This is a genomic window from Nonomuraea sp. NPDC001636 (assembly GCF_040298265.1).
Lineage (GTDB): Bacteria > Actinomycetota > Actinomycetes > Streptosporangiales > Streptosporangiaceae > Nonomuraea.
On record NZ_JBEOZT010000029.1, the window covers coordinates 56,677 to 112,669 of the forward strand.

Consider the following 55,993-nt stretch of genomic DNA (forward strand, 5'->3'; position numbering starts at 1 on the left):
CATGTTGGCAATTGCACCCTTCGTCACCGGCACCGAGCTCTAACGAATCGACGCCTCAGGTGCCCCACTGCCCACTACGGCCAAGAAGTGGCCCAAACTCACACACTTTTCCCAAGAAACTTTGCGGTATGCGTCCACGAGCTGAGCAATCGTCACGGGCCGGGGTCGAGGGGGTCTGGCGAATCGACCTTCTTCCACCATAACCAACGCCCTGACCTGCATTAACCGCTCATGGCCGGACATGCGAACGGCCCGGAACCGTCAGCCGGTCCGGGCCGTTCGCACACGGCGCTATTCCCACTCGATGGTGCCCGGGGGCTTGCTCGTGACGTCGACCACCACCCGGTTGACCTCGCGCACCTCGTTGGTGATGCGGGTGGAGATGCGGGACAGGACGTCGTAGGGCACCCGCGCCCAGTCGGCCGTCATCGCGTCCTCGGACGTCACCGGCCGGAGCACGACCGGGTGGCCGTAGGTGCGGCCGTCGCCCTGCACGCCCACCGAACGCACGTCGGCCAGCAGCACCACCGGGCACTGCCAGATCTGCCGGTCGAGGCCGGCGCGGGAGAGCTCTTCGCGGGCGATGGCGTCGGCCTCGCGCAGCAGCGCCAGGCGGTCGCGGGTGACCTCGCCGACGATGCGGATGCCGAGCCCGGGGCCGGGGAACGGCTGCCGCCAGACCATGGCGGGCGGCAGGCCCAGCTCTTCGCCGGCCCGGCGGACCTCGTCCTTGAACAGCGCGCGCAGCGGCTCGACCAGCTTGAACTGGAGGTCTTCCGGCAGGCCGCCGACGTTGTGGTGGGACTTGATGTTGGCGGTGCCGGTGCCGCCGCCGGACTCGACGACGTCGGGGTAGAGGGTGCCCTGGACCAGGAAGTCGACCGGGCCGTCGGCCATGATGGCGCGCTGCTCGTCCTCGAAGACGCGGATGAACTCGCGGCCGATGATCTTCCGCTTCTCCTCCGGGTCGGTGACGCCCTCCAGCGCCTTCAGGAAGCGGTCGGCGGCGTCGACGACGCGCAGCTTGACGCCCGTGACGGCCACGAAGTCGCGCTCGACCTGCTCGGCCTCGCCCTTGCGCAGCAGCCCGTGGTCGACGAAGACGCAGGTCAGCCGGTCGCCGATGGCCCGCTGGACGATCGCCGCGGCCACCGCGGAGTCGACGCCGCCCGACAGCGCGCAGATGGCGCGGCCCTCGCCGACCTGCCGGCGCACGGCCTCGACGGAGTCCTCGACGATGTTGAGCATGGTCCACGACGGACGGCAGCCGGCCGCGTCGAGGAAGTGCTTGAGCACGGCCTGGCCGTGCTCGGAGTGGAGCACCTCGGGATGGAACTGCACGCCGTACAGGCCGCGCTCGGGGTGCTCGAAGGCGGCGACCGGCGTCTCGCTCGTGGAGGCGGTGACCGCGAAGCCCTCGGGGGCCGCGGCCACGCTGTCGCCGTGGGACATCCAGACGGTCTGCGCGGCGGGCAGCCCCTGGAAGATGACGCCCTCGTCGAGCACCTTCAGCGCGGTGCCGCCGTATTCGGCGACGCCCGTGCGGGCGACCTCGCCGCCCAGCGCCTGGGCCATGGCCTGGAAGCCGTAACAGATGCCGAACGTGGGCACGCCGGTCGAGAACAGGCCGTGCGGCACGGGCGGCGCGCCTTCGGCGTAGACCGACGACGGGCCACCGGACAGGATGATCGCCTTCGGTTTCTTGGCCATCATCTCCTCGACGGACATCGACGACGGCACGATCTCGGAGTAGACGTGGCACTCGCGCACCCGCCTGGCGATGAGCTGTGCGTACTGTGCGCCGAAGTCGACCACCAGCACTGTGTCGAATTCAGACACCGTGAGAACCCCCCAAAGGCGAAATGCGGTGCCTTCATTGTATCGGCCTCGGGTATTACGCCTGGCCTCACACCGTCACTCGTGCTAACACAGAACGGTGGATCTTGTCTGGCCGGCCTCGGCGTGGGCCCTGTGGTTCGCCGCGCTGGCCGCCGCGTTCGGGTTGACGACGCGCCGGGCCGCCGCGCCCCCGGCGGCCCCTGCTCCCCCGGCGCCGCCCGCCGTCGTCGAGCTCTTACGCGGGCTGCGGGCCGGTGAGGTCTTCCACGCCACGGTCTTCGAGCTGGCCAGGCGCGGGTTCCTGACGATCCGGGGCGACCGGCTCACGCTCTCCGCGACGGGCGAGGGGCAGGTGTGGCCGTACGAGCGATGGGTGCTCGACCGGGTGGCCGCGCGGATGGGCGGAGCGCCGCAGGCGCCGGTGGTCGCCCTGATGCCGGACAGCGGCGACCTCGACGCCGAGTTCGTGCCCCTGCTCCGGCAGAGCGCCATCGACCTCGGGCTGGCCCGGCGGCGCTGGCAGAGCATGCTCGTGCCGCTGCTGCTGGCCGCCGGCCTCGCCGTGCCCTGGTACGTCACCATCTCGCAGGCGGGCGTGTCGTGGCCCGGCTGGATCGCCACGGCGGGGGCGTTCGTGGCCGGGGCCGCGCTGCTGCTGGGCGGACGCGGGTTCGTGCTGACGCCGCTCGGCCGCGAGGTCGCCGGGCCCGAGCCGGCCCCGGTGGACCCGCGGCAGGAGTGGATCTTCACCGGCGACGGGTGGCGCGGCGTCCTGGTCGAGCCCGCTCCGCGCGACGGCGGCGCGCCCAAGCGGCAGGAGGTCGAGGGGCGGGTGGTCAAGCGCTGGATCGTGACCGAGCACGGCGACGACCTGTCCTCCTCGCGCACCTGTTACCTGGCGGTGCACGACGGCACGTCGGAGCGGGCGCCGGCGTACCGGGCCAAGGAGCGCGTCTACCAGGACGTGCTGCCGGGCGACTTCGTCCGGCTGCTGGTCAATCCGCGGCGCGGGAGCGTGGTGAGCGTGCTGGCCCACGAGCGCCGCTGGTAGCGCCGGGCAGTTCGCCGGCCAGCAGCAGCTCGGTCTGCCTGCGCAGCCGGTCGGCGAACTCGGGGTGGGTCAGCACGAGGAACCGTTCCTCGTGGATGGCCCGCACGACCAGGGCGGCGACCTCGGCGGGCTCGACGCCGCGCGCCATGGCCGCCCCGACGGCCTCGCGGGCGGCCGTCTCGTCGTCCGTCGGGGTGGTGACCAGGCCGGCCGGGCGGGACCGGGCCGAGTCGTCGATCCGCGTCCTGACCGCGCCGGGGCACAGCGCGGTCACGCGGAGCTTGGAGCCCACGGCGGCCAGGTCCTGGGCCAGCGACTGCGAGGCGGCCAGCGCGGCGTACTTGGTGACCGCGTAACCGCCCGCGCCCGGCGCGGCGAGCAGCCCCGCCACGGACACGGTGTTGACGACGTGCCCCTCGGTGTCCTGTCCCATCATGCGCGGCACGAACGCCCGCACGCCGTGCAGCACGCCCCACAGGTTCACGCCGAGCAGCCAGGCGAAGTCCTCGGCGGTCCTGGTCCACAGGCGGCCGCCCTGGTAAACGCCGGCGTTGTTGCACAGCACGTGCACCGCGCCCAGCTCGCCGAAGCTCCGGTCGGCCAGGTGCTGCACGGCCGCCGCGTCCGAGACGTCGGTGACCTGCGTGAGCACCTCGCCCGGCCCGGCGGACGCCTTCCCCGCGAGCGCGGCCGTCTCGGCCAGGCCACCGGGATCGACGTCGGCCAGCATCAACGCCATGCCCTCGGCGGCGAACCGGACGGCCAGGGCCCTGCCGATGCCGCTGGCCGCGCCCGTCACCACCGCGACTTTGCCGGACAGTTCACGCACCGCTGAACCTCCCTAGCGCTCGCTCGGCTAACCCGACGCTACAGGATCGCGCCGATCAGGCCCAGGGGCGGCGAGCCGAGGTCGAACAGCGCCTTGTGGAAACGCTGGAGCGTGAAGCCCGCTCCCCACTGCGCGCGGGCCTGCTCGCGCAGGTCGAGGATGAGCAGCTTGCCCCAGGTGTAGCGGCCGTACGTCGGGTCGAAGGAGGCGCGGCGGGCCTCCGACAGCGCGGCGGGACCGGCCAGGTGGGTGTCGGACTCGAAGCGCCGCGCGCCCTCCTCGACCGTCATCTGCCCGGTGTGCACGCCGATCGCGCAGGCCAGCCGGGTGACCCGGATCAGCGCCTCCACCCAGACGCCGATCTCGAACCGCGGGTCGTCGGGCGCGTAGCCCTCCTCGACGCACAGCTCCTCGGCGTAGTGGGCCCAGCCCTCGACGAAGGCCATCGACTGCAGCAGCCGCCGCACGTCGGAGGGGGCCCGGCGGAGCGCGCGGCCGTGCGAGAAGTGGCCGGGGGCCACCTCGTGCACGTTGATCGCGGGCAGCGTGGTGGCGCTGAAGACCTCCAGCCACTCCTCCTGGTCCTGCTCGCTCCAGGACGCGTCCGGCGGCGTGATGTGGTACCAGGACGGCCCCTCGGGCTCGCCCGGCGAGTTCCACGCCATCATGGCCATGGCCCAGCGGCGCGACTCCGGCGCCAGCCCGACCTGGCACTCGCCGTCGTGGTAGGGCACGAGGTCCTTCTCACGGGTGAAGGCGATGGCCCGTTCGGTGCCGATCCGGGCCGCCTCGATCACGCCGTCGGCGTCGGGGTGGTCCTTGACCAGCTCGCGGACGACGTCGAGGGGCCGCTCGGAACGTCCGAGCTTGGCGCAGGACTCGGCCAGCAGGCCCATGAGCCGGTCGCGTTCGGCGTCGGCGCGCTCGGCCAGCCGGCCCAGGTCGACCGGCAGGCCCTCGGCGCTGCTCATGAGCTTGACCAGGGCCGCGCCGCCGAGCGCGGCGTCGGGGTCGCCCTCGGCGGCGGCGTGGGCCACGTGGGCCACGAGCCTGCCGTGGGCCTCGATCGCGGCCTGGTCGGTGATACCCGCGGCCAGACCCTTGACCGCGCCCAGCAGGGACGTGGCGACCGGGGCCGCGACCTGGTCGAGCGCGGCGACCGCGGCGTCCACGGCGGCCGGCCACTGCGCGAGATGCGCGGCGCGGGCGGCGGCGCGCTCGGCCTCGGGGCCGTAGTCGCGGTCGTAGCAGGCCAGGTCGAGGTTGGACAGGTGGATCAGCGGGTTCTTGCGGTGCAGCTCCAGCTCGCCGAACTGGGTGCGCATCGCCTCCTCGAAGATCTGCAGGTGCTCGGCGTCGTGCGGGTCGGCCGGCGCGTCGCCCTTGCCGAGGCGCGCCAGGCCGTCCCGTACGCCCTCGGGCGACAGGTCCTGGATCTGGCCGTCGTACTCGTGCCTGCCGCCCCCTTCGCGCGCCTCGGACACCATCAAATCGGTGATCGCGCGCAGTCTGGGGTCAAGTTCCGTCATGCCGCCGACGCTAGCGCACACCCCTGATCCTGAGGACCCCGACGGAGCCGACCAGCGAGATCACGATGCCCACGACGAACAGCGCCGGGTAGCCGCCCGTCCCCACCACGACGGCGGCGAGGGCGGGCGCCAGGATCTGCGGCCCGGCGTTGGCGATGTTGATGACGCCCATGTCCTTGCCCGCGTCGCCGGGGTCCGGCAGCACCTTCGTCACCAGGGCCATGTCCACGGCCAGGTAGACCCCGAACGCGACGCCGTGCGCGACGTTGTAGACGATCATGCCCTCGAACGTCGGCATCGCCAGCGGGATGCCCAGGAACACCGCCGAGGACAGCCCGGCGACGAGCGCGAACAGCCGGAAGCGGCCGAGGCGGTCGGAGATCGGGCCGATCACGAGCACCGCGAGCAGCGTGGCGGCCTGGCCGATGAGCATCAGCAGGCCCATCGTGGCGACCACCTCGCCCTTGGGGATCTTGATGAAGTCCTCAAGGAGGAAGAGGTTGAAGGTGAAGATGACGAAATAGCCGAGCATGACGCCGAAGCGCGACACGAAGGCCCAGGCGAAGTCCGGGGCCTTCAGCGGCCGCAGGAAGGCGGCCAGGAACGCGCCCAGCCCGAACGGCTCGCGCGCCGTCCCCACCGAGGACGTGTCCGGCGTCGCCACCACGACCAGCACCGCCGCGACCAGCAGCAGCGCCATCGTCACGTAGTACGCCCCGCCGTCGGCCAGCTGCGGGAACACGATGAACATGATCGCCGCCGCGATCGTGGCCAGCGGCGTGCCGAGCCCGAACAGGCCGGAGTAGGTGCCGTACCGGCTCGGCGGGACCCGGTCGGGCAGGATCGCGGTCATGGCGGCCTGGTAGCCGTTCATGATGGTCTGCACGGCCGCCCAGCTGACGCCGAGCATGAGCACGCTGCCCGCACTGGCCTGCGCGAACAGGGCGAGCACGCCGAGCAGGACGCAGCCGAGTATCCACGGCGAACGGCGGCCGAAGCGCGACCTGGTCCGGTCGGAGATCTGGCCGAAGACCGGGTTGGCGAGGGTGGCCATGAGCGGGCCGATCGAGTTGGCCAGGCCGAGCGCGGCCACGTCGTTGACGCCGGTGATGCGCTGCACGTGAACGGGCAGGACGAACGCGCCCACACTCAGCCACAGGAACATGACGGCGACGTTGGCCAGCGGAAGCGTCAGGTAGAGCGGCCCGAGGCGCCGGGTGTCCCGGTGCGCGCCGCTCAGAACTTCAGCCATGGGGGGACCTCTCCGAGCGATGGTGATACGTATCACCGACGATTGCTCTGGACTGTAGGTCGCGCGGAAAGGGCTGACAAGACGCGCGTCCAACTCGTTACGCGCCTCAGGCGCTGGACCGGACCACCAGCCGGGGCTCGAACCGGGCGACGACCTCGCCCGGCACGGACGGCCGCACCCCGCGGACGATCCCGTCGATCTCGCCCGCCAGATCGGCCGGGCTCGCGGTGACGTCGAAGTGCACGCTGGTCAGCCGGGGCCGCATGAGCGTGCAGATCGGCAGGTCGTCGGCGCCGACCACGGCGACGTCGGCGGGGACCCGCAGACCGGCGTCCCGCAACGCGCTGATCAGCAGCATCGCGTACTCGTCGTTGTAGGCGAAGACGCCGTCGGGCAGGTCGCCCGCGCGGACGAGCCGCCCCGCCTCCTCCTCGGAGAAGGCCAGGTCGATGCGCGCCGCCCCGGGGACGACCTCCCGCACCCCCGCCAGCCGGGCCCGCCCCATGGCGTCGATGCCCTCCTCCCGGGGCACGACGGCCGCCAGCCGCCTGCTCCCCCGTGCGACCAGGTGGCGGGCGGCCACGGCGCCGAGGGCCCGGTGGTCGAACACCATGGCCGGCACCAGCGGCGAGGGCTGGTCGGACAGGCCGACGACGGCCCGGACGCCCGAGGCGTGCAGCAGGTCCACGGCGGGCCTGGTCAGCCGCGCGGCTTCGACGAGGACGGCCGAGGGCCGCAGGGCGAGCCAGCTCCTGGCCGCCGCCACGCCCTTGAGGGTGCGCTCGCCGTACTGGACGAGGGTGTAGCCGCGGGTCCTGAACTCCTCCTCCAGCTCTTCGGACACCTGCTGCGCCAGCCGGCCCGTCCTGGCCCGCGACAGCGGCATGAGCACGATGTCGCTGCGGCCCGTGCGCAGCGCGCGGGCGGCGGCGTCGGGCACGTAGCCGAGCCGGGCGGCGGCGTCGCGGACCCGCCTGCGGGTCTCCTCGCTCACCCGGGCGTGGGGGTTGTCGGTGAGCACGTAGGAGACCGTGGCCTGGGAGACGCCTGCGGCCCTGGCCACGTCGACGCTGGTCGGCGGGCGGTCCCCCCTTGTCGTGTTCACGGGGTGGATGGTATCAACTGCTTATACGTATAATCAGGAGAGGCTGCCGCATGAAGCTGCACACTCGTGAATGGGGTTCGGGCGACCGCGTGGCCGTCCTCGTCCACGGCATCATGGCCGACTCGCGATGCTGGTGGCGGGTGGGCCCCGAGCTGGCCGCGCGCGGCTACCGGGTCATCGCCGTCGATCTGCCCGGCCACGGCGAGAGCCCCCGCGCCGACGCCTACCCGCCCGAGCTGTTCGCCTCGTCGCTGGCGGAGTCGGTGCCCGCGCGCCCCGAGCTGGCCATCGGGCACTCCCTGGGCGGCCTCACGCTCGGCCTCGCCGTCGAACGGCTCATGCCCGGACGGGCGATCTACTCCGACCCGGCCTTCCGCCTGCCGACGGTGGAGAGCGGCGCCCTGGAGTCGATGGCCGGCTTCGCCGACGAGACCGGCGAGCTGATCGCCGCCCTGCACCCCGGCTTCTCGGCCGAGGAGGTGGCGGTCGAGGTCGAGATGCTCGCGCGCTGGGACCGCGGGTCGGCGCTGTCGCTCGTCGAGGCGTCGGGCATGGACTTCACGCCCGCTCCGGTCGTGCCGTCGCTGGTGCAGGTGGCCGACCCGAGTTTCCTGGTGCCGCCGGCGTTCCAGGAGGAGTTGCGGGGCAAGGGATTCGAGGTGCGCGTGGTCACGGGGGCCGAGCACACGATCCACCGCCACCTGTTCGAGGACTTCCTGGCGGGGCTGGAAGGCTGGATCAGACCCGCTGCCGCAGCTCGGTGAGGCGGGCGGCGACGTCGAGGCCCTTGCCGGCGGCCCAGGCGTCGTCGTGGTACGTCGCCAGGTGCCGCTCGGCGGCGTCGCCCACCAGCGAGACGATCGTGCCGCTCTCGCCCCTGGCCCGCATGCGCCCGGCCAGTTCGAGCGCGGCCCACAGCGCGGTGCCGGACGAGCCGCCCACCGGCAGCCCGGTGACCTGCCTGATGTGCCTGGCCGCCGCCACGCTCGCCGCGTCGGGCACCGGCACCACCAGATCGACCAGGTCGGGCCGGAACCCCGGCTCCACCCGCGGACGGCCGACGCCCTCGATCCGCGAGGGCATGCCGGTGGCGTAGTCGGGCACGTCGAGGGTCCAGCCAGGGAAGTAGGCGGAGTTGTCGGGATCGGCGACCGCCACCCGGCAGCCGTGCTCCCCGGCCGCGGCGCCGAGCGTGGCCGAGGTCGCGCCGGTGGCCGCGCCGGTCACCACCCAGTCGGGACGGACCTGGGCGAACAGCTCTTCGGCCAGGTCGTGCGGCGCGGCCCGGCCGAACTGGTCGAGGTAGTGGCCCCCGGCCTGCCCGGCCGCCTCCCTGGCCGCGTCGTAGATGGCCAGGGGCGGCGTGACGAACCTGCACGCGCCGCCCAGCGCCTCGACCGCGCGGGCCCGCGCCGGGTCGGGCGCGCCCGGCATGACCACGACGTAGGGCAGGCCGAGCCGCCGGGCGAACCACGCCTGCGCGACCGCCGCGTTGCCGCCGGCGGCCTCGACCACGGTGGTGCCCTCGGTGATCGAGCCGTCGAGCACGGCCCGCCGGAACAGCGCCCTGGCGTGCCGGTGCCGCAGGCTGCCCGTGGGATGGCCGGACTCGTCCTTCAGCAGCAGGCGCACGCCGGGGACCCGGACGGGGAAGTCGATCAGCCTGGTCGGCGGCCCGGCGGCCAGCGCGTCGAGCGCGCGCGTGCTCCAGCTCACCGGACCACCCTGTCAGGACGAGCTCAGGAAAGCTCGACCTGTTCGCCAGGGGCGAGCAGCACGAACCGCTCGCCGAGCCCGGCGAACGCCTTCTCCAGCGTGTCGCGGCCCTGCGTGAAGTGCGCCCAGTGCTCGAAGTGCAGCGGGACGACGTGCCGCGCGCCCAGGATGTCGGCGGCGGTGACGGCGTCCTCGCTGGTCAGCGTCAGGAAACCGGCCACGAGCGGGGTGCGCGCGCCGCCCGCGAACAGCAGCGCCACGTCGATCCGCGGGAACCTGGCGGCCACGGCCCGTACGACGTCGAGCGAGGCGTTGTCGCCGCTCACGTAGACGGTGGGCAGGCCGTCGCCGCTGAGCACGAAGCCGGTGACCTCGCCCGTCAGGTGCTCGGTCCCGTCGGGGCCGTGCTGGGCGGGCACGCCGGTCACCCGCAGCGGGCCGACCTCGGTCTCGCTCCAGTTGGGCAGGGCGCGCACCGGCTCGCCGACGCGCTCGGCCGCCGAGGCGGTGGACAGCGCCAGCGGGGCCGTGGCGAGGAACGCGCGGCCCGCGTCGTCGAGGTTGTCGGGGTGCTGGTCGTGCGAGAGCAGCACGGCGTCCACCGGGCCCACCTCGTCGGGGCCGAAGGCGGGGCCGGCCGTCTTCTTGAGCACCCTGGCGCCGACCGGGTGGTCGCCCGGCGCGTCGAAGGTGGGATCGACCAGCAGCCGGACGCCGCCCAGCTCGATGACAGCCGTCGGGCCACCGGCGTAACGAATCTTCATGCCCGTCAAGGACAAAGAGGGACAGAAGGTTTATTCCGTACGCCGTTGAGCACCCGGGTCACCGTGCGGTGGCACAGGGCGCGGAAGTCGGGCTCGGCCATGCTCATCCGGCCGCTCAGGTACTGCTGGACCAGGCCCTGGGCGCTCGCCGTGACCGCCAGGGCGGTCTCCAGCGGGTCGTCCTCGCGCAGCACGCCGGCGCGCATGCCCTCCTCGGCCAGCGCCACCACCACGCTGAACGGCGGGCCCTCCCCGTCGCGGAAGTCGTCGGGGAAACGGCGGGCCCGCGCCCAGGCGTCGGAGGTCAGGAAGTGGTACAGGTGGGGGCTGCCGAGCGCGAAGTCGAGGAAGTCGTCGAGCGCCGCCATCATGCGCTCCTCCACGTCGCCCGTGCCGGGCCTGCGGGTCCACGCCTCGGCCAGCTCGCGGGCGGCGGCGTCGGCGACGGCGCGCAGCAGGGCCTCCCTGTTGGGGAAGTGCCGGTAGATGGCCATGGCGGTGACGCCCACGGCCTCGCCGACCCGCCGCATGCTGACGGCGTCGGCGCCCTCCTCCAGCAGGATCTGCCGGGCCACGGCCTCGATGCGCGCCGCCGTCCCTCGCTCGCTCACGTTTACAGTGTATACAGACGCAGTGCCCCCGGAGCCCGCTCCGGCACGGCGGGCCGGCGTGGCGCCACCGGGGGCAGCCGGACGTACGGCGAGCCCGTGGCGGGCCTGGGGTCGGGGTCGCCGGCGTTGGGCCACAGGGACATGGCCCGCTCGGCCTGCGCGGTGATGGTGAGCGACGGGTTCACCCCGAGGTTGGCCGACACCGCCGAGCCGTCCACGACGTGCAGCCCCTCGTGGCCGTAGACGCGGTGGTAGGCGTCGATCACGCCGGTCTCGGGCGAGTCGCCGATCACGCAGCCGCCCAGGAAGTGGGCCGTCGTCGGGATGTCGAACAGGTCGAGCCAGGTGCCGCCGGGCACCCCGCCGATCTCGGCCGCCGCGTGCCGGACGGCCTCGTGCCCGGCCGGGATCCAGGTCGGGTTGGGCTCGCCGTGACCGCGGGCCGACCGCAGCCCCCAGCGGGTGCGCCGGACGGTGATCGAGTTGTCCTTGGCCTGCATGACCAGCGCGATGACGGTCCGTTCCGACCAGCGGCGCAGGTCGAGCAGCCGCAGCGCCTCCAGGGGCCGCGCGGCGATCTCCCGGAACAGCGCCGGCCACCTCGGCTGGCCGCCGTCCACGAGCAGGGTGCGCAGCAGGCCCATGGCGTTGGAGCCGTCGCCGTAACGCACGGGCTCGATGTGGGTCTCGGCGTCGGGGTGGATGGAGGAGGTGATGGCCACGCCCTTGTTGAGCTTCTCGCCGCCCGCCGACGTGCGCTCGAAGCCGAGCAGGGCCTCGGAGTTGGTCCTGGTCAGCGTGCCGAGCCTGGGAGACAGGCCGGGCAGGTCGCCGGTGTCCCGCAGCTTGTGCAGCAGGCGCTGGGTGCCGTACGTGCCGGCCGCGAAGATCACCTGCTTGGCCGTGAACGAACGGCGGCGCAGCGCCGACCCCGTCCGGCGGGCGACGACCCGGTAGCCGCCGGAGGGCAGCGGGCGCACCGAGGTGACCGTGCACTCGGCGTAGACCCGGGCGCCCGCCCGCTCGGCCAGGTGGAGGTAGTTCTTGACCAGCGTGTTCTTGGCGCCGTGGCGGCAGCCGGTCATGCACTGCCCGCACTCGATGCAGCCGCGCCGCCGCGGGCCCGCGCCGCCGAAGTACGGGTCGACGCCGTCCTCGCCGAAGTAGACGCCGACCGGGGCCAGGTGGAAGGTGTCGCCCACGCCCATCTTCTCGGCCACCCGGCGCATGACGTCGTCGGCGCGGGTGACGGTGGGGTTCGTGACCGCGCCGAGCATGCGTCTGGCCTGGTCGTAGTGGGGGGCCAGCTCGGCCTTCCAGTCGGTGATGCCGGCCCACTGCGGGTCGCGGAAGAACGGGTCGAGCGGCTCGTAGAGGGTGTTGGCGTAGACCAGCGACCCGCCGCCCACCCCGGCTCCGGCCAGCACCATCACGCCGGTGCCGGGTTCGCCGCGCAGCACGTGGATGCGCTGGATGCCCTTCATGCCGAGCCAGGGCGCCCACAGGAAGTCGCGCAGCTTCCACGAGGTGGCCGGCAGCGCGGAGTCGTCGAAACGACGGCCCGCCTCCAGCACGCCGACCTTGTACCCCTTCTCGCTCAGCCGCAGCGCCGAGACGCTGCCGCCGAACCCCGACCCGATGACCAGAACGTCGAACGTCACTTGATCCGCAGCTTCCGCATCGCCTTGAGGGTGCCGGCCAGGACGTCGGCCCACGTCTCGTAGGTCAGGTCGAAGGGCGGCTCGAAGCCCAGCCAGGACGCCTGCGAGGCCACGGTCTTGGACTCGGTGTAACGCAGCAGGCCCTCCGCGCCGTGCCGGCGGCCGAGACCCGACGCCTTCATGCCGCCCATGGGCGCGTCGTAGGAGGCGTAGGCCGAGCCGTAGCCCTCGTTGATGTTGACCGTGCCGGCCTTGACGCGGGCGGCCAGGGCGCGGCCGCGGGCCGGGTCGGTGGTCCAGATGGAGGCGTTCAGGCCGTAGATGGTGTCGTTGGCCAGCTCGATCGCCTCCTCCTCCGAGTCGAAGGGGTAGAGGGCGACCACGGGCCCGAACGTCTCGTTGCGGCACAGGTCCATGTCGTCGCGCACGCCGGTGAGCACGGTCGGCTCGTAGAACAGCGGGCCGAGGTCGGGCCTGGCCCGGCCGCCGGTCAGCACGGTCGCGCCCTTGGCCACGGCGTCGTCCACGTGGGCGCGGACCGCGTCGAGCTGGCGTTGCGAGGTGAGCGAGCCCATCTGGACCGACCAGTCGTGGCCCGCGCCGAGCTTGAGGTTGCCGACCTGCCTGACCAGGCGCGCGGCGAAGTCGTCGAACACCGACGTGTGCACGTACAGCCGCTCGATGGACAGGCAGAGCTGACCGGCGTTGGTGAAGCAGGCCCGGATCGCCCCCTGGACGGCGAGCGGCACGTCGGCGTCGTCGAGCACCACCATCGGGTTCTTGCCGCCGAGCTCCAGCGAGCAGCCGATGAGCCGCTTGGCCGCCTCCTCGGCGATCTTCCTGCCGCCCCTGGTCGAACCCGTGAACGCCACGTAGTCGGCGTCGTCGAGCAGCGCGTCGCCGATCTCGGCCGGCTCGCCCAGCACGACCTGCCAGATCTCGCGCGGCATGCCCAGCTCGGCCAGCAGGTCGATGGTCCACAACGTGGACATGGCGGTCTGCGTGTCCGGCTTGTGCACCAGCGCGTTCCCGGCCAGCAGCGCCGGCACGGCGTCGGTGACGCCGAGCGAGAGCGGGTAGTTCCACGGGGAGATCAGCGCGACCACGCCCTTGGGCTGGCGCAGCTCGGTCACCCGGGTGGCGCCGGGGAAGATGCCCTTGCGGGTGCGCGGCGCGAGCAGGCCGGAGGCCCGCCGGGCGTAGTAGAGGCTGCATCCGGCGACGTCGAGCACCTCCTCGAAGGCGTGCTTGCGGGCCTTGCCGGTCTCGTTCTGGACGATGTCGAGGATCTCGTCCCTGCGGTCGAGGATGGCGTCGTGCAGCAGCAGGAACGGTCTGGCCCGCGCCGCGGCGGGCCTGGCCGCCCACTCGGCCTGGGCGGCCCTGGCTCGCTCGTAGGCCAGGCGTACGTCGTCGGCCGTGGAAATGGGCAGCTCGGCGAGCGGCTCGCCGGTGAAGGGGGCGGTGATCTCCCGGGTCTTGCCGCTGGACGTGACGTGCATGCCCGAAGGATATTCCGCTTGGCTACCGGCGGGTAGTTTTTGCGGATTCGCGGGGTGGGGTCAGAATCCTCTTATGCCATCGTTCGCTCCGCTGCGCCCGGGAGATCCGGCGAGTCTGGCCGGCATGGATCTCCTCGGCAGGCTCGGCGAGGGCGGCCAAGGCGTCGTCTACCTCGCGAAAGATCATTCCGGTGGGCACGTCGCCGTCAAATGGCTGCGCCCCGACCTGTCCGGCGACGACGTGAGCGTCGAACGGTTCCTGCGCGAGGTCCAGGTGGCCCAGCAGGTGGCGCCGTTCTGCACCGCGGCCGTCCTCGGCACCGGCGTCGAGCTGGACCGGCCGTTCATCGTCAGCGAGTTCATCGAGGGGCCGTCGCTGCAGCGGGTGGTGCAGGAGGAGGGGCCGCGCACCGGGTCCACGCTGCACCGGCTGGCCATCGGCACCGCGACCGCGCTGGCCGCCATCCACCAGGCCGGCATCGTCCACCGCGACTTCAAGCCCGCCAACGTCATCCTGGGCGCGGACGGCCCGCGGGTGATCGACTTCGGCATCGCGCGGGCGCTCAACGCCACCTCGACGATCAGCAGCATGGTCGTGGGCACGCCGTCGTACATGCCGCCCGAGCAGATCATGGGCCACACCGTCGGGCCGGCGGCCGACATGTTCTCGTGGGCCAGCGCGATGGTCTACGCGGCGTCGGGGCGGGCGCCGTTCGGCAGCGACACCATGCCCGCGGTGATCAACCGGGTCCTCAACCAGCAGCCCGACCTGGGCGTGCTGGACGGCGCGCTGCGTGACGTCGTGGCCGCGTGCCTGGCCAAGGACCCGGCGCAGCGGCCGACGGCCGAGCAGGTGATCATGCGCCTGCTCCAGCACCCGATGCCGGCGAACTCCCCCATCCTCGCCGCGGCCGCCGCCGAGGCCGTCCCCGCCGGACCGGTGGCGGGGCCGATGAAGGCGCCGCCGCAGCAGCAGCAACACCCGCAGGGAGCGCCCCAGGGACCGCCGCACGGGCCTGCACAGGGGCCTCCGCACGGGCCGATGACCGGGCCGCTGCCGGGGGGCCGGCAGCCGTACCCGCAGCAGCAGTGGCACCCGCCGGGCCCGTACGCGCAGCCCACCCACCCGGGCGCCCACCCCCGGCAGCAGGCCGGGAAGAGCAGGGCGCCGCTGGTCATCGGGGCCACGCTGGCCGTCGCCTTACTCGTGCTGGCCGGGCTCGTCGTGCTCATCACCAACAACAGGACGACCCTGGCCGCCGACGGCGACGCCACGACGCCCGCGTCCGCCCAGCCGTCCGGGCGCAGCGTGCCGCCCGCCACGCCGTCGGTCGCCGCGTCGGTCGCGCCGGTCTCCGTCCCCGAGGAGGGGCCGCGCAAGGCGCTGCCCGGCGCCGCGATCGGCCTCTACGAGAACACCTCCGACGCGATCGTCCTGACCTCCTACGAGATCTACGACAAGAAGAAGGACGACTGGATCGACCACGCCAGGGACTCGCTGCGCGGGCCGTTCCGCAAGTACGCCGGCAACTGGGAGTCGAACGTCTCCCCCGGCGGCCGCTACCTGGCCACCCGCGGCCGCAAGTACACCGACGACAACTACGACTACATCATCGTCAGCGACCGCCAGACGGGCGGGCGCACCACGATCAAGACCGTCCGCGGCCCGCTGATCGCCAGCATCCGCGGCTGGTCCGAGGACGGCTCCAAGATCCTGCTCAACATCGAGCGGAAGAGCGGCGACACCTGGACCTACCCCGGCTTCGTCATCGTGGACGTCGCCACGATGAAGGCGAAGACCGTCATGGTGGACGACTCCGCCGTCCGCAAGACCGCCTTCGGCTGGGACGGCGAGGGCCGAGGCGTGATCAACATCTTCGGCCCGGAGAAGAACCGCGGCCTGCGCTTCTTCGACGCCGACGGCAAGGCCACCCGCGACCTGCGCTCGATCGGCACGCTGCCGGCCGGCACCCAGGACGTCTTCTCCCCCTCGGGCGAGTCGTTCCTGTCCGACTGCCCCAACGGCAGCGACGGCGACACCTGCGTGTGGGACGTCAAGTCGGGCGACCGCACGCACAAGTTCACCTCCGACTGCGACAAGGTGCTCGGCTGGTACGACGACACCCACCTCTACTGCTGGGAGCAGGACAACAACACCAAGGACGAGATCCAGGTCGTCGACCTCAAGGGCACCCTGCTGCGCAAGATCCTCGACGTGCCCGGCGACGTCGACTTCAGCCCGGTCTTCACCGCCAACCCGGCCAAGGGCTCCTGAACCATCCGGCCCGCGCAGCCGTCATGGAGGTCATGAAGACGCTGTTCCGTACGGCCGTGACCGCCGCGGCCCTCGCCATGGCCACGACGGCCTGCACCTCGGCGGCCACGGGCCAGGCGCCCGTGCCGAAGGTCACGCTCGACGCCGTCCGCCTGGTCGCCTACGACAGTTGCGACGACATGCTGTCGGGCCTGCGGGAGCACGCCGCGGAGAACGTCGGCCCGTGGGGGTTCGGCGGCCCGCAGATCATGTACATGGAGGACACCGCCGCCACCGCGAGGGCGAAGACCACCTCCGACACCCCCGAGCACTCCACCACGAACGTGCACGAGGCGGGCGTGGACGAGCCCGACCTGGTCAAGACCGACGGCAACCGGATCGTCACGGTCGTGGACGGCACCCTGCGGGTCATCGACACCGCGACCAAGAAGGTCACCGCCTCGCTCAAGCTCACCAAGAAGGACGAGCCGACCTTCGCCCCCGCCGACCTGCTGCTCTCCGGCGACCGCGCGCTGGTGCTGTTCCGCGGCGGCGACATCATGGTGAAGTCCTTCGCGCCGCCCGGCGAGACCCGTTACGTCGTGGTCGACCTGGCCGGGCAGCCGAAGGTGCTCAGCACGATCCGGGCGCAGGGCTCGTACGTGGACGCCAGGATGATCGGCTCCACGGTCCGGCTCGTCACCCGCAGCCAGCCCGACATCACCTTCCCCGAGCCCAAGAACCCGGACGCCTCCGAGGCCGACCGCAAGAAGGCCAACCAGGACGTCGTCCGGCGGGCGCCGCTGTCGGCCTGGCTGCCCACGGTCGAGATCACCGGCGGGTCCGGCGCGGTCAAGAAGGACACGGTCAGGTGCGAGCGGGTCAGCCACCCCGCCGACTACACCGGCACCTCGCTGCTCACCGTCCACAGCATCGACCTGACCCAGGACGTCGCCGCGACCGGCACCGAGCCCATCAGCCTGGCCGCAGACGGCGACACCGTCTACGGCAGCGGCACGAGCCTGTACGTCGCCAGCAACCCCCGCTGGTGGTTCCCGGTGGTCACCGAGCCGATGCCGGTCGAGCCCGTGCCGACGGCCACCGACGGCGCCGCCCCGGCCGTCGAGCCCACCCCGAGCGACCCGCCCGTGACGGCCGACCCCACGGTGACGACCGACCCCACGGTGACCGCCGTGCCCGCCGTGACGAGCAGCGCCCCGGCCACGCCCGCCACCTCGGAGCCCGTGCCCACCCCCACGGCGCCGCCCGAGGAGACCGAGGTCCACCGGTTCGACATCAGCGCCGCCGGCGCCCCCTCGTACGTGGCCTCCGGCAAGGTCCCCGGCCGCCTGCTGAACCAGTACTCGCTGTCGGAGTACGAGGGCCACCTCCGCGTCGCCACCACCCTCACCTCCACCGACGGCGGCAACAGCGCCAGCAGCGTGTACGTGCTCGACGCCGCCACCATGGCCAAGGCTGGCGAGGTCGGCGGCCTCGGGAAGGGCGAGCGCATCTACTCGGTCCGCTTCATCGGCCCGGTGGGCTACGTCGTGACCTTCAAGCAGGTGGACCCGCTCTACACGCTCGACCTGCGCGACCCGGCCGCCCCCAAGGTGACCGGCGAGCTGAAGATCACCGGCTACTCGGCCTACCTGCACCCCGGCGCGGACGGCCGGCTGATCGGCATCGGCCAGGAGGCCAGCGACAAGGGCAGGACGCTCGGCACGCAGGTCTCGCTGTTCGACGTCAGCGACCCGGCCGCCCCGCGCAGGCTGTCGCAGCTCTTCCAGAAGGAGTCGGGCTCCGAGGCCGAGTGGGACCCGCACGCGTTCCTGTACTGGCCGAAGACCGGCCTGTCGGTGCTCCCGCTGATGACCCCGAAGGAGTCGGGCGCGCTCGTGCTGAAGATCGACGACTCGGCCGTCAAGAAGCTCGGCATGATCAAGCACCCCACCCACCAGGACAAGGACTACACCTACCAGCCCGGCATCCAGCGCTCGATCGTCATCGGCGACGCCGTCTGGACGCTGTCCTGGGACGGCCTCCAGGTCAACGACGCCACGACGCTGGCCCGTCAGGCCTGGATCCCGCTGCGCTGACCCCCCGTGAGGGCGGGTGACCGGTCCGCCGGGACGGTCACCCGCGCTCCGGCGCGACCACGGGCACGATCTCGGGGGCGCCCAGCCGGATGGCGTCGGCCTCCTGGTCGGAGTCCTGCTCCTGGGAGCGCCGCTCGGCCTCGACGCGCTTGGTGTAGTACTCCACCTCGCGCTTCACCTGCTCGGCGTCCCAGCCGAGCGGCCCGGCCAGCAGTTCGGCGGCCTCCTGCGCCACGGCCAGGCCGCGGTGGAAGGTCTCGATGGAGATGTGCGTGCGCCTGGTGAGCACGTCGTTGAGATGCCGGGCGCCCTCGTGGGTGGCGGCGTAGACGATCTCGGCCCGCAGGTAGTCGTCGGCACCGGCCAGCGGCCGGCCCAGCGACGGGTCGTCCTCGATCAGCTGCAGCACCTCGTCGATGAGCGAGCCGTAGCGCTGGAGCAGGTGCTCGATCCGGGCGACGTGCAGGCCCGAGGTGTGGGCGAGGCGGTAGCGGGAGTTCCACAGCGCCTGGTAGCCCTCGGCCCCGGCCAGCGGGATGCGGTCGGTGCACGAGCGCGGCACCCGCTGGTCGAGCCCGTGCGCCACCGCGTCCACCGCGTCGCGGGCCATCACCCGGTACGTCGTGTACTTCCCGCCGGCGATCATCACCAGCCCCGGCACCGGATGCGCCACGACGTGCTCACGTGACAACTTCGACGTCTCGTCGGACTCCCCCGACAGCAGCGGGCGCAGCCCGGCGTAGACGCCCTCGACGTCGTCGCGGGTCAGCGGCACCGACAACACGGCGTTGACGTGGTCGAGCAGGTAGTCGATGTCGGCCCGGGAGGCCGCCGGATGGCCCTTGTCGAGCGTCCACTCGGTGTCGGTGGTGCCGATGATCCAGTGGCGGCCCCACGGGATCACGAACAGCACCGACTTCTCCGTGCGCAGGATGATGCCGGTGCGGGAGTGGATGCGGTCGCGCGGCACCAGCAGGTGGATGCCCTTGGAGGCCCGTACGTGGATCTGGCCGCGCCCGCCGACCAGCTCCTGGATGTCGTCGGTCCACACGCCCGTGGCGTTGACGACCTGCTGGGCGCGTACGTCGAACTCGGCGCCGGTCTCCAGGTCGCGCGCCCGCACGCCGGTGACCCGCTCGCCCTCCCGCAGGAACCCGACCACCTGGGCGCGCGGCGCGATCCGGGCGCCGTACGTGGCGGCGGTGCGCAGCATGGTCATCACGTAGCGGGCGTCGTCGACCTGGGCGTCCCAGTACTGGACGGCGCCGGTGAGTGCGCTCTTCTTCAGCGCCGGAGCCAGCCGCAACGCCCGTGACCTGGACAGATGCCGATGGCCCGGCACCCCGCGGGTGACCCCGGAGGCGAAGCCGAGCGTGTCGTAGAGCGCCACGCCGGCGCCCACGTAGCCGCGTTCCCACCCGAAATGGGTCATCGGGAACAGGAACGGCACCGGCCGGACGAGGTGCGGCGCCAGGCGCTGGAGCAGCAGCGCCCGCTCCTGCAACGCCTCGCGCACCAGGTCGAAGTTGAGCTGCTCCAGGTAGCGCAGGCCACCGTGGATCAGCTTGGACGAGCGCGACGAGGTGCCGGAGGCGAAGTCGCGGGCCTCCAGCAGGGCCACGTCGAGGCCCCGGGTGGCGGCGTCGAGCGCGGTGCCCGCCCCCACCACGCCGCCGCCGACCACGACCACGTCGAATTCCTGGGCGGACATCTCCGCCAGCGCCGCCGCGCGCTCGGTGGGCCCGAGCCGGGCCACGCTCCTACCCGCCGTCATCGTCTCCCCTTGCGTCGACTGCGGTCAGTACCTACCCGTACGCCCGGTTCCATGTAACGCGTGGACGGCTCAGGCGCGTACGACCTTGACGCCCGCGTCGGTGAGCCGGCCGGTGAGCTCGTCGGAGAGCCGCTCGTCGGTGACCAGCGTGTCGATCTGCTCGATCGGGCAGATGCGGGAGAAGGCCCGCCGGCCCACCTTGGAGGAGTCGGCCACCACCACGACCTGGGCGGCCCGGCTGATCAGCAGGTTGTTCACGCTGGCCTCGCCCTCGTGGTGGGCCGAGGCGCCCAGCTCGACGTCGATCGCGTCGACGCCGAGGAAGGCCACGTCGAGGGTGACCTGTTCGAGCACGCCCGAGGCCAGCGGCCCGATCAGCTCGTACGACTGCTGCCTTGCCACCCCGCCGGTGACCACGATCTTGACGTGCTGCCGCACGGTCAGCTCGGCGGCGATGTTCAGGGCGTTGGTGACGATCGTGAACCCGCTCTCCAGCGTGGACAGCGTGGCGAGGGTGCGGGCCAGCTCGGAGGTGGTGGTACCGCCGTTGAGCCCGACCACGGCCCCCGGGCTCACCAGACCGGCCGCGGCGGCCGCTATGCGGTGCTTCTCGTCGGCGTGCCTGGCCGTCTTGTAGCGCAGCGGCAGGTCGTAGCTGACGCTCTGGGCGACGGCTCCGCCGCGCGTGCGCATGAGCATCTGCTGCTGGGCGAGCTGGTCGAAGTCACGCCGGATCGTGGCGGTCGAGACGTCGAGCGCCTGGGCGGCCTCCTCCACCGACAGCCTGCCCTCCTGGGCGAGCAGCTCCAGGATGGCGTTCCAGCGATCGTAGCGGGACACGAAGCCTCCAATGAGATCCGGACGGGATCAAGCGTGGCACAGGCAGGCAGGTGAGAGCGACCACTGCCCAAAACTGCGCTTTTACTGTATAAAAAAGGCAGAAACAAACACCAACGGGGAGGAACGCGGTGACCACCCATACCGAAGCCGAGATCGAGTCCCAGCCGTCCTGCTGGCGCCGCGCGGTGGCCGACGTGCCCGCGGGCGCGCTGCCCGAGCCCGGCGAGCGGGTGGCCGTCGTCGGCTGCGGCACGTCGTGGTTCATCGCGATGGCCTACGCCACGCTGCGCGAGCGGGCCGGCCTGGGCGAGACCGACGCGTTCGCCGCGTCCGAGGCGCCGGTCGGCCGCTCGTACGACAGGGTGCTCGCGCTGACCCGGTCCGGCACCACGACCGAGGTGCTGGAGCTGCTGTCCAGGACGAGCGCCCGCACGACGGCCATCACCGCCGACCCGAAGACGCCGGTCATGACGGCCGCCGACGAGGTCATCGTGCTCGACTACGCCGACGAGACCTCCGTCGTGCAGACCCGCTTCGCCACCACCCAGCTCGCCATGCTCCGCGCCAGCCTCGGCGAGGACCTGACCGGCGCGATCGCCGACGCCGAGCGGGCCCTGGCCGAGCCGCTGCCCGCCGAGCTCGTCGAGGCCGAGCAGTTCAGCTTCCTCGGCAGCGGCTGGTCGGTCGGCCTGGCCCAGGAGGCCGCGCTGAAGATGCGCGAGGCGTCCCGGTCGTGGACGGAGGCGTACCCGGCGATGGAGTACCGGCACGGCCCGATCAGCATCGCGGGCCCCGGCCGCGTCACCTGGATGCTCGGCACCGCCCCCGAGGGCCTGCGCGAGCAGGTCGAGGCGACCGGCGGCACGTTCTTCGAGAGCGGCCTCGACCCCATGGCCGAGCTGGTGCGCGCCCAGCGGGTGGCGGTCGCGCGGGCCTTCGCCCGTGGGCTGAACCCCGACGAGCCCATGCACCTCACGCGATCTGTGATCCTTTCTTCATGAGCCTTACTCTCGCCGACGCCCGGATCGTGACCCCCGAAGGGGTGCACGAAGGGTGGCTGACCATCGAAGACGGCCGCATCACGCATGTCGGCCACGGATCGGCCCCGAGCCCCGGCCTGAGCCTCGGGGGGCGGCACGTCGTCCCCGGGTTCGTCGACATCCACAACCACGGCGGCGCGGGCGGGTCGTTCCCGACCGGCGACCAGGACAAGGCCCGCGACGCCGTGGCCCTGCACCGGCGGCACGGCACCACCACGATGATGGCCAGCCTCGTCACCGACGCGCTCGACGAGCTGTCCAGGGCCGCCTCCTCGCTGGCCGAGCTGTGCGAGGAGGGGCTGCTGGCGGGCATCCACTTCGAGGGGCCGTACATCGCCAAGGCCCGCTGCGGCGCGCACAACCCCGCCCTGCTGCGCGAGCCGTCGCCGCAGGAGCTGTCGGGGCTGGTCAAGGCCGCGCGCGGGCACGCGCGCATGGTCACCGTCGCCGCCGAGCTGCCCGGCGGCCTGGACACGATCCGCACGGCCGTCGGCGAGGGCCTGATCGCGGCGCTCGGCCACAGCGACGCCGACTACGACCAGGCGATCGCCGCCATCGAGGCGGGCGCCACCGTCGCCACCCACCTCTACAACGCGATGCCGCAGCTCGGCCACCGCGCGCCCGGCCCGATCGCCGCCCTGCTTGAGGACGAGCGCGTCACGGTCGAGCTGGTCAACGACGGCGTCCACGTGCACGCGGCGATGTTGCGCCTGGCCTACGAGGTGGCCGGTCCCGGCCGGACGGTGCTGATCACCGACGCGATGGCGGCCACGGGCCTCGGCGACGGCGACTACGTGCTCGGCCCCATGCGGGTGCGCGTGACCGACGGCGTGGCCAGGCTGGTCGAGGGCGGCTCGATCGCGGGCTCCACCCTCACCATGGACGCCGCCTTCCGCCGCGGCGTGCGCGAGCTCGGCATGTCACTGCCGGACGCGGTCCAGGTGGCCTCGCTGACCCCCGCCAGGGTGCTCGGCCTGGCCGAGGAGATCGGTTCGATCGCCGTCGGCAAGGCGGCCGACCTGGTGGTGCTCTCCGGCGAGCTGGAGGTCGACGGCGTGATGAAGAACGGCGACTGGATCACGGAGCCCTGATGATCATCACCGTGACGCTCAACGCCGCGCTCGACGTGACCTACGAGGTCCCGTCCGTCACCTGGGACGGCGTCAACCGGGTCGGCGCCGTCCACCGGCGGGCCGGCGGCAAGGGCGTCAACGTGGCCCGCGTGCTGGCCGCCCTCGGCCAGGACGTCCTGGTCACGGGGCTGGCGGGCGGGCCCACGGGGCGCGCGATCGAGCACGACCTGCGAGCCGCGGGGCTGCCCGCCGCGCTGACCGGCATCGCCGCCGAGTCCCGCACCACGCTGGTGGTCTCGGAGCCGGGCGGGGCCACGCTGTTCAACGAGCCCGGCCCCGAGGTGAGCGCGGCCGAGCTGGCCGCGTTCGTGGAGCGGTACACGTCGCTGCTGGCCGGCGCCGACGCGGTGGTGGTCTCCGGCAGCCTGCCGCGCGGCGTCCCCGCCGACTTCTACGCGACGCTGGCCGCCGTCGCCGCCCGCGCGGGCGTGCCGGCCGTCGTCGACGCCGACGGCGACCCGCTGCGGCACGCGCCGGAGGGCCGGCCGGCCGTCGTCAAGCCCAACGCCGAGGAGCTGGCCAGGGCGGTTCCCGGCGGCACCCCCGAGGAGGGCGCCCAGGCGCTGCGCGAGCGGGGGGCCGAGGCCGTGGTCGTCTCCATGGGCGCCGACGGGCTGCTCGCCGTGACGGGCGAGGGCACCTTCCGGGCGCGGATGCCCTACACCGTGCGGGGAAACCCGACCGGGGCCGGCGACTCGCTGGTCGCGGGGCTGGCGCTGGGCCTGGTCGAGGGCTCCCCGTGGCCCGACCGGCTGCGGCGGGCCGCGGCGCTGGGCGCGGCCGCCGTGGCCGCGCCGGTCGCCGGCGACTTCGACGGCGAGGTCTACGCCGACATACACCCCCAGATCGTCATCACGTAAGGAGCTCGTCATGGCCCTCGCCGGAATCGGCGACATCGTCCGGCAGTCCCCCGCAGGGGTGGGCGCGTTCAACGTGATCCAGTTGGAGCACGCCACCGCGATCGTGGCCGGCGCCGAGGCGCTCGGCCTGCCGGTCGTGCTGCAGATCAGCGAGAACTGCGTGCGCTACCACGGCGCGCTCGAACCCGTCGCGCTGGCCGCGCTGGCCGTCGCGCGCCGCGCGGAGGTGCCGGTCGCGGTCCACCTCGACCACGCCACCGACCGCGCGCTGGTGGAGGAGGCGGTGGCGCTGGGCCTCGGCTCGGTGATGTACGACGCCTCCGCCCTGCCCGACGAGGAGAACGTGGCGGCCACGGCCGAGGTGGCGGCCTGGTGCCACGAGCGCGGCGTCTGGGTGGAGGCCGAGCTCGGCGAGGTCGGCGGCAAGGACGGCGTGCACGCCCCCGGCGCCCGCACCAAGCCCCACGAGGCGGTCGACTACGTCGCCAGGACCGGCGTCGACGCGCTCGCCGTGGCCGTCGGCACCTCGCACGCCATGACCACCAAGGACGCCGTGCTCGACCTGGAGCTCATCGCCGAGCTGCGGGCGGCGGTGCCGGTGCCGCTGGTGCTGCACGGCTCGTCCGGCGTGCCCGACGACGTGCTGCGCGAGGCGGTGGCCAGCGGCATGAAGAAGATCAACATCGCCACCCACCTGAACAAGGCGTTCACCCGGGCCGTACGCGACTACCTGGCCCACGACGAGCGGGTGGTCGACTCCCGCAAATACCTCAACGCCGGCCGCGACGCCGTGGCCCGCGAGGTGAGTCACCTGCTGGGCGTGCTCACCGGCTGAGCTCCTTGCGCATCACCACGGCCGACCGGCCGTCGAGGTCGGCCCGGCCGATCTCGGCGTAGCCGAGCGAGGTGTACAGCGCGATGTTCGAGGCCATCTTGACGTTGGTGTAGAGGCGCAGGGCGGGCAGGCCGAGCCGGGCGGCCTCCTGCTCGGCGTAGGCCAGCAGGCCCCGGCCGATGCCCCTGCCGTGCAGGTCGGGCCGCACCGCCACGTTGTCCACCAGCAGCGTGCCCTCCTCGGGGATGAGCACGACCAGCCCTTCGAGGCCGTCGGTGACGTGCACCCGGCCCGCGGCGATGAGGGCCGCGTAGTCGGCCTCCATGGGCAGCGGCCGGGTGCCGATGATCTCGGCCCATGGCTGGTAGGCGTCATGGACGAGTTGCTCGACGGCGGCCCTGTCGGCCTCCTGCGCCAGTCTCATGCCCCCAATGATCGCAGCACCCTGTCGACCTGACGATCGAAGGTGCCGGGCGGATTGCGCGGGCTGTCGTGCGAGAGCAGGAACAGCCAGATCAGGCTCTGGAGCCTTCGGCAGTCGCGCAGCCGGCGCGCCTGCGGGCCGCTCAGCTCGAACCGGTCGGCGATCTCCACCTCGCCGTCCACCCACATCGAGACGTGCTCGGACAGCTCGGCCAGCTCGAAGGCCAGGTCGCTGCGCCCGGAGTCCTCGAAGTCGACGATGCGCACGCGCGTGCCGTCCCACAGGAAGTTCGCCAGGTTGCCGTCGCCCGCCCCGAACGCCGGCCGTACGCCCGACTCCCCCGGACGCCAGCCCGCCAGCCAGCGCAGACCCTCCTCAGCCGCGCGGTCGGCCTCCGGACCGCGCGGCCGCCAGCCGGCCAGCCATTCCATGACCTGGCCGGTGACCTCCTCGACCTGCCACGGGCGTACCGGGACGGCCGCCAGCACGCCGGGCGGGACGGCCTCGTACAGCTGCGTGAGCGCCTCGGCCATGGCGGTCAGCGGCGCCTCCCCGGCGGCCAGGCCGCGCAGGGGCACGCCGTCGATCCTGGTCATGCGGACGACGCCGTCCTCGAAGGCGATCGGTCGCGGGGTCAGGCCCGGGGCGTGCTCGGCCAGCAGGGTGAGCGCCTGCCACTCGCGCTCGGCCGCGCCCTCCTTGCCGTCGACGAAGCGCTTGGTGACGACGTCGCCGTCGATGTCGAGGACGTGGGTGTGCACGAGATCGGCCATGCTACGGCAGGATACGGCCTGCCCGGCGAGCCGGCGCCCGTCACCAGGGCAGCGGCTCGCCGTCGCGGAAAAAGCCGCCGGTCACCACGGCAACGGCAGGCCGTCGCGGAAAAAGCCGCCGGTCACCACGGCAACGGCAGGCCGTCGCGGAAGAAGCCGCCGGTCGGCCCGTCGCCGGGCAGGTCCGCCGCCCACAACACGCTGCGCGCGCCCTCGGCGACCGGCCGCCCGCCGGGGCCGCCCATGTCGGTCGCCACCCACCCCGGGCAGACGGCGTTGACCAGGATGCCGTCCCCGCGCAGCTCGGCCGCGAGCATCCTGGTCAGCGCGTTCAGCGCCGTCTTCGACACCGTGTACGCCGGCGTGCCGCCGCCCATCGAGGCCAGCGAGCCGATCTCGCTGGAGACGTTGACGATCCGGCCGTGCACGCTGCCGCGCAACAACGGCAGCAGCGCGAGCGTGACCCGCCAGGCGCCCAGCAGGTTCGTCTCCAGCGCCTCCGACACCACGCCCAGGTCCGCGTCGCAGGCCCGCTGCCAGGTGTCGTAGTGGATGGCGGCGTTGTTGACCAGCACGTCGACCCGCCCATGGGTCTTCTCCAGCTCCCGCGCCAGATCGGCCGCCGACCGCTCGTCGGCGACGTCGAGCCGCCGCGCCAGCACCTCGCCGCCGATCCCGGCCGCCGCCTCGACGGCCTTGCGCTCGTCCCTGGCGGTCAGCACCACCGTGTCGCCCGCCGCCGCGAGCTGCCTGGCCACCTCCAGCCCGATCCCCCGGTTGGCCCCCGTGACCACGCACACCCGGTCCATCTCACGTCCCCCTCAACGTCGCGCGCCTGCGCCGCAGGAACTCCCGCTCGACCTCGTTGCCCGCACGGGCGATGGCCTCGCCGTACGCCCGCGCCGCCTCCTCGTCGCGTCCCAGCCGCCGCAGCAGGTCGGCCCGTACGGCGTGGAACAGGTAATAGCCTGTCACCTCCAGCCCCTCCACCAGCGCCAGCCCCGCCTCGGCGCCCTCCGCCTCGGCCACCGCCACCGCGCGGTGCAACGCCACGACCGGCCCCGGCGTGAACGCCAGCAGCAGGTCGTAGAGCTGGACGATCTGCCGCCAGTCGGTCTCCCCCGCGCTCGCCGCGTCGCCGTGCACGGCGTTGATCGCGGCCTGCACCTGGTAGGGCCCCGGCCGTCCCCACCGCAGGCAGCGCCGTACGATCGCCTGCCCCTCCTCGACCAGCGCGCGGTCCCACAGGGCGCGGTCCTGCTCGGGCAGCGGCACCAGCTCGCCGCCGCCCGCGGTGCGCGCGGCCCGGCGCGCCTGGATCAACAGCATCAGCGCCAGCAGGCCCCATACCTCGGGCTCGTCCGGCATCAGCTCGGCGAGCAGGCGGCCGAGCCGGACGGCCTCCGCGCACAGGTCCTCGCGCACCAGCCGCTCGCCCGAACTGGCCGTGTAGCCCTCGTTGAAGATCAGGTAGATCACCGCCAGCACCGCGCGCAGCCGGTCCGGCAGGTCCGCCGCCGCCGGCACCCGGTACGGGATCCCCGCCTGCCGGATCCTGCTCTTGGCCCTGACCAGCCGCTGGGCCATGGTCGCCTCGGGCACCAGGAACGCGTGCGCGATCTCGGCCGTGCTCAGCCCGCCGAGCAGCCGCAACGTGAGCGCCACCCGCGCGTGCGGGGCGAGCGCCGGATGGCAGCAGGTGAAGATCAGGCGCAGTCGCTCGTCCCGTACGGGCCCCTCCTCGACGGGCTCGTCCCTGGCGTGCAGCAGCGCCGCCTGCACGTACTTGTCGTGGCGGCCCGACTCCCTGCGCAGCCGGTCGACGGCCCGGTTCCTGGCGGTCGTGATGATCCAGCCGGCCGGGCTCGGCGGCGGACCGGCCTGCGGCCACTGCCGCAGCGCGATCGCGAACGCCTCCTGCACCGCCTCCTCGGCGACGTCGATGTCACCGAACACGCGGACGAGCACCGCCACCGCCCGGCCGTACTCCTCCCGGAAGGCCCGTTCGACCTGATCGGACATCCTGCAACCACCTCGCCGACACGCGCGTCACCTTGCGCGTCCTACACGAACGGCGGTGTCCCGATTCGACACGGCGGGCCGGTGGGGACCCCGGAAAGCACTCGGTTCCGGCGGGCCGGTGAGGCCCCCGGAAAGCAGTCGGCTCCCGGAGGCCGCAACCCCCGGGAGCCGTCGCAGACGTCGGTCAGCCGCCGCCTCAGCGCTGGATCGGCGCGACCACGACCTCGACCCGCTGGAACTCCTTGATGTCGGAGTAGCCGGTGGAGGCCATCGTGCGCTTGAGCGCGCCCATCAGGTTCATCGAGCCGTCGGCCACGCTGGAGGGGCCGTGCAGGATCTGCTCCAGCGTCCCGACCGTGCCGAACTCCACGCGACGGCCGCGCGGCAGGTCGGGGTGGTGGGCCTCGGAGCCCCAGTGGAAGCCGTGGCCGGGGGCCTCGGACGCCCTGGCCAGCGGCGAGCCCACCATGACGGCGTCGGCCCCGCACGCGATGGCCTTGGCGATGTCGCCCGAGGTGCCCATGCCGCCGTCGGCGATCACGTGCACGTACCGGCCGCCGGACTCGTCCATGTAGTCGCGGCGCGCCGCGGCCACGTCGGAGATCGCGGTGGCCATCGGCACGGCCACGCCCAGCACGTTGCGGGTGGTGTGCGAGGCGCCGCCGCCGAAGCCGACCAGCACACCCGCCGCGCCCGTGCGCATCAGGTGCAGCGCCGCGGTGTAGGTGGCGCAGCCGCCGACGATGACCGGCACGTCGAGCTCGTAGATGAACTGCTTGAGGTTGAGCGGCTCGGCGCGGCCCGAGACGTGCTCGGCCGAGACGGTGGTGCCGCGGATGACGAAGATGTCCACGCCGGCGTCGATCACGGCCTTGTGGTACTGGACCGTGCGCTGCGGCGACAGCCGGACGGCCGTCGTCACCCCGGACGCCCGGATCTCCTCGATCCGGCGCCCGATCAGCTCCTCCTTGATCGGCGCGTCGTAGATCTCCTGGAGCCGCCGGGTCGCGGCCGCGGCGTCGAGGGCGGCGCACTCCTCCAGCAGCGGGGAGGGGTCTTCGTAGCGCGTCCAGAGCCCTTCGAGGTCGAGGGGGGCCAGGCCGCCGAGCCGGCCGATCTCGATCGCGGTGGCGGGCGAGACCACGCTGTCCATGGGGGCGACGACGACGGGCAGCTCGAACCGGTAGGCGTCGATCTGCCAGGCGATCGACACCTCCTCCGGGTCACGGGTGCGTCGCGAGGGCACGAGCCCGATCTCGTCGAGCGCGTACGCCCTCCGCCCGGTCTTGCCCCGGCCGATCTCCACCTGCTGAGTCATGAACTTACCTTCTGTGATAGTTCGGAGCTTCCACGGTCATCTGGATGTCGTGGGGGTGGCTCTCCTTGAGGCCCGCTGCCGTGATCGGCATGAGCTCGCAGTCGGTGTGCATCTGCTCGATCGTGCGGCAGCCGGCGTACCACATGCCCTGGCGCAGCCCGCCGATGAGCTGGTGGGCGACGGCCGCGACCGGCCCGCGGTAGGGCACCTGCCCCTCGATGCCCTCGGGGATGTACTTGTCGTCGCCGCCGACGTCGGCCTGCGCGTAGCGGTCCTTGCTGAAGGAGGTGCCGCCGCGCTCGCGGTTGCGCACCGCGCCCAGCGACCCCATGCCCCGGTACGACTTGAACTGCTTGCCGTTGATGAAGATCAGCTCGCCCGGCGACTCCTCGCAGCCGGCGAGCAGCGAGCCCAGCATGACCGTGTCGGCGCCGGCCGCGATGGCCTTGACGATGTCGCCGGAGTACTGGAGGCCGCCGTCGCCGATCACCGGCACCCCGGCCGGTGCGCACGCCTTGGACGCCTCGTGGATGGCCGTGACCTGCGGCGCGCCCACGCCGGCCACCACGCGGGTGGTGCAGATGGAGCCGGGGCCGACGCCGACCTTGACCGCGTCGGCGCCCGCGTCGACCAGCATCTGGGCGCCCGCCCTGGTCGCGATGTTGCCGCCGATGACCTGGACCTGGCTGTTGGCCTTGAGCTTGGCGATCATGTCGGCCAGGCCCTTGGAGTGACCGTGGGCCACGTCGACGACGACGACGTCGACCCCGGCCTCGATCAGCGCCTTGGCCCGCTGCTCGGCGTCGCCGCCGACGCCGATGGCCGCGCCGACCAGCAGGCGGCCGTCGGCGTCCTTGGTGGACAGCGGGTACTGCTCGCTCTTGGTGAAGTCCTTCACCGTGATCAGGCCGCGCAGCCTGCCGTCGGGGTCGACGAGGGGCAGCTTCTCGATCTTGTTCTGCCGCAGCAGCGCGAACGCGTCGTCGCGCGAGACCCCCACCGGCGCGGTGACCAGCGGCATCTTGGTCATGACCTCGCGCACCGGGCGGCTCTGGTCGGTCTCGAAGCGCATGTCGCGGTTGGTCACGATGCCGACCAGCGTGCCCGCCACGTCCGTCACCGGCACGCCGGAGATCCGGTACGTCGCGCACAGCCGCTCGACGTCGGCCAGCGTGTCGTCGGGGCTGCAGGTCACCGGGTTGGTCACCATGCCGGCCTCGGACCGCTTGACCAGGTCGACCTGCTGGGCCTGCTCCTCGACCGACAGGTTGCGGTGGAGGATGCCGATGCCGCCCTGGCGCGCCATGGCGACCGCCATGCGGGCCTCTGTGACGGTGTCCATGGCCGCGGAGACGAGCGGGATGGACAGCGTGATGTCCCGTGACAGACGGGATCTGGTGTCGGCCTCACCTGGTTGGAGATCGGAGTAGCCGGGCACCAGCAGCACGTCGTCGAAGGTCAAACCCATCTCGGTGAACTTGGACATGCCTCGGCCCCCTCCTGACCTCTGCGCTGATTGACCTAAGTCTAGGGCCTGCCTCCAAAACGCAACGAAGCCGGGCGCACGACGGCCCCACGCCCCGTCGTGCGCCCGGCATCGCCGTCCGGAACGCGCAAAGTGCAGGGGGATGGGACGGTCGGTGATCCGTCCCATCCCCCGGCCACCGGCACCCAGGCCTGGCGGCGTGTTCACGCCACCGAACCCCCCTCCGCGTCCTGATGGCGGCTGCCGCAAGGCCCCGCTTCAGGGTGCCGACGCTAGGTAAAGCCTGCGTCACTCAACGGCACGACGCAATGTGAAAACGTGCAATTGCACGAAGTTGCACGTTCCGCCGACGATTCCCCGGCAAGCCCCGGACACGCAGGCGATACGGGGTTATCCTCGCGGCACGCCCGTGTCCCCCCGACGGAGCCGCCCATAATGCGTAACCAGCCCAGCCGCGGTGCAGAGCCCTTCGAGACGCTGGGCCTCGACCCGGCGCAGACCGCCCTCTACACGGCGCTGCTACGCCTGCACAGGGCCACGCGCACCGACCTCGCCCAGGCCATGGACGGCCCCGTCGAGAAGGTCGGCCGCCAGCTCGACGACCTGGTCAGGCTGGGGGTGGTCGACGAGCAGTCCGGCGAGTACCTGGCCAGGCACCCGGCGGCGGCGCTCGGCCGGGTCATCGCCGAGCGGCTCGACCGGCTGGCCGAGGAGAGCCGCAGGATCGACTCCGCGCTCGGCTCCATCCGCGGCCTGATCCACGACTACGACGCCGGCCGCGATTATCAGAGCGGGACATTCCCGGTGGAGATGGTGAACGGCGCGGACGTCCTCTACGAGAGCGTCGTCGGCATAGCCGTGCAATCGCCGCCCATGGAGTTGTTGACCGCAATCCCGGACGAGCGCACAATGGCAGATTTTGTTCGTAAATTTGCGGACCCATGGATTGATGCGCAAAAACGGCAACTTCTTACCGTTCAGGCGATCATTCCGGTCTCCACGCTGAGCCTGCCGGGCGTACGCGATCAGCTCACCCGGCTCCTCGACACCGGCGGCAAGGTGCGCACGCTCGACCGGGTGCCGAGCTGGTTCATGACGGCCGGGCCCGAGGTCGCCGGCCTGCCCGCGCTGTGGGGCGGCAACCTGCCCGACCACGCCTACAACTTCTACCTGGTGCGCACGCCGATCGTCGTCGGCATGCTGCGCTCGCTGTTCCAGGAGCTCTGGGGCCGGGCCGTGCCGCTGCCCTGGGGACGCAGGGGCGACGGGATGGTCCAGGTGCTCCGCCTGGCCGCGCAGGGCGTGTGCGACGACTCCATCGCCCGGCAGCTCGGCGTCTCGGTCCGTACGGTGCGGGCGAGGTTCGCCGACGCCATGGCCGAGCTGGGCGCGCAGTCGCGCTTCCACGCCGGCGTGGAGGCCGCCAGACGGGGATGGCTCAGCTAATACTCTCCGCCGGGGCCGCTTCGGTCATATGGTGGGAAGGTGCTGGAAGACGTCCCCCGCGACCCGTTCGCGGACGACCCGAACGACCCGTCCTCGGCGATGGGCGCTCTCGACGACGCCGAGCCACTCACCGCGGCCGAGCGCGACGAGGCCATCACCGACCTGGCAGACGTCGAGGTCTTTCGCTCCCTGCTCGAACCGCAGGGGGTGCTGGGCCTCGTGCTCGACTGCCCCGAGTGCGGCGAGCAGCACTTCTTCGACTGGGAGCTGCTGCGCGGCAACCTTCGCCAGATGATCGAGAAAGGCCAGCCCCAGGTGCACGAGCCGGCCTTCCACCCCGACCCCGCCGACTACGTCAGCTGGGAGTACGCCCGAGGCTATGTCGACGGCGTCATCGACACGGAGGAGCGCCGCTGATCGACTTCCTCCGAGACATCGTCCAGTAGCGCGCCCAGCAACCGCACCGCAGGGTCGGACGAGTCCCGCGCCCGGCCCCGCGCGACCGCGTCGAGCAGTTCGTCGGTCTTGAGCAGGTCGTCGGCCGCCAGGAGCGCATGGAGCTCGTCCTCCGGCGTCAAGCCGACTCCAGCTCGGCCATCTGCCGCAACCTGGCCAGCGCCCGATGCTGGGCTACGCGGACCGCACCTGGTGACATACCGAGTACATTACCGGTCTCCTCGGCAGACAGCCCCGACACCACCCGCAGCAGCAGCAACTCCCGCTGGTTGTCGGGCAGCCTGGCCAGCAGCCTGCGCGCGTGCTCGACCTCGATGTAGCGGACCACCGTCTCCTCGGGCCCCGGGCCGTCGTCGGGCCCGTCGGGCAGATCCTGCGTGGGCACGGCCGAGCGCACCGAACTGCGCAGCGCGTCGGCCACCTTGTGCGAGGCGATCCCGAACACGAAGGACGCGAAGGGCCGCCCCATGTCCCGGTATCGCGGCAGCGCGGACAACACCGCGATGCACACCTCCTGGGCTACGTCATCGGCAATGTGATATTGCCCTGAAACCCTGCCCAGCCTGGCGCGGCAATACCGCACCACCATGGGACGCAACTCCCCGAGCAGGGATTCGATCGCACTGCGATCTCCCTGCACGGCGAGGCTCGTCAGTTCCCTAAGGTCGGAGTCATCCGTCCGTGCCGGAAGTCTCGACGCGAGCCTTACCCCAATTTTGGCGTCGGCGACGCTTCCCTCGCTCACGATAGGCATGATGCCCGCACTGATCGGGCCTGTCCCCCTGGCGAACGGCTACGGATTGGTCACATTGAAGCGACGATAACTAGCAGTAATCAGCCGACCACACTAAGGCTGATGTGCTGACATAATGTTTCACGTCATAAGCCGAAATGTACGAGAATTGCCAGACCCCGACGCTTAACCGGCACTGCCGGTTTACTCCAATAATCCACCTCTTCCCCCATTTTTCCCCGCCCCCACCCCCTTCCACCCCAGAAGCCCCAGCCACATTTCCCGCCCCGAGAAACCCACCAGCCCCCCGCCCGCCCCGGGCCCGCCCCCGGAAGGCCGACTCCCCCACCGAGGGGCGGCGAACCTGGGATCAGGGCAGCGAGATGGGCCGCCACCACGAGCTCACGGTCGCCGCCGACACACCCCGTCCACTTTGCGATCCGGCCAGCCAGCGGCAACGCGGCCCCAACGTCAGTCCCGACGGCACCGACTTGTCAGTACGCACTCGCGCGACCAGTTCGACGCTCCCGCCTCCGAGCCGAACGCCAGAGCGCGCAGGACGCTCGACTGGGACGCCCCGGCGAAGCACCTCACCGAACCCCTGGCACACCGACCTGGTAGCCGGGCGTGGGAGGGATGTTCAAGAGGCCAGATCTGCGGCCAGGACAGCATGCAGGTGTTCATCGTGCAGCCGGCCGTCACCGAACCTCTTCGCTGACCGCATCACGCCTTCGAGCACGAACCCCGACTTCTGCGCCACCCGGCACGAGGCGTGATTCTCGACGGCATGGGTGAGGACGATCCGTTCCAGCTGCAGCGTGGTTGTCGCCCATGTCGTGACCGCCTGGACGGATGCGGTGGCGGCGCCGCGGCCGCGCGCCCAAGGCGCGATCCGGTATCCGATCCGGGCCTGCGCGTTCTCCAGGTCAAGCCCATGCAGCGCGATGGTGCCGACGTAGCGCCCGGACTCGGCGTCGAGGATCGAGAACGTGGCGTGCGTCCCGTCTGACCAGTCGGCGCCCTTGAGGCAGTCCGCGACGGCTGCGGCCTCGTCCTCGATGCGGCAGCGGGGATTCCAGAGACGCACGTCCGGGTCCCTGGCAAGGCGCAGGACCTCCGGAGCCTCCGCCGTACTTGGCGGCCGGAGGACGAACTTCGCCGTGGACAGCTCGACCGACGTCGGCGGAGTAGGTGGCATGTCTGGAAAGGATGCCATGAAGATCGCCGAAAGCGCCCGTGTTCGGACATCCTTCGAGCGGGCTCGTCCGGCCTGCCCGAAGAACGCCCGGCGTCCGAAGACACCGACTGGGCCGGCTGCGACCAGTAACTGATCAGGTGTTGCAAACACCCCGTCGAACCCACCAGGCCGGGAACGGACCGTGAAAGCCGACGGCCCGCACCGGCGAGACCGGGGACGGGCCGTGGGAAGCCAACGGCCCGCACCGGAGGGAACCAGGCGGGCCGTGAAAAGCCGACGGCCCGCGCCGGAGGGAACCGGGCGGGCCGTGCGGGCGCGGGGGAAACAGGCGGGTCAGTGGCCGTGACCGTGGCCGTGGCCCTGGCCGGCGGCCGGAGCCTCCTCCTCGGGCTTGTCCACCACGAGCGCCTCGGTCGTCAGGAGCATGCCCGCGATCGAAGCCGCGTTCTGCACCGCGGACCGGGTCACCTTGACGGGGTCGATGACACCCTGGGCGATCAGGTCGACGTACTCGCCGGTGGCGGCGTTGAGGCCCTGGCCGGCGGGCAGCTCGGCGACCTTGTGGGTCACCACGTAGCCCTCCAGGCCGGCGTTCTCGGCGATCCAGCGGGCCGGCTCGACCAGCGCGCGGCGCACGACGCCGACACCGGTGGCCTCGTCGCCGGTCAGGCCGAGGTCGTCGAGCTCCTTGCCCACGTGGATGAGGGCCGAGCCACCGCCGGAGACGATGCCCTCCTCGATCGCGGCGCGGGTCGCGGAGATCGCGTCCTCAAGACGGTGCTTCTTCTCCTTCAGCTCCACCTCGGTGGCGGCGCCGACGCGCAGCACGCACACACCGCCGGCGAGCTTGGCCAGACGCTCCTGCAGCTTCTCGCGGTCCCAGTCGGAGTCGGACTGCTCGATGGCAATCTTGATCTCCTTGACGCGGTCCTCGATCGCCTGCTGGTCACCGGCGCCGTCGACGATGGTCGTGGCGTCCTTGGTGACGACGACGCGGCGGGCCGTGCCGAGCACCTCGAGGCCGACGTGCTCCAGCTTGAGGCCGACCTCTTCGCTGACGACCTGGCCGCCGGTGAGGATCGCCATGTCCTGGAGCATCGCCTTGCGGCGGTCGCCGAAGCCCGGGGCCTTGACGGCCACGGAGGTGAAGGTGCCGCGGATCTTGTTGGTGACCAGGACGGCCAGGGCCTCGCCCTCGACGTCCTCGGCGACCACGAGCAGCGGCTTCTTGGTCTGGGCGACCTTCTCCAGCAGCGGCAGGAAGTCGGCGATGGAGGAGATCTTGCCCTGGGTGAGCAGGATGTACGCGTCCTCCAGGACGGACTCCATGCGCTCGGGGTCGGTCACCATGTAGGCCGACAGGTAACCCTTGTCGAACTGCATGCCCTCGGTGAACTCGAGCTCCATGCCCATGGCGTTGGACTCTTCGACGGTGAGGACACCGTCCTTGCCCACCTTGTCGAACGCCTCGGCGATCAGCTCGCCGATCTTGGCGTCCTGGGCGGAGATGGTGGCGACGTTGGCGATCTCCTTCTTGTCGCCCACCTCGCGCGCGCTGGCCAGCAGCCGGTCGCTGATCTCCTTGGCGGCCTTGTCGATGCCACGCTTGAGCGACAGCGGCGAGGCGCCGGCGGCCACGTTGCGCAGGCCCTCGCGGACCATGGCCTGGGCCAGCACGGTGGCGGTGGTGGTGCCGTCGCCCGCGATGTCGTTGGTCTTGGTGGCAACTTCCTTGGCGAGCTGGGCGCCGAGGTTCTCGTAGCGCTCCTCCAGCTCGATCTCACGAGCGATGGTCACACCGTCGTTCGTGATCGTCGGCGCACCGAACTTCTTGTCGATGACGACGTTGCGGCCACGCGGGCCGAGGGTTACCTTCACGGCGTCCGCGAGGGCGTTGACACCGCGCTCAAGCGCGCGACGGGCGTCCTCGTCGAACTGCAGGATCTTCGCCATGCTGAAAGTCCTCTCCTGGCGTCGAAAGCCCCGGGCCCTCAAGAGCGCCCGGGGCTCGACACAACCGGCTTACTTCTCGATGATCGCGAGAACGTCGCGGGCGGAGAGCACGAGGTACTCCTCGCCGCCGTACTTGACCTCGGTGCCGCCGTACTTGCTGTAGAGGACGACGTCGCCCTCGGAGACGTCGAGCGGAATACGCTTGTCGCCGTCCTCATCCCAGTTGCCGGGGCCCACCGCGAGGACCCTGCCCTCCTGCGGCTTCTCCTTGGCGGTGTCCGGGATGACCAGACCGGAAGCGGTGGTCTGCTCTGCCTCAAGCGGCTGAACCACAATGCGGTCGCCGAGCGGCTTAACGGGAACCTTGGTGGCGGTCGTCACGATCGGACCTCCCCTTCAGATTTGAATGATCTAGAAGAGGCGACCAGCGGGGCCTGCCGTCGCGGGTGTCAGACCTGCCTCGTCGCACGTTGGCACTCTCAAGGTGAGAGTGCCAACAGGAAACATATGCAAGAGGGCCTTGACAGTCAACACGAACGCGTCTGCTCAGAGCGATCAGACGTAGGAACCCTCGGTCAGATCGGCGACGACGCCGGGCCGGGAGGGGTTCCAGCCGAGTTCGGCGCGCGTGCGTGTCGCGCTGATGCGCTGGCTGAGCGCCAGGGCCTCGGCGAAGCCCGTCCCCAGCACCTGGGCCGCCTCGGCCAGCGGCCAGGGCTCGGCCTGCGGCTTGACGCCCGCGGACCGGGCCGCCGCCTCGGCCACCTCGGCGACCGGCACGGCCTCCTCGCTGATGCCGTGGTAGACGCGGGCGCCGCCCTTCTCCAGGACGGCCACGACGAGCTCGGCCAGGTCGTCGACGTGCACGAACGTCCAGGTGTGCGGCTCGCCGCCATCGGTGACGTAGACCCCGGCGCCGCGCTCGGCGGCCTGCGCGCGCATCATGGCGGGGATGCCGCCGCCGCGCCCGTGGACGACGCCGGGCCGGATCACCGAGCCGCCGCCGTCGATGACCAGCTGCTCGATCTCGTGCCGGTACGCCACGAGCGGAATCGGGTCGGCCGGGCTGTCCTCGTGCCCGTCGGCGGTGGCGCCCAGCACCCACACGCCGCTGGTGAAGACGACCTTCCGGCCCGACGCGGCGAGCACGCCGATCGCGGCCAGGTCGGCCTCCTTGTCGCCGCCGAGCTGGGCGGCGACCACGATGGCGTCGATGTCCGGGGTGATCGCGGCGGCCAGCCCCGCGACGTCGGCCAGGTCTCCGTGACGCTCGTCCGCCACGCCCGGCACGCGCCGGGACCCGTCGGCGGCGGGCCGCACCAGGACGGCCACCTCGTGCCCCTGCTCGGCCAGCCGCTCGACCACCGCGCCGCCGATGTACCCCGTCGCGCCCAGCACCAGCACCTTCATGATGAACCTACCTCGAAAGTTTCTACGTTGAACATTTCGACGTCGTGGACGGTACCGCACGACGCCGAACATTTCAACGTCGAAGCTTTGGTAGGGTGAGCCCCGTGGATGACGCGGTGGACGTGATTCTCGGACAGTGGGCGCGGACACGGCCCGACGTCGACGTGTCCCCGATGGGCGTGATCGGCCGGATCTCGCGCGCCTCGCGCCTGCTGGAGCGCGGCGTGAAGGACTTCCTGGCCGAGCATGGGCTGGAGGCGTGGGAGTTCGACATGCTGGCCACGCTGCTGCGCAGCGGCGCCGACGCCACCATGTGCATGAAGGACCTGTCCAGCTCGGCCATGGTCAGCCCCGGCGCGCTCACCAACCGGATGGACCACCTGGTCCGGCGCGGCCTGGTCCACCGCTGGCCGGCGCCGCACAACCGGCGCATGACGCTGGTCGCCCTCACCGACGAGGGCAGGAGGGTCGCCGACGAGATGCTCGTCCTGCACGCCGCCAACGAGGAGCGGCTGCTCGCCGGGCTGGCCGAGGGCGAGCGCGAGGCCCTGGCCGGGCTGCTGCGCAACCTGCTGGTCTCCCTGGGCGACACTTCCCTGTGAGCGATCCCGAGCCGCGAGCGGCCCCGGATCACGAGCGGTCCGAATCGCGAGCGGCCCTGGTTGTGAGCGATCCCGAGTTGTGAGCGGAGTGCGTACATGGATCTCGACGCCTTCGGCGAGCTGCTGACCCCGCGCGGGCAGCGGGCGCTCGCCGAGGCCGCGGAGCTGGCCGGGACCGATCCGGTCGCGGCGGCGACCAAGCTGCGCCGCACCTACGACGCGGCGCTCACCTCCGCCGCGCTGACGCAGGCGGCGCTGCGCGAGCGCGCCGCGGCGAAGTTCGGCGCGGACGCCGCGGTCATGTACTTCACCCCGCACGGCCTGGAGCAGTCCACCCGCCGGGAGGTCGCCGACCACCGCGCCCGGCGCATGGGCGCCGGGCGGGTGATCGACGCCTGCTGCGGAGTGGGCGGCGATCTCCTCGCGCTCGCCCGCGCCGGCTGCGAGGTCGACGCCGTCGACCTCGACCCGCTGACCGTCGCCGTGGCGAGCGCCAACGCCGACGCGCTCGGGCTGGCCGGCCGGGTGCGGGTGCGCGTGGGCGACGCGGCGCGGGTCCGGCCCGAGGAGTACGACGCGCTGTTCGCCGACCCGGCCAGGCGCAGCGGCAAGGGCCGGACGTTCGACCCCATGGCCTACTCGCCGCCCTGGCCGGTCGTGCTCGACCTGGTCGCACGGGCGCCGCGGGCCTGCCTCAAGGTCGCCCCCGGCATCCCGTACGAGTTCATCCCCGAGGGCGCGGAGGCCGAATGGGTCTCCTACAAGGGCGAGGTCAAGGAGGCCACCCTCTGGACCGGCTCCCAGGTCGGCCTCGCCCGGCGCGCCACCCTGCTGCCCGGCGGGCACACGCTGACCGCCACCGGGGTCCAGGCCCCGGTCGGCCCGATGGGCCGCTACGTCTACGAGCCCGACGGCGCCGCGATCCGGGCCCACCTCGTGGGCGAGGTGGCCGAGCTGATCGGCGGACGCCTGCCCGACCCCATGATCGCCTACATCACCGCCGACGAGCCCGGCCACACCCCCTGGGCCTCCGGGTACGAGGTGGACGAGGTCATGCCGTTCTCGCTGAAGAAACTCCGCGCGGCTCTCCGCGAACGCCGGATCGGAAATGTCACCATCAAGAAACGCGCGTCGGCGATCGACATCGAACGCCTGCGCGCCGATCTCCGTCTTTCCGGCGAGAACTCGGTCGTCATTATCCTGACCCGCATTCTCGATAAGCCTTCAGTTATCATCTGCAACCCCCTCCCACCTGCCTGAACACTCCAAAGCGGTCATTCTTCCGCTAAATACGATCTTTCACTTCGACGCCGCCTGACCTTGATCGAAAGGCTAAGGTGGACGGGCGGGAGTTCTCCCCCTTATGCGGTAACCCGCGTACTCGCCCTTACATCTGCAAACCGGACCTATCCCACCGCTGCGCGGCAGACCGTCGGCGAGCGAAGGAGCCTTTCGGTGGACCATTCCAACCACACCACCCTTCTTCAGGCAGGCGGCCAGTCCGCCATCTCCGAGAGGATGCGAGACCTCCTCGCGCGCGCCGCCCAGGACCATGTCTACGAGCAGCGCACCCAGGGAGCCGTGCTCGACGAGATCCGCCAGCGTCTTGAAGGCATGGAGTGGCTGCTGCGCGAGGTGCGCGAACGCGAGCTCGGCGGCCTGAGCGGCACCCTTGAGGCGGTGAGCGGGCGGCTCGACGACATCACCGCCAAGCCGCCGATGTGGGCGGAGGGCCTGGCCCAGCACGTCGAGGCCGTGCGCGACCACGTCGACGCCGTCGGGGAGAAGATCGGCCACGTCGACGCCCGGGTCGCGCCGGTGGCCGAGCTGCCGAGCCTGTGGGCGGACCTGGGCACCGTGGGCGAGGCCGTCGACGAGGCGCTCAAACGCCTGCAGTCGGTGCTCGACACCACCGACGGCATCACCCAGAACATGTCCGGCTTCGCCGCCAAGCTGACGCAGCTCAACTCCAGCATGGAGGCCGCGGCCAGCCGTTTCACCCGGCTCGACAAGTCGGTGGCCGACCTGTCGGGCCGCGCCGAGCGGGTCGAGAGCGTGGTCGGCGAGCTGGCCGAGAGCGTCGCGGCCACGTCGCAGCAGGTCGCCGTCAAGATCGACGCTGCCGAGCAGCGCCTGACCGGCCGCCTCGACGACACCGACCTGCACATCGCCGCCCGCCTCGACGAGGCCGACAAACGCCTGGCCGGCCGCCTCGACGAGACCGACGAACGGCTGACCCAGCGCCTGAACGAGCGGCTCGACCGCGCCGACGAGCGCCTGGCCGCCAAGCTCGACGAGGGCGACCAGCGGCTCACGGTCCGGCTGGCCGACGTCGAGCAGCGGCTCACCGCCCGCCTCGACGAGGCCGACCAGCACCTCGCCGTCCAGCTCGGGGAGAGCGAGCTGCGGCTCAGCGGGCGGCTCGACGGCGTCGACTCCCGGCTCGACCGGGTCGAGGGCCGGCTCATGGGGCTCGACACCCGGCTCACCGGGTTCGACGGCCGGCTGGAGTCGGCCGACGAGTGCCTGGCCGACATCGACACCAGGCTCGACGGCGTCGACGGCCGCATCAGCGGCGTCGACAAGCGCCTCACCTCGGTCGACGGCCAGCTCGGCGGCCTCGGCAAGCGCATGGGCGCCATCGACGGCCACCTCGTCCGCCACGACGACCGCTTCGACGCCCTCGACGGCCGCCTGAGCGCGCTCGACGACCGCGCCTCGGCCACCGACCAGCGCCTGGCCGAGACCGCCGTGCGCAGCGAGGGCCGCTTCAACAAGCTCGACAACCAGATGGAGTCGATCGACGAGCGGCTGGTCGAGGCGGAGGAGCACCTGATCACCCGGTTCGACACCCTCGACGGCCAGTTCAGCGGGCTCGACAGCCGCTTCAACGGCCTCGACACCCACCTCAACGGCCTGGCCGCGCGCGCCGATCAGGCCGGCGAGCACCTGGAGTCGGTCGACGACCGCATCGAGGCCATGAACCAGCACGTCAGCCAGCTCCCGGCCGCCCTGGCCATCCCCGAGCGGGTCGGCGAGCTCATCGAGTCGCAGGCCGGCGCGCAGGCCGACCGCCTGTCGGCCGCCGCCGACGCGCTGACCGAGCTGGTGCGCTCCCGGCCCGACCGCGACGAGCTGAGCGAGACGGTCAGCGGCATCGTGCAGCCGGCCACCGACGACCTCACCAAGCGGCTGGCCGCGCTGGAGGAGACCATGCTGGCGCTGGCCGAGGCCCTGCTCCGGCCCACCAGGACCAAAGACTGACCCGCCCGGCGGTGGGGCACGTCCCGCGCCTCACCGCCGGCCTCCGGCCCCGCCAGGGCTCAGACGTGGACCGTCGTGATCGGCAGCGACGAGTCCGCCGGGATCTCCAGGGTCGAGGGGGTGACCCCCGCCGCCACCAGGTCGGACCCCAGGGCGGCGACCATGGCCCCGTTGTCGGTGCACAATCCCGGCCGGGGCACCCGCAGCCGCACGCCCGCCGCGTCGCAGCGCTCCTGGGCCAGCGCCCGCAGCCGCGAGTTGGCCGCCACGCCGCCGCCGATCAGCAGGTCGTGCACGTCGTACTTCTTGCACGCCTGCAACGCCTTGCGGGTCAGCACGTCGACCACGGCCTCCTGGAAGGACGCGGCCACGTCGGGCACGTGGATCGACTGCCCGGACGCCTCGCGCGCCTCGACCCAGCGGGCGACGGCGGTCTTGAGCCCGGAGAAGGAGAAGTCGAGCGTGCCGTCGTCGATCTTGCCCCGGGGGAAGGTGACGGCCGTGCCGGAGCCCTCGCGGGCGGCCCGGTCGATGTGCGGGCCGCCGGGGAAGGGCAGCCCGAGCACCCGGGCCACCTTGTCGAACGCCTCGCCGGCCGCGTCGTCGACGGTCGAGCCGAGCGAGATGACGTCTTCGGCCACGTCGGGCACCAGCAGCAGCGAGGAGTGGCCGCCGGAGACCAGCATGGCGATGCACGGCTTGGGCAGCGGCCCGTGTTCGAGCTGGTCGACGGCCACGTGGGCGGCCAGGTGGTTGACGCCGTAGAGCGGCACGCCGAGGCCCAGCGCGTACGACTTGGCGGCGGCCACGCCCACCAGCAGCGCCCCGGCCAGGCCGGGCCCGGCGGTGACGGCGATGGCGTCGATGTCGGAGAACTTGAGCCCGGCCTCGGCCAGCGCCGCCTCGACCGTGGGCGTCATGGCCTCCAGGTGGGCGCGGGAGGCGACCTCGGGCACCACGCCGCCGTATCGGGCGTGCTCGTCCATGCTGGAGGCGATGGTGTTGGCGAGGAGAGTGTGGCCTCTGACGATGCCGATGCCGGTCTCGTCGCACGACGTCTCGATGCCCAGGACCAGGGGTGCGTCAGCCATCCAGCTTCCTTCTCATCATGATCGCGTCGGTGCCGTCGTCGTAGTAGCGGCGGCGGATGCCGATCTCCTCGAACTCGAAATGCCGGTAGACCGCCTGGGCGCGCGGGTTGTCGGCGCGTACCTCCAGGAAGATCTCGCGCGCGCCCCTGCGCCGCGCCTCGGCCAGCAGCTCGGTCAGCATCGCGCTGCCGATGCCGGTGCCCTGGTGCTTCTCCAGCACGGCGATGGTCTGCACGTCGGCCTGGTCGGCCGCGACCGCGATGCCGCTGTAGCCGACGATCTCGTCGTCGGCCAGGGCTACCACGTAGTGGCGCGACCGCGGCATGTCGGCCAGCTCGCCGCGCATCATGCCCTCGCTCCACGCGTCGAGCGGGAACGTGGCCCGCTCGATCGCCATGACCGCGGGCAGGTCGGCCCCGGTCATCGGGCGCAGTCTCACGCCGTCACCCTCTTGGGCGCGCCCGGCACCACGGCGTCGGGCCTGCGCAGGTAGATGGGCCGCGGCGGGTCGAGCGGGACGCCCGCGGCCAGCCGCTCGGCGGCCAGCGCGGCCAGCGCGCCCGCGTAGGGGTAGGGCGGGGCGTCGTGGCGGCCCAGGACGTCGGGGTAGAGCCCGGCGCCGGCGCCCACGACCGGCAGGCCCTCGACGGGCACGTCGGCCGGCCGGTCGACGAACGGGCCGTCGGCACGGGTGCGCATGTCCTGGTAGCGCGCCCAGAACACCTCCTTGCGCCGGGCGTCGGTGGCGACCAGGAACGGCTCGCCGAGCCCGCTGCCGTAGGCGACCGCGTCGAGGGTGCAGATGCCGTACGCGGGCACGGCGAGCGTCGTCGCGAGCCCCTGGGCGGTCATCAGCCCGACGCGCAGGCCCGTGTAGGGCCCGGGGCCGCTGCCCGCGACGACGGCCGTCACGTCGCGCAGGGCGGCGCCCGACTCGGTCAGCACGCGTTCGATGGTGGGGACGAGCAGCTCGCCGTGGCGGCGGGCGTCGATCGTCGTGGACTCGGCGAGCACCCGCTCACCGTCGTGGAGGGCGGCGGTGACGGCGGGCGTCGCGGTATCAAAGGCCAGGACCAGCACGACTGTTTAGCCTACCCGCCGGACGGGTCACACCCAGCCGGTACGCCGTTTCAGCCACTCCAGCGCGACCACTCCCTGCGCCCGCTGGAACGCCCTGAGCGTGGGCAGGCCGGGCGGATCGGGCAGCCTGCCGTTCCGGACGAAATAGCCGGTCTGGGCCGCGACGACCGCGGTGACCGCCGGGTCGGGATCGTCGAACAGCTCGTGGGGCGCGGGACCGCCCTGCATGCCGACCGACGGCAGCATGGCCACCTGGTCGTACCAGGGCGCGGCCAGGCAGGCCCACGGCCAGTCGACCACGTAGACGCGGCCGGGCGTGAGCAGGAGGTTGTCGGCCCGCAGGTCGGCGTGGACGAGGGTGTCGCCGGCCGCCGCCGTCTCCCAGCCGGACTCCAGCTCGGCCAGCTCGGGCAGGTGGCGCAGCGCCCACGGGTCGAGCCCGGCGGTGTCCTCGCCGAGCAGTCGGCGCCACCCCTGGAAGGAGTCGCCCATGACCTCGCCGATCGTGCGCGCCTCGATCGGCGACGGGGTGAGCGCGGCGGACATCTCCTTCAGGGCGGTGAACACCCGGTCGAGCTCGTCGCGCCGCCACGGCATCGCGGGGTGCGCGGCCTCGACGTCCTCGAAGACCAGGGCGACCCAGCCCGCCAGCTCGAACGCCGTCAGCAGCTTCGGCGCGGGGACCGACTCGGGGAGCGCGGCGGCGTTCCTGAGCTCGGAGCGGTAGATGCGCACGCTGTCGGGGTTGGGCTCGGGGCCGACGGCCTTGACGAACGCGCGCCGGCCGCCGTCGGTCCGCAGGCGTACCGCGGCCGCCGGGGAGAAGCCGCCCTCCTGGGTGACGGCCTCCACGACACGGCCGCCGAGGAAGCCCTCGACCGCCTCGCGCACCAGCGGGTGGACCTCCGCCCAGGGCACGCGGGCGCCGGACGCCGGCGGGTTGTGGTCAGTGCTCATCGTTCCATGATCAGGCGCGGGACGCGTAGACGATGATGTTGTCGACATATTCGCCTCTGGCGTAGTCGAACTTGCCGCCGCAGGTGACGAGTTTGAGCCCGTCGTCGACGTACACCCGCCGGGCGGGGAAGTGGTCCTTGGAGACCTGCTCGATGGCGTCCACCTTGAAGCTGACGACCTTGCCGTCGCTGCGTTCCACCTTGACCGTCTCGCCCTTGCGCAACTGTCTGAGCTTGTAGAACACGGCGGGAGCGGTCTTGGTGTCGACGTGGCCGATGATCACCGAGGCGCCCTTCTCGCCGGGCACCGCGCTGCCGCTGTACCAGCCGGCCATCTTCGGCTTCTCGTACGGCGGCAGCTCGACCTCGCCGTCCTTGCTCAGCCCGAGCTTCATCAGCGGGGCCTCAAGGTCGAGCGACGGGATGTCGATGCTCTTGGGCACCACGCTCGCCGCCGGGGTGGAGGAGTTCTGCATGCTCTTGCCGAAGGCGACCAGCAGCAGGCCCGTGACGGCGCCCGCGAGCACCACCCGTCCTGGACGTGCCATCGATCAAGCCCGGCTGCGCCGCTTGACCATCACGACCGCACCGCCGACGAGGACCAGGGCCACCAGCGCGCCGGCCGGGCCCAGCGGGATCGAGGACTCGTCGTCGACGTCACGGCCGAAGGTGCCGCCGCCGCCCGCCTTGGGCGCCTTGGTGGGCACGCCGGTCGGGTCGGCCTCGGCCCTGGTCACCTTGAGCGTGGCCTTGCCGACGTCATTGGTGCCGTCGCACTTGACGTCGACGGTGTACGAGCCGCGCTTGACCGTGCCGGAGACCGTCGCCTCGCCCCGCACCCAGGGCGAGCCGTTCGCCGGGCTGCTGGTCGCGGTCGGCGTGGCCGACCCGGCCGGCACGGGGTTGAGCGGGACGCCGTTGAGGAACGCCCGCGAGGTCGCGGTGCCGGTGTGGGCCGGTCCGCCGGACGGCAGCGGGCAGTTGGCCAGGATCCACACCTTGGACGTCTCCCCCGCGATGACCCGGTCGGGGTTGACCTGGACCGCGATGCTCGGCCTCTTGGTGGGCGGCGGGGCGGTCGCGGTGGTCGTGGCCGTGGTCGTCGTGGTGGCGGTGGTGGACGTCGTGGCTGTGGCCGTCGGTGTGCCTGTCGGTGTGGTCTCGGCCGAGGCCGCACACCCGGTCAGCCCGACCACCATGATGGCACCCGCGTACGCGACTCGCCTGACCCTGAGCACCGCCGCACCCCACTTTGCCGTCTTGCACCCAGCATCCACCAAAAATGTGGATGTCGCCCCTCCTGATACCCAGAAATTCTGGGCAAATCCCTGACCAACGATCATGATTTATGTCTTCGGTCAGGTACGTCAAGGGTGACAGCTTTGCCGGAAATTGACGGAGGTTTTAGCCTTAGGCCGGATCAGACGGCGTGTCGGCCCACCGGTCGCCCACCCCGCGCAGGGTCACCAGGCGGGCGTCGTCGCCGGTCTCGCGGTCGATGTGGATCTCCAGCCGGTCTTCGGCCAGCCCCTCGACCAGGCCCTCGCCCCACTCGACCACGGTGACCGACTCCTCCAGCGAGGCGTCGAGGTCGAGGTCGTCGACCTCCAGGTCGCCGCCGAGCCGGTAGGCGTCGGCGTGCACCAGCGGCGGGCCCTGCCGCAGCGACGGGTGCACCCTGGCGATCACGAAGGTGGGCGAGGTGATCGGCCCGCGTACCTTGAGACCTTCGGCGATGCCCTGGACGAGCGTGGTCTTGCCCGCGCCGAGCGGGCCGGACAGCACGATCAGGTCGCCGGGCCGCAGGTGGGCCGCCAGGCGGGCGCCGTAGGCCCGCATGTCCTCCGCTGTCGCCAGTCGCACTACAACTCCACTCGCTTGATCAGGTCGCGCAGCGCGTCGTTGACGATCCCCGGGCGCTCCAGCTGGATCAGGTGGGAGGTGTCGGGGATCTCGGTGACCTGCGCCTTGGGCAGCGCCGCCGCGATGGCCCTGCTGTGGTCGGGCGGGGTCAGCCAGTCGCGCTCGCCGTAGACGATGGCGGTCGGGACCGGGTCGAGGACGTGCAGCGCGGACAACTTGTCGTGGTTCATCAGGGCCGGGTAGAAGGCGGCGAACACCTCGGTGGGGGTCTGCCTGATCATCGACTCGGCGAAGTCGACCACGGTCGGGCTCACGTTCGCGGAGTCGCCGAAGCCCATGTAGCGGGTGATCAGGAACGCGATGTCGCTGCCCGCGTGCCGGGTCCTGTCGACCAGCGCGCCCTTCCTGCCCAGCAGCGACACCGTGGACGGCGCCACCTTGTGCACGGCCTTGGACACCATCGCCGGCAGCCCCAGCGTCAGCTCGGCCAGCTTGCCCGCCGAGGTCGCGATGAGGGCGACCGCCCGGATCTTGTCGCCGAACAGCTCAGGACGGCTGTCGGCGAGCGCCATGATCGTCATGCCGCCCATCGAGTGGCCGACCACCACGCACGGGCCGGGCACGAACTCCTCGATGACCTCGGCGAGGTCCTGGCCCAGCCGGTCGATCGTGCTGTCGTCGGCCGTGCCGCGCTGCGAGCGGCCGTGGGAGCGGATGTCCCACAGCACCACGCGGTGGTTCTCGCGCAGCTCCTTGCGCTGGTAGTGCCACGATTCGAGGTTGAGGCAGTAGCCGTGGCACATCACGATCGTCAGCGGCGCGTCCTCGGGGCCGTCGATCTCGACGTGGAGCGCCACCCCGTCGGAGGTGACGAGCGTGCGCTCCCTGCCGCGCAGCTCGCCGAACGGCTCGCTGGCCTCCTCGTCGTGCCGCAGCCTGATCCGGCCGACCGCGTAGCGCTTGGCCAGAGCCGCCGCCGCGACACCGGCCGACGCCGCTCCGACGATCGCGCCGGCGATTCCGACCCTGCGCCGCCGTGTTGTCGTCGTCATGTCCCCGATCCTTCTCCGCTCATGGCCGCTCCGGAGTGCCCGCCGTCACATGCTGGTGGACCCGTGGCACCCGGGAACCGATCCTGGTCACGATCTCATGCGTGATCGTGCCGAGGGTATCCGCCCATTCCTGGGCGGTCGGCTCGCCCCCGTCGCCGGGACCGAACAGCACCACCTCGTCGCCCGGCGACAAGGGGTCGTCGCCGACGTCGATCACGAACTGGTCCATGCACACCCGGCCCGCCACTTTCCGGCGGCGCCCGCCCGCCAGCACCTCGGCTCTTCCCGACGCGTGCCGGAGTATGCCGTCGGCGTAGCCGAGCGGCACGAGGCCGAGGGTGGTCTCGTGGTCGGTGACGTAGAGGTGGCCGTAGGAGACGCCCGACTCCTCAGGGACCCGCTTGACGAGCGCGATCCTGGCCGTCAGCGTCATGGCCGGACGCAGCCCGAAGTCGCCCAGCTCGGGGACGGGGCTCAGGCCGTACATGGCGATGCCCGGCCTGACCAGGTCGAAGCGGGCGGCGGGCAGGGTCAGGACGGCGGCCGAGTTGGCCAGGTGCCTGATCACCGACGACCCGGCGGCGCCCGCCTGCTCGGCCTGCTTCAGCGCGCTCTCGAACGCCTCCAGCTGCTGCTCGACCGAGGGATGGCCGGGCAGGTCGGCGCAGGCGAAGTGGGACCACAGGCCGACGATCTCGACGACGCCCTCCGCCCGCAGCGCGAGCGCCCTGCTCAGCAGGCCCGGCCAGGCGGCCGGCGGCGCGCCGCCCCTGCTCATGCCGGTGTCGGCCTCCAGGTGCAGCTTGGCCGGACGGCCCACGCGGCGGGCGGCGGCCGCGATCTCGTCGAGCAGCCCCTTGTGGGCGGCCGACAGCTCGATGTCCTGTGCCACGGCCCGGTCGAGGGGCTCGCCCGGGGTGATCAGCCAGGCCAGGACGGGCGCGGTGACGCCGCCCTCGCGCAGCGCCAGCGCCTCGGCGACGAAGGCCGTGCCCAGCCTGGACGCGCCGCCCTCAAGGACGGCCCTGGCCGAGGGCACCAGCCCGTGGCCGTAGGCGTCGGCCTTGACGGCCCCCATCAGCTCGGCGCCGCCCGCCCGCTCCTTGAGCAGGGCCACGTTGTGCCGGATCGCGGACAGATCGACCCGCGCCTCGGCGGGGGTGGCCATCGAGGAGTACATCCCTCCAGTGTGGCAGCTCAGACGGGTGGTCGAGCGCGGTTCGCACCGCTCAGGGACGGGGTTCGCCGCGGACGAAGCGGACGGCCTCAGGGACGAGGTTCGCCGTGGACGGACCGGACGGCCTCAGAGACGGGGGTCGCCGTGGACGGACCGGATGGCGTCCGGGACGGCCGTCGCCACGCCGGCCGCGGTGAGCGGGGCGCCGCGGGCGGCCAGCCGGCCGGCCAGCCCGTGCACGTACGCGCCGACCGAGGCCGCGTCGTAACAGCACAGCCCCTGGGCCAGCAGCGCGCCCGCCACGCCCGACAGCACGTCGCCGGTGCCCCCGGTGGCCAGCCACGACGTGCCGGTCTCGTTGACCCGGACCGGCCTGGCCTCCTCGGCCACCACCGTGGTCGAGCCCTTGAGCAGCACGGTCACGCCCAGCTCGGCCGCGGCCCGGCGGGCGTGCTCCAGCCGGGCGGCCTCGATGCCGTCGCGGCTCACGCCGATCAGCCGCGACAGCTCGCCCGCGTGCGGCGTGATCAGCACGGGCGCCCGCCTGCGCAGCAACGACCGGTCGCGGGCCACCAGCGTGAGCCCGTCGGCGTCGATCAGCACCGGGACGTCCGAGGCCAGCACGCGGGCGGCCAGCTCGTGCGCCCAGTCGCCGGTGCCGAGCCCCGGGCCGAGCAGCCACGCCTGGACGCGGCCCACGTCCTCGACGGACGGCCGGTCGAGCGGCGTGATCACCGCTTCCGGCCAGTGGGCGCGCACCTGCTGGACCGGCTCGTGCGTGCCCGCGTAGCGGACCAGGCCCGCGCCCGCCCGCAGCGCGCCGCCCACGGCCAGCACGGCCGCGCCGGTGTACAGGTCGCTGCCCGCGGCCACCCCGAGCACGCCCCTGCGGTATTTGTCGGACTCGTTGCCGGGTCTGGGCAGCAGGTCCTCCACGTCCGCGCGGGTCAGCGCCGCGACGTCGGGGTCGGGCAGGAAGGGGCCGAGCCCGATGTCGACCAGCTCGATCCGGCCCGTGTGCGCGGCGCCCGGATCGACCAGCAGCCCCGTCTTGTACGCCCCCATCGTCACCGTCACCCGCGCCCGCACCGCCGCGCCCGCGACCCGCCCGGTGCTCGCCTCGACGCCGCTCGGCACGTCGACCGCGACGATCGTGCCGTGGGCCGCGTTCGCCTCCTCGGCCAGCCGGGCGTACGGCTCGCGCAGCGCGCCCGCGGCCCCGATGCCCACCAGCCCGTCCACGATCAGGTCGGCGTCCTGGACGTCCTGGGCCGCTGACGGGCCGGCCACGCGGCCTCCGGCGTCGAGGAAGGCGCGCAGGCCGCCCTCGTGCGTCTTGGCGCCGGCCAGGACCGCCTCGACCCGGGCTCCCCGGCGGGCCAGGCGCTCGCCGGCGTAGAGGGCGTCGCCGCCGTTGTCGCCGCTGCCGACCAGCAGCACGACGCGGGCGCCGTACACCCGGCCCAGCAGGTCGGCGCAGGCGGCGGCGAGACCGTGGGCGGCCCGCTGCATGAGGGTGCCCTCGGGCAGGCGCGCCATCAGCGTGCGCTCGGCGTCCCGGATCTGGTCGGCGGTGTAGGCGGTCTTCATGGCCTCACTCCGTTCGGCTGCTCGGTCGCCATCTGCCGCCGCCTTCCCCCGCTCCGGTCGCTTCGCTCCCGTGCCGCTCCACGCGACGGCACTCCCTGGCGCGCATGATCCGAAACTATCCCTCCGCGATCACATAGGCCACGGCGACGCCCCCGTCATGGCTGAGGGACAGGTGCCAGCGCTTGACCCCGAGGCCGTAGGCCACCTCGGCGACCTTGCCCGACACGTGCAGCTCGGGCTTGCCCAGCTCGTCGCAGCGCACCTCGGCCTCCAGGTGCCCGAGCCCCCTGGGCGCGCCGAGCGCCTTGGCCACGGCCTCCTTGGCGGCGAACCTGGCGGCCAGCGAGTGCGCCGGCAGCGGCCGTTCGAGGTCGGTGAACAGCCGCTCGCGCAGCTGCGGCGTACGTTCGAGAGCCGCCTCGAAGCGGGCGATGTCGACGATGTCCACTCCGATACCCAGGATCATCGTCCCAGGCTACTCAGAACAGGCCGCGCTCCCACGGCCCCCAGATGGCGAACGACCGCCCCTGGACGGCCTGGACGTTGACGTAGAGCGTCTGGCCGCCCGGCCCGAACGTCGAGCCGGCGAACTCGGCGCCCGGATCGCCCGGGATCGGCTGGAGGCGGCAGAAGTCGAAGATCTCGCCCGTCCTGGTGAGGCCGCGCAGGAAGTTGTCGCCGTCGCCGTCCTCGCAGAGCACCAGCGTGCCGCGCCGGCTGACGGTCACGTTGTCGGGCAGGTCGAGCGCCGACGAGCGCGGCGACTCGTAGACGAGCCGCAGCCGCCCGCTCCACGTCTCGTACGCCCACACCTGGCCCCGCCCGTCGCCGAACCCGGGCGGCGGCCGGTCGCCCGGCGCGGTGGCCCCGCCCTGGGTGGAGACGAAGTACACCACGCCCTGGTGGAAGACCGCGCCCTCCAGCCTGGCGAAGATCGCCGCGCCGCCCGCGCGCCCCTGCCGGCCCACCGCCTGGACGGCCTCCTCGTACGGCGGTCTGCCGATGAAGCGGGGGTCGGGCTCGTCGATGTCCACCCAGCGCGTGGCGTAGGAGGCCCCCGCCCGCTGCCCGCGCGACAGGTCGGCGCGCTCGGCGCCGGCGACGGCGAGCATCTGCAGCCGGCCGCCGTCGAGCAGCCGGCCCTCCCGCATCGGGTGCTTGGGCGGCAGGTAGCGGTAGAAGCCCGAGGGGAAGGAGAAGTTGTCCTCGGTGAGGTAGACGGCTCCGGCGGCTGGGTCGAAGGCGGCCGACTCGTGCGGGAAGCGGCCGGCCGACCTGATCGGGCGGGCGCTCGCGACCCCGTCGACCGGCACCTCGAACAGGTAGCCGTGCCTGCGCTTGAGCTTGCTGTTGTCGCTCCCGGACGGGTCGTCGCCCACGTCGGGCCCGTTGACCGTCTCCTCGCAGCTCACCCAGGCCCGCCACGGCATGGGGCCGCCGGAGCAGTTGGTCATGGTGCCGTTGAGCGAGGGGCCGCTGCTGAGCACCTCGCCGTGGCGGGTGACGTGCAGGGTCGAGGTGCCGCCGCCGGCCTCCGGGTCGTAGGCGGTGTCCTTGTCGCCGAACGCGCCGACCGGGCCGGTGACCTCGTGGTTGCGGACGAGGATCGTGCTGCCCTTGGGGCCGCTGAAGGCCGCCATGCCGTCGTGCCGGCCGGGGACGGTGGAGCCGTCGGTGAACTTCTCGCCCGCGGCGCTGAACGAGCGGTACCGGAAGCCGTCGGGAAGGTGCAGGCGGACCTTGCCGTCGCGCAGGTCGGCGACGGGTCGCAGCGGCCCGTAGCCGACGGCGGGCCGGACGCCGCCCCTGGCCCCGGCGCAGGCGACCCCGGCGAAGGGCCCGGCCACGGCCAGCACGCTGGCGAGGAAGCGACGGCGATCCACAGGACCTCCCGGGAGGCTACGTCCGGAACAGTAGCCGCCCGCCGGTTCCGGCACGCCCGGATCGTCAGGACCGGTCTTTCTTCCCGGAATCATGCTTTGGTAATCCCACGTTTTTATCCACAGGCTGTGGATGTCCGCCCGCGCACCACCCGCCCATGATCGCATTTGTCCCGCATCGCTACGCTGCCTAGGTGAACAACGGCTACGTGGAACTGAGCAGGGAGCAGTGGAGCGAGCTCCGCAAGAACACGCCCTTGACTCTCACCGCAGACGAGCTGGAGGACCTGCGCGGCGTCGATGACCCCATCGACCTCACCGAGGTCACCGACATCTATCTCCCCCTGACCCGGCTGCTCAACCTGCACTTCACCGGGTCCAAGCAGCGCAGCAGCGTCCTGAGCGCCTTCCTCGGCGACGCGGGGACGCGCGTGCCGTACATCCTGGGCATCGCCGGGAGCGTCGCGGTCGGCAAGTCGACCACGGCGCGGCTCCTGCACACCCTGCTGGCCCGCTGGCCCGAGCACCCGCACGTGGAGCTGATCACCACCGACAGCTTCCTCTACCCCAACGCGGTGCTGGAGGCCAAGGGCATCATGCAGCGCAAGGGCTTCCCGGAGAGCTACGACCGGCGCGCGCTGGTCAGGTTCGTGGCGGAGGTCAAGGCGGGCGCTCCCGAGGTGTACGCGCCGGTCTACAGCCATCTGGAGTACGACATCGTCCCCGGCGCCCGCCAGGTCGTGAAAAATCCAGACATCCTGATCATCGAGGGGCTGAACGTCCTCCAGCCCGCCCCGCCCACGTCCCTGGCCGTCAACGACTACTTCGACTTCTCCATCTACGTGGACGCCAAGGTCGAGGACATCCGCACCTGGTACGTCGAACGGTTCCACAAGCTGCGCCGCACGGCCTTCGAGGACCCGAAGTCCTACTTCAAGTACATCGCCGAGCTCACCTACGAGCAGGCCACGGACTTCGCGGTCAACGTCTGGCGCGACATCAACGAGCGCAACCTGGTCGAGAACATCGCCCCCACCAGGGGACGCGCCGACCTCGTCCTGCAGAAGGGCGCCGACCACGCGGTCAGGCGGGTACGGCTTCGCCGGACCTGAACACCTCGTCGAAGACGTAGGCGGCGAACCGGCCCGCGCACTCCTGGTCGTCGATGTCGGCGAACCAGCAGTCCTCACCGTGATCGTGGCATCTGAAGCGAGTCATGTGAGGCAGCCTCGCGTACGGCGGTCAACGCGACGTCAATGTCCGATGGACAACAATGGCGGGGTGCTGCATCTCCGACTCATCATCCCTGCCGGCCGCACCGACGAGGCCGTCGCGCTGTTGCAGGGGTGCACGGGCGTCACCAACGTCATCGTGCTGCCCGGGGCGGCCCGCGAGCCGGCGGGCGACGTCGTCCTCTGCGACGCCGCCCGCGAGGCGGCCAACGAGGTGATCAGCCGGCTCAAGTGGGTGGAGGACGTCGGCTCGATCGCCATCGAGCAGGTGGACCTGTCGTTGTCCAGGGCCGCCACGGCGGCGGTCGAGGAGGCGCCCGGCGATCCCGACGACGCGGTGGTGTGGGAGGAGCTGGCCCACAAGGTCTCCAGCGAGTCCCGCATCACCTGGGCCTACCTGGCCTTCCTGGCCATCGCGACGCAGCTCGCGGGCATCGGCGTGCTGCAGAACTCGCCCATCCTGATCGTCGGCGCGATGGTGCTCGGCCCGGAGTTCGGCGCGATCGCCGCGATCTGCTTCGGCCTGCTGGGCCGGCGCGGACGCCTGATCACCACCGCTCTCCGGACGCTGGTCATCGGCTTCACCGTCGCCATCGCCCTCACCTTCGCCTGCGCGCTGGTCTCCAACTGGCTGGGCTGGATCGACATCGGCAACCTGAAGGTGAACGCGGAGGTGCAGTTCATCGTCAAGCCGGACAAGTGGTCGTTCATCGTGGCGCTGCTGGCGGGGGCGGCGGGCGTCCTGTCAGTGACGGCGGGCAAGTCCTCGGCGCTGATCGGCGTGTTCATCTCGGTCACCACGGTCCCGGCGGCCGGCTACCTCGCCGTCGCGCTGGGGCTCGGCGACTGGGCGGAGGTCTCCGGGTCGGTCTCGCAGCTCGCGGTGAACATCCTCGGCATGGTCATCTCGGGCACCGCCACGCTGTTGGTCCAGCGGAAATTCTGGCCTCAAGTAGGACAGCGTTCATCCGTGTGAACGAGGCCAGGCCCACCCCGCGCCGGGTAGGGTCCGCCACATGCACATCCTCGCCACCGAGGGGCTGACCAAACGTTTCCCCACCGTCACCGCGGTCGACGGGCTCACGGTGACCGTGGGATCCGGCGTCACCGGGCTGGTGGGGGCGAACGGCGCGGGCAAGTCGACACTGATCAAGATGCTGCTCGGCCTGCTGCCGCCCAGCCAGGGCGCCGCGCGGGTGCTCGACCTCGACGTGACCGCGCAGGGCGCCGAGATCCGCCGGCTCGTCGGCTACATGCCCGAGCACGAATGCCTCCCTCCCGACGTCTCCGCGACCGAACTGGTCGTCCACCTCGCCAGGATCTCCGGGCTGCCGCGCACGGCCGCCCGCGAGCGCGCCGCCGACGTGCTGCGCCACGTGGGCCTGGCCGAAGAGCGATACCGCCCGATCGGCGGCTACTCCACCGGCATGAAGCAGCGGGTCAAGCTGGCCCAGGCTCTCGTGCACGACCCCAAACTCGTCTTCCTCGACGAGCCCACCAACGGGCTCGACCCGCGCGGCCGCGACGAGATGCTGACGCTGATCAGGCGCATCGGCACCGAGTTCGGCATCAGCGTGCTGGTCACCTCCCACCTGCTGGGCGAGCTGGAACGCATCTGCGACCACGTGATCGTCATCGACGGCGGCCGGCTGCTGCGCTCGTCGGCGATCTCGGAGTTCACCCAGGCCACCCAGACCGTCACGGTCGAGGTCGAGGACGGCCTGGAGCCCCTGGCCCGGCGCCTGACCGAGACCGGCCAGACCGTCTCCCAGCAGGGCCGCCTGCTGGTGGTCAAGGTGCTCGGGCCCGAGACCTACGACGCCGTCCGCGACGCCGCCGTCGACCTCGACCTGTGCCTGATCCGCCTCGAACAGGGACGCCACCGCATCGAGGACGTCTTCAGGGAGGAGGCGGCCAATGTCTGAGATCTACGACATCGGCTACCGGCACTACGACGGCCCCCGCATGGGCGGCGCGTACGCCACCCGCGCGCTCACCGTCCACAGCCTGCGCGGCGTCTTCGGCCTCGGCCGTCCGGCGCGCAGCAAGATCGTGCCGTTCGCGCTGGTCGTCATCATGCTGCTGCCCATGGTGGTGTCGATCGCGTTCATGGCGCTGGCCAAGCAGCGCGGCATCCCCTACAGCGGGTACGCCGTCGTCATGCAGGCCGTGGTGGCCATCTTCCTGGCCTCCCAGGCCCCCACGGTCGTCGCCCCCGACCTGCGCCACCGCGTGCTGCCCCTGTACCTGTCGCGGCCGATCTCGGTCCTCCAGTACGTGACCGCCAAGGTGA

The 55,993-nt window shown here is 72.2% G+C and carries 55 protein-coding genes and 1 pseudogene (2 of these 56 running past the window's edge); 18 read left to right on the forward strand and 38 right to left on the reverse strand.

Features of this window, described 5'->3' with window-relative positions; translation table 11 throughout:
- Positions 1–3 carry the 5' portion of a PP2C family protein-serine/threonine phosphatase gene (locus ABT158_RS40100; protein WP_352362785.1) on the reverse strand. 1,176 nt of this gene lie to the left of the window's left edge, so only the first 3 of its 1,179 coding nucleotides appear in the window; it begins with the start codon at positions 1–3; its stop codon lies off the left edge, out of view.
- A gap of 288 nt (positions 4–291) precedes the next feature.
- Positions 292–1,839 carry a glutamine-hydrolyzing GMP synthase gene (guaA, locus tag ABT158_RS40105; protein WP_352362787.1) on the reverse strand — a complete coding sequence of 516 codons (1,548 nt, stop codon included), beginning with the start codon at positions 1,837–1,839 and terminating at the stop codon, positions 292–294.
- Positions 1,840–1,936: 97 nt separating this feature from the next.
- Between guaA and ABT158_RS40110 the strand changes: the two genes are divergently transcribed.
- A complete protein-coding gene (locus ABT158_RS40110) occupies positions 1,937–2,890 on the forward strand; it encodes a DUF2207 domain-containing protein (protein WP_352362789.1) in 954 nt (317 codons plus the stop codon).
- On the opposite strand, the gene ABT158_RS40115 is transcribed toward ABT158_RS40110, so the two are convergent.
- From ABT158_RS40115 to ABT158_RS40130, 4 genes are all read right to left on the reverse strand, one after another.
- Positions 2,835–3,719, reverse strand: a complete 885-nt coding sequence (locus ABT158_RS40115) for an SDR family NAD(P)-dependent oxidoreductase (RefSeq protein WP_352362791.1) — start codon at positions 3,717–3,719, stop codon at positions 2,835–2,837. The two genes, ABT158_RS40110 and ABT158_RS40115, sit on opposite strands and share 56 nt — an antisense overlap.
- A 38-nt stretch (positions 3,720–3,757) precedes the next feature.
- Positions 3,758–5,248: a DUF885 family protein gene (locus ABT158_RS40120; RefSeq protein ID WP_352362793.1), complete on the reverse strand. Its 1,491-nt coding sequence runs from the start codon at positions 5,246–5,248 to the stop codon at positions 3,758–3,760.
- A gap of 10 nt (positions 5,249–5,258) precedes the next feature.
- Positions 5,259–6,500 carry an MFS transporter gene (locus ABT158_RS40125; protein WP_352362795.1) on the reverse strand — a complete coding sequence of 414 codons (1,242 nt, stop codon included), beginning with the start codon at positions 6,498–6,500 and terminating at the stop codon, positions 5,259–5,261.
- A 106-nt stretch (positions 6,501–6,606) separates the two neighbouring features.
- On the reverse strand, positions 6,607–7,605 hold the full coding sequence (locus ABT158_RS40130; RefSeq protein WP_352362797.1) for a LacI family DNA-binding transcriptional regulator: 999 nt from the start codon (positions 7,603–7,605) through the stop codon (positions 6,607–6,609).
- A gap of 50 nt (positions 7,606–7,655) precedes the next feature.
- Here ABT158_RS40130 and ABT158_RS40135 point away from each other — a divergent pair, with 50 nt between their 5' ends.
- Complete coding sequence (locus ABT158_RS40135; protein ID WP_352362799.1) at positions 7,656–8,369, forward strand: alpha/beta fold hydrolase; 714 nt, start codon at positions 7,656–7,658, stop codon at positions 8,367–8,369.
- Here the strand turns inward: ABT158_RS40135 and ABT158_RS40140 are convergent.
- From ABT158_RS40140 to ABT158_RS40160, 5 genes are read right to left on the reverse strand one after another with little or no spacing between them, the layout of a single operon-like run.
- On the reverse strand, positions 8,344–9,321 hold the full coding sequence (locus ABT158_RS40140; RefSeq protein WP_352362801.1) for a PLP-dependent cysteine synthase family protein: 978 nt from the start codon (positions 9,319–9,321) through the stop codon (positions 8,344–8,346). The genes ABT158_RS40135 and ABT158_RS40140 overlap by 26 nt on opposite strands.
- A gap of 23 nt (positions 9,322–9,344) precedes the next feature.
- Positions 9,345–10,085, reverse strand: a complete 741-nt coding sequence (locus ABT158_RS40145; RefSeq protein ID WP_352362803.1) for an MBL fold metallo-hydrolase — start codon at positions 10,083–10,085, stop codon at positions 9,345–9,347.
- Between the two features lie 5 nt (positions 10,086–10,090).
- On the reverse strand, positions 10,091–10,696 hold the full coding sequence (locus ABT158_RS40150; protein WP_352362805.1) for a TetR/AcrR family transcriptional regulator: 606 nt from the start codon (positions 10,694–10,696) through the stop codon (positions 10,091–10,093).
- A gap of 2 nt (positions 10,697–10,698) precedes the next feature.
- Positions 10,699–12,357 (reverse strand): FAD-dependent oxidoreductase, encoded by a 1,659-nt coding sequence (locus ABT158_RS40155; RefSeq protein WP_352362807.1) that lies wholly within the window; start codon positions 12,355–12,357, stop codon positions 10,699–10,701.
- Positions 12,354–13,859, reverse strand: coding sequence for a succinic semialdehyde dehydrogenase (locus ABT158_RS40160; RefSeq protein WP_352362809.1), 1,506 nt, complete (start codon positions 13,857–13,859; stop codon positions 12,354–12,356). Before ABT158_RS40160 ends, ABT158_RS40155 begins: the two co-directional genes overlap by 4 nt.
- Before the next feature lie 73 nt (positions 13,860–13,932).
- On the opposite strand from ABT158_RS40160, the gene ABT158_RS40165 reads away from it, so the two are divergent.
- Together ABT158_RS40165 and ABT158_RS40170 are read left to right on the forward strand one after the other, a co-directional pair.
- Entirely contained in the window at positions 13,933–16,134 is a 2,202-nt protein-coding gene (locus ABT158_RS40165; protein ID WP_352362811.1) for a serine/threonine protein kinase, read from the forward strand.
- A gap of 32 nt (positions 16,135–16,166) precedes the next feature.
- Positions 16,167–18,212, forward strand: coding sequence for a beta-propeller domain-containing protein (locus tag ABT158_RS40170; protein ID WP_352362813.1), 2,046 nt, complete (start codon positions 16,167–16,169; stop codon positions 18,210–18,212).
- Between the two features lie 37 nt (positions 18,213–18,249).
- On the opposite strand, the gene ABT158_RS40175 is transcribed toward ABT158_RS40170, so the two are convergent.
- Together ABT158_RS40175 and ABT158_RS40180 are read right to left on the reverse strand one after the other, a co-directional pair.
- Positions 18,250–19,986, reverse strand: a complete 1,737-nt coding sequence (locus ABT158_RS40175; protein WP_352362815.1) for a glycerol-3-phosphate dehydrogenase/oxidase — start codon at positions 19,984–19,986, stop codon at positions 18,250–18,252.
- A gap of 69 nt (positions 19,987–20,055) precedes the next feature.
- Entirely contained in the window at positions 20,056–20,826 is a 771-nt protein-coding gene (locus ABT158_RS40180) for a DeoR/GlpR family DNA-binding transcription regulator (protein WP_352362817.1), read from the reverse strand.
- A 128-nt stretch (positions 20,827–20,954) separates the two neighbouring features.
- Here ABT158_RS40180 and ABT158_RS40185 point away from each other — a divergent pair, with 128 nt between their 5' ends.
- Genes ABT158_RS40185 through ABT158_RS40200 form a run of 4 tightly spaced genes read left to right on the forward strand, consistent with a single transcriptional unit; the run spans position 20,955 to position 24,694 of the window.
- Positions 20,955–21,827 carry an SIS domain-containing protein gene (locus tag ABT158_RS40185; protein ID WP_352362819.1) on the forward strand — a complete coding sequence of 291 codons (873 nt, stop codon included), beginning with the start codon at positions 20,955–20,957 and terminating at the stop codon, positions 21,825–21,827.
- Complete coding sequence (gene nagA / locus ABT158_RS40190; protein ID WP_352362820.1) at positions 21,824–22,957, forward strand: N-acetylglucosamine-6-phosphate deacetylase; 1,134 nt, start codon at positions 21,824–21,826, stop codon at positions 22,955–22,957. The genes ABT158_RS40185 and nagA overlap by 4 nt, the downstream gene beginning before the upstream one ends.
- Positions 22,957–23,859: a 1-phosphofructokinase family hexose kinase gene (locus tag ABT158_RS40195; protein ID WP_352362821.1), complete on the forward strand. Its 903-nt coding sequence runs from the start codon at positions 22,957–22,959 to the stop codon at positions 23,857–23,859. Before nagA ends, ABT158_RS40195 begins: the two co-directional genes overlap by 1 nt.
- Before the next feature lie 10 nt (positions 23,860–23,869).
- A complete protein-coding gene (locus ABT158_RS40200) occupies positions 23,870–24,694 on the forward strand; it encodes a class II fructose-bisphosphate aldolase (protein WP_352318705.1) in 825 nt (274 codons plus the stop codon).
- On the opposite strand, the gene ABT158_RS40205 is transcribed toward ABT158_RS40200, so the two are convergent.
- From ABT158_RS40205 to guaB, 6 genes are all read right to left on the reverse strand, one after another.
- Positions 24,684–25,118, reverse strand: coding sequence for a GNAT family N-acetyltransferase (locus ABT158_RS40205; protein ID WP_352362823.1), 435 nt, complete (start codon positions 25,116–25,118; stop codon positions 24,684–24,686). The genes ABT158_RS40200 and ABT158_RS40205 overlap by 11 nt on opposite strands.
- Positions 25,115–25,891, reverse strand: coding sequence for a phosphotransferase family protein (locus ABT158_RS40210; RefSeq protein WP_352362825.1), 777 nt, complete (start codon positions 25,889–25,891; stop codon positions 25,115–25,117). Before ABT158_RS40210 ends, ABT158_RS40205 begins: the two co-directional genes overlap by 4 nt.
- Positions 25,892–26,013: 122 nt before the next feature.
- Entirely contained in the window at positions 26,014–26,700 is a 687-nt protein-coding gene (locus tag ABT158_RS40215; protein WP_352362827.1) for an SDR family oxidoreductase, read from the reverse strand.
- Position 26,701: 1 nt separating this feature from the next.
- Positions 26,702–27,913 carry an RNA polymerase sigma factor gene (locus ABT158_RS40220; protein WP_352362829.1) on the reverse strand — a complete coding sequence of 404 codons (1,212 nt, stop codon included), beginning with the start codon at positions 27,911–27,913 and terminating at the stop codon, positions 26,702–26,704.
- Positions 27,914–28,109: 196 nt separating this feature from the next.
- Entirely contained in the window at positions 28,110–29,231 is a 1,122-nt protein-coding gene (locus ABT158_RS40225) for a GuaB3 family IMP dehydrogenase-related protein (RefSeq protein WP_352362831.1), read from the reverse strand.
- A gap of 4 nt (positions 29,232–29,235) precedes the next feature.
- Positions 29,236–30,717 (reverse strand): IMP dehydrogenase, encoded by a 1,482-nt coding sequence (gene guaB, locus ABT158_RS40230; protein ID WP_352362833.1) that lies wholly within the window; start codon positions 30,715–30,717, stop codon positions 29,236–29,238.
- 435 nt (positions 30,718–31,152) lie between these two features.
- Between guaB and ABT158_RS40235 the strand changes: the two genes are divergently transcribed.
- The gene (locus ABT158_RS40235) at positions 31,153–32,163 is read left to right on the forward strand and encodes a helix-turn-helix transcriptional regulator (protein ID WP_352362834.1); all 1,011 of its coding nucleotides are present in this window, start codon (positions 31,153–31,155) and stop codon (positions 32,161–32,163) included.
- Positions 32,164–32,202: 39 nt separating this feature from the next.
- Positions 32,203–32,580: a DUF5319 domain-containing protein gene (locus ABT158_RS40240; protein WP_090930411.1), complete on the forward strand. Its 378-nt coding sequence runs from the start codon at positions 32,203–32,205 to the stop codon at positions 32,578–32,580.
- Here the strand turns inward: ABT158_RS40240 and ABT158_RS40245 are convergent.
- Positions 32,541–32,741, reverse strand: a complete 201-nt coding sequence (locus tag ABT158_RS40245; RefSeq protein ID WP_352362836.1) for a hypothetical protein — start codon at positions 32,739–32,741, stop codon at positions 32,541–32,543. The genes ABT158_RS40240 and ABT158_RS40245 overlap by 40 nt on opposite strands.
- A complete protein-coding gene (locus ABT158_RS40250; RefSeq protein WP_090930520.1) occupies positions 32,738–33,373 on the reverse strand; it encodes a sigma-70 family RNA polymerase sigma factor in 636 nt (211 codons plus the stop codon). Before ABT158_RS40250 ends, ABT158_RS40245 begins: the two co-directional genes overlap by 4 nt.
- 341 nt (positions 33,374–33,714) lie before the next feature.
- Between ABT158_RS40250 and ABT158_RS51360 the strand changes: the two are divergent.
- Positions 33,715–33,959: pseudogene (locus ABT158_RS51360) on the forward strand (IS30 family transposase); the annotation flags it as partial.
- 33 nt (positions 33,960–33,992) lie between these two features.
- On the opposite strand, the gene ABT158_RS40255 reads toward ABT158_RS51360, so the two are convergent.
- From ABT158_RS40255 to ABT158_RS40270, 4 genes are all read right to left on the reverse strand, one after another.
- Complete coding sequence (locus ABT158_RS40255) at positions 33,993–34,568, reverse strand: GNAT family N-acetyltransferase (protein ID WP_352362915.1); 576 nt, start codon at positions 34,566–34,568, stop codon at positions 33,993–33,995.
- A gap of 315 nt (positions 34,569–34,883) precedes the next feature.
- Positions 34,884–36,503, reverse strand: a complete 1,620-nt coding sequence (gene groL / locus ABT158_RS40260) for a chaperonin GroEL (RefSeq protein ID WP_352318685.1) — start codon at positions 36,501–36,503, stop codon at positions 34,884–34,886.
- Between the two features lie 69 nt (positions 36,504–36,572).
- Positions 36,573–36,884, reverse strand: a complete 312-nt coding sequence (gene groES / locus ABT158_RS40265) for a co-chaperone GroES (protein ID WP_502911608.1) — start codon at positions 36,882–36,884, stop codon at positions 36,573–36,575.
- Positions 36,885–37,058: 174 nt separating this feature from the next.
- Positions 37,059–37,913, reverse strand: coding sequence for an NAD-dependent epimerase/dehydratase family protein (locus tag ABT158_RS40270; RefSeq protein ID WP_352362838.1), 855 nt, complete (start codon positions 37,911–37,913; stop codon positions 37,059–37,061).
- 104 nt (positions 37,914–38,017) lie between these two features.
- On the opposite strand from ABT158_RS40270, the gene ABT158_RS40275 reads away from it, so the two are divergent.
- From ABT158_RS40275 to ABT158_RS40285, 3 genes are all read left to right on the forward strand, one after another.
- Positions 38,018–38,515, forward strand: a complete 498-nt coding sequence (locus tag ABT158_RS40275; protein WP_352362840.1) for a MarR family winged helix-turn-helix transcriptional regulator — start codon at positions 38,018–38,020, stop codon at positions 38,513–38,515.
- Between the two features lie 96 nt (positions 38,516–38,611).
- Positions 38,612–39,775: a class I SAM-dependent methyltransferase gene (locus ABT158_RS40280; protein ID WP_352362842.1), complete on the forward strand. Its 1,164-nt coding sequence runs from the start codon at positions 38,612–38,614 to the stop codon at positions 39,773–39,775.
- Positions 39,776–39,970: 195 nt separating this feature from the next.
- Entirely contained in the window at positions 39,971–41,779 is a 1,809-nt protein-coding gene (locus tag ABT158_RS40285; RefSeq protein ID WP_352362844.1) for a hypothetical protein, read from the forward strand.
- Positions 41,780–41,838: 59 nt separating this feature from the next.
- Here ABT158_RS40285 and tsaD read toward each other — a convergent pair whose 3' ends face one another.
- From tsaD to ABT158_RS40345, 12 genes are all read right to left on the reverse strand, one after another.
- Positions 41,839–42,870, reverse strand: coding sequence for a tRNA (adenosine(37)-N6)-threonylcarbamoyltransferase complex transferase subunit TsaD (gene tsaD / locus ABT158_RS40290; protein ID WP_352318676.1), 1,032 nt, complete (start codon positions 42,868–42,870; stop codon positions 41,839–41,841).
- The gene (gene rimI / locus ABT158_RS40295; RefSeq protein ID WP_352362919.1) at positions 42,863–43,294 is read right to left on the reverse strand and encodes a ribosomal protein S18-alanine N-acetyltransferase; all 432 of its coding nucleotides are present in this window, start codon (positions 43,292–43,294) and stop codon (positions 42,863–42,865) included. The genes tsaD and rimI overlap by 8 nt, the downstream gene beginning before the upstream one ends.
- Before the next feature lie 11 nt (positions 43,295–43,305).
- Complete coding sequence (tsaB, locus tag ABT158_RS40300) at positions 43,306–43,950, reverse strand: tRNA (adenosine(37)-N6)-threonylcarbamoyltransferase complex dimerization subunit type 1 TsaB (protein WP_352362846.1); 645 nt, start codon at positions 43,948–43,950, stop codon at positions 43,306–43,308.
- Positions 43,951–43,977: 27 nt separating this feature from the next.
- The gene (locus ABT158_RS40305; protein WP_352362848.1) at positions 43,978–44,907 is read right to left on the reverse strand and encodes an aminoglycoside phosphotransferase family protein; all 930 of its coding nucleotides are present in this window, start codon (positions 44,905–44,907) and stop codon (positions 43,978–43,980) included.
- A 10-nt stretch (positions 44,908–44,917) separates the two neighbouring features.
- The gene (locus ABT158_RS40310) at positions 44,918–45,454 is read right to left on the reverse strand and encodes a class F sortase (protein WP_352318670.1); all 537 of its coding nucleotides are present in this window, start codon (positions 45,452–45,454) and stop codon (positions 44,918–44,920) included.
- Positions 45,455–45,457: 3 nt separating this feature from the next.
- A complete protein-coding gene (locus tag ABT158_RS40315) occupies positions 45,458–46,105 on the reverse strand; it encodes a hypothetical protein (RefSeq protein WP_352362850.1) in 648 nt (215 codons plus the stop codon).
- Positions 46,106–46,316: 211 nt separating this feature from the next.
- Positions 46,317–46,769, reverse strand: a complete 453-nt coding sequence (gene tsaE / locus ABT158_RS40320; protein WP_352362852.1) for a tRNA (adenosine(37)-N6)-threonylcarbamoyltransferase complex ATPase subunit type 1 TsaE — start codon at positions 46,767–46,769, stop codon at positions 46,317–46,319.
- On the reverse strand, positions 46,769–47,821 hold the full coding sequence (locus tag ABT158_RS40325; protein ID WP_352362854.1) for an alpha/beta fold hydrolase: 1,053 nt from the start codon (positions 47,819–47,821) through the stop codon (positions 46,769–46,771). Before ABT158_RS40325 ends, tsaE begins: the two co-directional genes overlap by 1 nt.
- A 19-nt stretch (positions 47,822–47,840) precedes the next feature.
- Positions 47,841–48,989, reverse strand: a complete 1,149-nt coding sequence (gene alr, locus ABT158_RS40330; RefSeq protein ID WP_352362921.1) for an alanine racemase — start codon at positions 48,987–48,989, stop codon at positions 47,841–47,843.
- A 135-nt stretch (positions 48,990–49,124) separates the two neighbouring features.
- Complete coding sequence (locus tag ABT158_RS40335) at positions 49,125–50,588, reverse strand: NAD(P)H-hydrate dehydratase (RefSeq protein WP_352362856.1); 1,464 nt, start codon at positions 50,586–50,588, stop codon at positions 49,125–49,127.
- Between the two features lie 115 nt (positions 50,589–50,703).
- Positions 50,704–51,054, reverse strand: a complete 351-nt coding sequence (locus tag ABT158_RS40340; RefSeq protein ID WP_352318661.1) for a holo-ACP synthase — start codon at positions 51,052–51,054, stop codon at positions 50,704–50,706.
- 13 nt (positions 51,055–51,067) lie between these two features.
- Positions 51,068–52,471: a PhoX family protein gene (locus tag ABT158_RS40345; protein WP_352362858.1), complete on the reverse strand. Its 1,404-nt coding sequence runs from the start codon at positions 52,469–52,471 to the stop codon at positions 51,068–51,070.
- A 206-nt stretch (positions 52,472–52,677) separates the two neighbouring features.
- On the opposite strand from ABT158_RS40345, the gene coaA reads away from it, so the two are divergent.
- On the forward strand, positions 52,678–53,580 hold the full coding sequence (gene coaA / locus ABT158_RS40350) for a type I pantothenate kinase (protein ID WP_352362923.1): 903 nt from the start codon (positions 52,678–52,680) through the stop codon (positions 53,578–53,580).
- Here coaA and ABT158_RS40355 read toward each other — a convergent pair.
- A complete protein-coding gene (locus ABT158_RS40355) occupies positions 53,552–53,686 on the reverse strand; it encodes a hypothetical protein (RefSeq protein ID WP_352318657.1) in 135 nt (44 codons plus the stop codon). The genes coaA and ABT158_RS40355 overlap by 29 nt on opposite strands.
- 63 nt (positions 53,687–53,749) lie before the next feature.
- Here ABT158_RS40355 and ABT158_RS40360 point away from each other — a divergent pair, with 63 nt between their 5' ends.
- The 3 genes in view from ABT158_RS40360 to ABT158_RS40370 are tightly spaced (at most 40 nt apart) and all read left to right on the forward strand, a layout consistent with a single transcriptional unit that may run on beyond the window.
- A complete protein-coding gene (locus ABT158_RS40360; RefSeq protein ID WP_352362860.1) occupies positions 53,750–54,676 on the forward strand; it encodes a DUF389 domain-containing protein in 927 nt (308 codons plus the stop codon).
- 40 nt (positions 54,677–54,716) lie between these two features.
- Complete coding sequence (locus ABT158_RS40365; protein ID WP_352362861.1) at positions 54,717–55,625, forward strand: ABC transporter ATP-binding protein; 909 nt, start codon at positions 54,717–54,719, stop codon at positions 55,623–55,625.
- On the forward strand, positions 55,618–55,993 hold the beginning of the coding sequence (locus ABT158_RS40370; protein ID WP_352362863.1) for an ABC transporter permease subunit. The gene runs 479 nt beyond the window's last position; the window shows 376 of its 855 coding nt (coding positions 1–376); it begins with the start codon at positions 55,618–55,620; its stop codon lies beyond the right edge, outside the window. Before ABT158_RS40365 ends, ABT158_RS40370 begins: the two co-directional genes overlap by 8 nt.

Bases quoted from the DNA above. Each gene is read 5' to 3' on its own strand.
- ABT158_RS40365 (WP_352362861.1), top strand. From the start codon at position 54,717: ATGCACATCCTCGCCACCGAGGGGCTGACCAAACGTTTCCCCACCGTC.
- ABT158_RS40250 (WP_090930520.1), bottom strand. From the start codon at position 33,373: ATGCCTATCGTGAGCGAGGGAAGCGTCGCCGACGCCAAAATTGGGGTA.
- ABT158_RS40175 (WP_352362815.1), bottom strand. From the start codon at position 19,986: ATGACGGCGGGTAGGAGCGTGGCCCGGCTCGGGCCCACCGAGCGCGCG.
- ABT158_RS40310 (WP_352318670.1), bottom strand. From the start codon at position 45,454: ATGGCACGTCCAGGACGGGTGGTGCTCGCGGGCGCCGTCACGGGCCTG.
- guaB (WP_352362833.1), bottom strand. From the start codon at position 30,717: ATGTCCAAGTTCACCGAGATGGGTTTGACCTTCGACGACGTGCTGCTG.
- ABT158_RS40280 (WP_352362842.1), top strand. From the start codon at position 38,612: ATGGATCTCGACGCCTTCGGCGAGCTGCTGACCCCGCGCGGGCAGCGG.
- ABT158_RS40270 (WP_352362838.1), bottom strand. From the start codon at position 37,913: ATGAAGGTGCTGGTGCTGGGCGCGACGGGGTACATCGGCGGCGCGGTG.
- ABT158_RS40165 (WP_352362811.1), top strand. From the start codon at position 13,933: ATGCCATCGTTCGCTCCGCTGCGCCCGGGAGATCCGGCGAGTCTGGCC.
- tsaD (WP_352318676.1), bottom strand. From the start codon at position 42,870: ATGGCTGACGCACCCCTGGTCCTGGGCATCGAGACGTCGTGCGACGAG.
- ABT158_RS40195 (WP_352362821.1), top strand. From the start codon at position 22,957: ATGATCATCACCGTGACGCTCAACGCCGCGCTCGACGTGACCTACGAG.
- ABT158_RS40160 (WP_352362809.1), bottom strand. From the start codon at position 13,859: ATGCACGTCACGTCCAGCGGCAAGACCCGGGAGATCACCGCCCCCTTC.
- ABT158_RS40335 (WP_352362856.1), bottom strand. From the start codon at position 50,588: ATGAAGACCGCCTACACCGCCGACCAGATCCGGGACGCCGAGCGCACG.
- ABT158_RS40120 (WP_352362793.1), bottom strand. From the start codon at position 5,248: ATGACGGAACTTGACCCCAGACTGCGCGCGATCACCGATTTGATGGTG.
- ABT158_RS40170 (WP_352362813.1), top strand. From the start codon at position 16,167: ATGAAGACGCTGTTCCGTACGGCCGTGACCGCCGCGGCCCTCGCCATG.
- ABT158_RS40135 (WP_352362799.1), top strand. From the start codon at position 7,656: ATGAAGCTGCACACTCGTGAATGGGGTTCGGGCGACCGCGTGGCCGTC.
- groL (WP_352318685.1), bottom strand. From the start codon at position 36,503: ATGGCGAAGATCCTGCAGTTCGACGAGGACGCCCGTCGCGCGCTTGAG.
- ABT158_RS40340 (WP_352318661.1), bottom strand. From the start codon at position 51,054: ATGATCCTGGGTATCGGAGTGGACATCGTCGACATCGCCCGCTTCGAG.
- rimI (WP_352362919.1), bottom strand. From the start codon at position 43,294: ATGACCGGGGCCGACCTGCCCGCGGTCATGGCGATCGAGCGGGCCACG.
- ABT158_RS40200 (WP_352318705.1), top strand. From the start codon at position 23,870: ATGGCCCTCGCCGGAATCGGCGACATCGTCCGGCAGTCCCCCGCAGGG.
- ABT158_RS40145 (WP_352362803.1), bottom strand. From the start codon at position 10,085: ATGAAGATTCGTTACGCCGGTGGCCCGACGGCTGTCATCGAGCTGGGC.
- ABT158_RS40315 (WP_352362850.1), bottom strand. From the start codon at position 46,105: ATGGTGGTCGGGCTGACCGGGTGTGCGGCCTCGGCCGAGACCACACCG.
- ABT158_RS40255 (WP_352362915.1), bottom strand. From the start codon at position 34,568: ATGGCATCCTTTCCAGACATGCCACCTACTCCGCCGACGTCGGTCGAG.
- ABT158_RS40355 (WP_352318657.1), bottom strand. From the start codon at position 53,686: ATGACTCGCTTCAGATGCCACGATCACGGTGAGGACTGCTGGTTCGCC.
- ABT158_RS40125 (WP_352362795.1), bottom strand. From the start codon at position 6,500: ATGGCTGAAGTTCTGAGCGGCGCGCACCGGGACACCCGGCGCCTCGGG.
- ABT158_RS40215 (WP_352362827.1), bottom strand. From the start codon at position 26,700: ATGGACCGGGTGTGCGTGGTCACGGGGGCCAACCGGGGGATCGGGCTG.
- ABT158_RS40225 (WP_352362831.1), bottom strand. From the start codon at position 29,231: ATGACTCAGCAGGTGGAGATCGGCCGGGGCAAGACCGGGCGGAGGGCG.
- ABT158_RS40205 (WP_352362823.1), bottom strand. From the start codon at position 25,118: ATGAGACTGGCGCAGGAGGCCGACAGGGCCGCCGTCGAGCAACTCGTC.
- ABT158_RS40220 (WP_352362829.1), bottom strand. From the start codon at position 27,913: ATGTCCGATCAGGTCGAACGGGCCTTCCGGGAGGAGTACGGCCGGGCG.
- ABT158_RS40325 (WP_352362854.1), bottom strand. From the start codon at position 47,821: ATGACGACGACAACACGGCGGCGCAGGGTCGGAATCGCCGGCGCGATC.
- nagA (WP_352362820.1), top strand. From the start codon at position 21,824: ATGAGCCTTACTCTCGCCGACGCCCGGATCGTGACCCCCGAAGGGGTG.
- ABT158_RS40305 (WP_352362848.1), bottom strand. From the start codon at position 44,907: ATGAGCACTGACCACAACCCGCCGGCGTCCGGCGCCCGCGTGCCCTGG.
- ABT158_RS40235 (WP_352362834.1), top strand. From the start codon at position 31,153: ATGCGTAACCAGCCCAGCCGCGGTGCAGAGCCCTTCGAGACGCTGGGC.
- ABT158_RS40210 (WP_352362825.1), bottom strand. From the start codon at position 25,891: ATGGCCGATCTCGTGCACACCCACGTCCTCGACATCGACGGCGACGTC.
- alr (WP_352362921.1), bottom strand. From the start codon at position 48,989: ATGGCCACCCCCGCCGAGGCGCGGGTCGATCTGTCCGCGATCCGGCAC.